The organism is Mycobacterium sp. NGS58 (assembly GCF_059812385.1).
In genome coordinates this window covers 57,112-97,679 of sequence record NZ_JCALCO010000025.1, presented here as the reverse complement: position 1 = coordinate 97,679, position 40,568 = coordinate 57,112, and the positions used below count along the sequence as shown (strand labels likewise).

General features: G+C 63.3%; 34 protein-coding genes, 1 tRNA gene, 3 rRNA genes and 2 pseudogenes (1 of these 40 running past the window's edge). 29 read left to right on the top strand and 11 right to left on the bottom strand.

From position 1 onward, the window contains the following. Window positions 1-46: 46 nt before the first annotated feature. From AC5Y4H_RS21405 to AC5Y4H_RS21395, 3 genes and pseudogenes are all read left to right on the top strand, one after another. Window positions 47-409, top strand: a complete 363-nt coding sequence (locus AC5Y4H_RS21405; protein ID WP_499984773.1) for a DUF6308 family protein — start codon at window positions 47-49, stop codon at window positions 407-409. Window positions 410-423: 14 nt separating this feature from the next. Then, window positions 424-3,555 (top strand): annotated as a pseudogene (locus AC5Y4H_RS21400) (DEAD/DEAH box helicase); the annotation flags it as partial. 95 nt (window positions 3,556-3,650) lie between these two features. Further along, window positions 3,651-3,839, top strand: coding sequence for a helicase associated domain-containing protein (locus AC5Y4H_RS21395; protein WP_499984770.1), 189 nt, complete (start codon window positions 3,651-3,653; stop codon window positions 3,837-3,839). Between the two features lie 252 nt (window positions 3,840-4,091). Here the strand turns inward: AC5Y4H_RS21395 and AC5Y4H_RS21390 are convergent, their stop codons facing one another. Together AC5Y4H_RS21390 and AC5Y4H_RS21385 are read right to left on the bottom strand one after the other, a co-directional pair. Then, window positions 4,092-4,691: a hypothetical protein gene (locus AC5Y4H_RS21390; RefSeq protein ID WP_499984764.1), complete on the bottom strand. Its 600-nt coding sequence runs from the start codon at window positions 4,689-4,691 to the stop codon at window positions 4,092-4,094. A gap of 179 nt (window positions 4,692-4,870) precedes the next feature. Further along, entirely contained in the window at window positions 4,871-5,719 is an 849-nt protein-coding gene (locus tag AC5Y4H_RS21385) for a hypothetical protein (RefSeq protein ID WP_499984762.1), read from the bottom strand. A gap of 126 nt (window positions 5,720-5,845) precedes the next feature. On the opposite strand from AC5Y4H_RS21385, the gene AC5Y4H_RS21380 reads away from it, so the two are divergent. After that, on the top strand, window positions 5,846-7,252 hold the full coding sequence (locus AC5Y4H_RS21380) for an ApeA N-terminal domain 1-containing protein (RefSeq protein ID WP_499984760.1): 1,407 nt from the start codon (window positions 5,846-5,848) through the stop codon (window positions 7,250-7,252). A 150-nt stretch (window positions 7,253-7,402) separates the two neighbouring features. Here AC5Y4H_RS21380 and AC5Y4H_RS21375 read toward each other — a convergent pair whose 3' ends face one another. From AC5Y4H_RS21375 to AC5Y4H_RS21350, 6 genes are all read right to left on the bottom strand, one after another. Next, window positions 7,403-7,705, bottom strand: a complete 303-nt coding sequence (locus AC5Y4H_RS21375) for a hypothetical protein (RefSeq protein ID WP_499984758.1) — start codon at window positions 7,703-7,705, stop codon at window positions 7,403-7,405. A 387-nt stretch (window positions 7,706-8,092) separates the two neighbouring features. Then, window positions 8,093-8,257, bottom strand: a complete 165-nt coding sequence (locus AC5Y4H_RS21370; RefSeq protein WP_499984753.1) for a hypothetical protein — start codon at window positions 8,255-8,257, stop codon at window positions 8,093-8,095. 406 nt (window positions 8,258-8,663) lie between these two features. Beyond that, window positions 8,664-9,176 (bottom strand): hypothetical protein, encoded by a 513-nt coding sequence (locus AC5Y4H_RS21365; RefSeq protein ID WP_499984749.1) that lies wholly within the window; start codon window positions 9,174-9,176, stop codon window positions 8,664-8,666. Between the two features lie 15 nt (window positions 9,177-9,191). Then, entirely contained in the window at window positions 9,192-9,431 is a 240-nt protein-coding gene (locus AC5Y4H_RS21360) for a hypothetical protein (RefSeq protein WP_499984747.1), read from the bottom strand. Next, entirely contained in the window at window positions 9,428-9,667 is a 240-nt protein-coding gene (locus AC5Y4H_RS21355) for a hypothetical protein (protein ID WP_499984744.1), read from the bottom strand. Before AC5Y4H_RS21355 ends, AC5Y4H_RS21360 begins: the two co-directional genes overlap by 4 nt. A 110-nt stretch (window positions 9,668-9,777) precedes the next feature. After that, window positions 9,778-9,850: transfer RNA gene (locus AC5Y4H_RS21350), tRNA-Arg, on the bottom strand. Window positions 9,851-9,977: 127 nt separating this feature from the next. Between AC5Y4H_RS21350 and argS the strand changes: the two genes are divergently transcribed. The 21 genes and pseudogenes from argS to AC5Y4H_RS21245 all read left to right on the top strand — a co-directional run bounded on the left by argS (window position 9,978) and on the right by AC5Y4H_RS21245 (window position 31,603). Next, window positions 9,978-11,630: an arginine--tRNA ligase gene (gene argS, locus AC5Y4H_RS21345; RefSeq protein ID WP_499984742.1), complete on the top strand. Its 1,653-nt coding sequence runs from the start codon at window positions 9,978-9,980 to the stop codon at window positions 11,628-11,630. Window positions 11,631-11,686: 56 nt separating this feature from the next. Continuing rightward, window positions 11,687-13,045, top strand: a complete 1,359-nt coding sequence (gene lysA / locus AC5Y4H_RS21340; RefSeq protein WP_499984768.1) for a diaminopimelate decarboxylase — start codon at window positions 11,687-11,689, stop codon at window positions 13,043-13,045. Between the two features lie 3 nt (window positions 13,046-13,048). Beyond that, entirely contained in the window at window positions 13,049-14,374 is a 1,326-nt protein-coding gene (locus AC5Y4H_RS21335) for a homoserine dehydrogenase (RefSeq protein WP_499984739.1), read from the top strand. Then, window positions 14,371-15,453 carry a threonine synthase gene (thrC, locus tag AC5Y4H_RS21330; protein ID WP_499984736.1) on the top strand — a complete coding sequence of 361 codons (1,083 nt, stop codon included), beginning with the start codon at window positions 14,371-14,373 and terminating at the stop codon, window positions 15,451-15,453. Before AC5Y4H_RS21335 ends, thrC begins: the two co-directional genes overlap by 4 nt. 31 nt (window positions 15,454-15,484) lie before the next feature. Next, window positions 15,485-16,429, top strand: a complete 945-nt coding sequence (gene thrB, locus AC5Y4H_RS21325) for a homoserine kinase (protein ID WP_499984734.1) — start codon at window positions 15,485-15,487, stop codon at window positions 16,427-16,429. A 267-nt stretch (window positions 16,430-16,696) separates the two neighbouring features. Then, window positions 16,697-18,550, top strand: a complete 1,854-nt coding sequence (gene rho, locus AC5Y4H_RS21320) for a transcription termination factor Rho (RefSeq protein ID WP_499984731.1) — start codon at window positions 16,697-16,699, stop codon at window positions 18,548-18,550. A 190-nt stretch (window positions 18,551-18,740) separates the two neighbouring features. Next, entirely contained in the window at window positions 18,741-18,971 is a 231-nt protein-coding gene (gene rpmE / locus AC5Y4H_RS21315) for a 50S ribosomal protein L31 (protein WP_066873624.1), read from the top strand. A 99-nt stretch (window positions 18,972-19,070) separates the two neighbouring features. Continuing rightward, the gene (gene prfA, locus AC5Y4H_RS21310) at window positions 19,071-20,144 is read left to right on the top strand and encodes a peptide chain release factor 1 (RefSeq protein WP_499984726.1); all 1,074 of its coding nucleotides are present in this window, start codon (window positions 19,071-19,073) and stop codon (window positions 20,142-20,144) included. Next, a complete protein-coding gene (gene prmC, locus AC5Y4H_RS21305; protein WP_499984723.1) occupies window positions 20,141-21,013 on the top strand; it encodes a peptide chain release factor N(5)-glutamine methyltransferase in 873 nt (290 codons plus the stop codon). The genes prfA and prmC overlap by 4 nt, the downstream gene beginning before the upstream one ends. After that, entirely contained in the window at window positions 21,013-21,672 is a 660-nt protein-coding gene (locus AC5Y4H_RS21300) for an L-threonylcarbamoyladenylate synthase (protein WP_499984721.1), read from the top strand. The genes prmC and AC5Y4H_RS21300 overlap by 1 nt, the downstream gene beginning before the upstream one ends. Before the next feature lie 28 nt (window positions 21,673-21,700). Beyond that, window positions 21,701-22,910: pseudogene (locus AC5Y4H_RS21295) on the top strand (glycosyltransferase family 4 protein); the annotation flags it as partial. 215 nt (window positions 22,911-23,125) lie between these two features. Next, window positions 23,126-23,617, top strand: coding sequence for an ATP synthase subunit I (locus AC5Y4H_RS21290; RefSeq protein WP_499984719.1), 492 nt, complete (start codon window positions 23,126-23,128; stop codon window positions 23,615-23,617). Then, on the top strand, window positions 23,614-24,372 hold the full coding sequence (gene atpB, locus AC5Y4H_RS21285) for a F0F1 ATP synthase subunit A (protein ID WP_499984717.1): 759 nt from the start codon (window positions 23,614-23,616) through the stop codon (window positions 24,370-24,372). Before AC5Y4H_RS21290 ends, atpB begins: the two co-directional genes overlap by 4 nt. A 96-nt stretch (window positions 24,373-24,468) precedes the next feature. Continuing rightward, the gene (locus AC5Y4H_RS21280; RefSeq protein ID WP_065052998.1) at window positions 24,469-24,714 is read left to right on the top strand and encodes a F0F1 ATP synthase subunit C; all 246 of its coding nucleotides are present in this window, start codon (window positions 24,469-24,471) and stop codon (window positions 24,712-24,714) included. A gap of 9 nt (window positions 24,715-24,723) precedes the next feature. Then, a complete protein-coding gene (locus AC5Y4H_RS21275; RefSeq protein ID WP_499984714.1) occupies window positions 24,724-25,257 on the top strand; it encodes a F0F1 ATP synthase subunit B in 534 nt (177 codons plus the stop codon). A 6-nt stretch (window positions 25,258-25,263) separates the two neighbouring features. Then, window positions 25,264-26,604, top strand: a complete 1,341-nt coding sequence (locus AC5Y4H_RS21270) for a F0F1 ATP synthase subunit B/delta (RefSeq protein ID WP_499984712.1) — start codon at window positions 25,264-25,266, stop codon at window positions 26,602-26,604. A 52-nt stretch (window positions 26,605-26,656) separates the two neighbouring features. Then, window positions 26,657-28,348, top strand: a complete 1,692-nt coding sequence (atpA, locus tag AC5Y4H_RS21265; protein ID WP_499984709.1) for a F0F1 ATP synthase subunit alpha — start codon at window positions 26,657-26,659, stop codon at window positions 28,346-28,348. Window positions 28,349-28,354: 6 nt separating this feature from the next. Then, window positions 28,355-29,263 carry a F0F1 ATP synthase subunit gamma gene (locus AC5Y4H_RS21260; RefSeq protein WP_499984707.1) on the top strand — a complete coding sequence of 303 codons (909 nt, stop codon included), beginning with the start codon at window positions 28,355-28,357 and terminating at the stop codon, window positions 29,261-29,263. Window positions 29,264-29,285: 22 nt separating this feature from the next. Continuing rightward, a complete protein-coding gene (atpD, locus tag AC5Y4H_RS21255; RefSeq protein WP_499984705.1) occupies window positions 29,286-30,752 on the top strand; it encodes a F0F1 ATP synthase subunit beta in 1,467 nt (488 codons plus the stop codon). Between the two features lie 35 nt (window positions 30,753-30,787). After that, a complete protein-coding gene (locus tag AC5Y4H_RS21250; RefSeq protein ID WP_499984703.1) occupies window positions 30,788-31,153 on the top strand; it encodes a F0F1 ATP synthase subunit epsilon in 366 nt (121 codons plus the stop codon). A gap of 6 nt (window positions 31,154-31,159) precedes the next feature. Next, a complete protein-coding gene (locus AC5Y4H_RS21245) occupies window positions 31,160-31,603 on the top strand; it encodes a DUF2550 domain-containing protein (protein WP_067127686.1) in 444 nt (147 codons plus the stop codon). A 33-nt stretch (window positions 31,604-31,636) separates the two neighbouring features. On the opposite strand, the gene AC5Y4H_RS21240 is transcribed toward AC5Y4H_RS21245, so the two are convergent. Continuing rightward, window positions 31,637-32,221, bottom strand: coding sequence for a cob(I)yrinic acid a,c-diamide adenosyltransferase (locus AC5Y4H_RS21240; protein WP_499984700.1), 585 nt, complete (start codon window positions 32,219-32,221; stop codon window positions 31,637-31,639). A 68-nt stretch (window positions 32,222-32,289) separates the two neighbouring features. Here AC5Y4H_RS21240 and murA point away from each other — a divergent pair, with 68 nt between their 5' ends. From murA to rrf, 4 genes are all read left to right on the top strand, one after another. Next, a complete protein-coding gene (gene murA, locus AC5Y4H_RS21235; protein WP_499984698.1) occupies window positions 32,290-33,543 on the top strand; it encodes a UDP-N-acetylglucosamine 1-carboxyvinyltransferase in 1,254 nt (417 codons plus the stop codon). A 361-nt stretch (window positions 33,544-33,904) separates the two neighbouring features. Continuing rightward, a 16S ribosomal RNA gene (locus AC5Y4H_RS21230) occupies window positions 33,905-35,435 on the top strand. A 283-nt stretch (window positions 35,436-35,718) separates the two neighbouring features. After that, window positions 35,719-38,828, top strand: a 23S ribosomal RNA gene (locus AC5Y4H_RS21225). Between the two features lie 88 nt (window positions 38,829-38,916). Continuing rightward, window positions 38,917-39,029, top strand: a 5S ribosomal RNA gene (gene rrf, locus AC5Y4H_RS21220). Together the 16S, 23S and 5S rRNA genes form the textbook arrangement of a ribosomal RNA operon. Window positions 39,030-39,088: 59 nt before the next feature. Here the strand turns inward: rrf and AC5Y4H_RS21215 are convergent. Together AC5Y4H_RS21215 and AC5Y4H_RS21210 are read right to left on the bottom strand one after the other, a co-directional pair. Then, the gene (locus AC5Y4H_RS21215) at window positions 39,089-39,592 is read right to left on the bottom strand and encodes a methylated-DNA--[protein]-cysteine S-methyltransferase (RefSeq protein ID WP_499984696.1); all 504 of its coding nucleotides are present in this window, start codon (window positions 39,590-39,592) and stop codon (window positions 39,089-39,091) included. Further along, on the bottom strand, window positions 39,589-40,568 hold the 3' portion of the coding sequence (locus AC5Y4H_RS21210; protein ID WP_499984693.1) for an AlkA N-terminal domain-containing protein. 508 nt of this gene lie beyond the right edge of the window; only the last 980 of its 1,488 coding nucleotides appear in the window; its start codon lies beyond the right edge, outside the window; it ends in the stop codon at window positions 39,589-39,591. Before AC5Y4H_RS21210 ends, AC5Y4H_RS21215 begins: the two co-directional genes overlap by 4 nt.

The window sequence follows — 40,568 nt, the reverse complement described above, 5'->3', positions numbered from 1 at the left end:
AAGAATCACACGACGACGTCGTACACCACGTCTCTGGACTTGACCCATCGTCGAGGCCGAACACGACATACTCACGTCCGGCTCCGCGCCCGGTCGGCTGTGGGAAGTTCTACGCTCCGGCAGAGACGGAGTGGGCAGAACGACAACGAGCAAGCTGATGGCCGCCAAGCGACCCCGGCTCATCCCCATCTGGGACAGCTTCGTCGAACAGGCGACAGGGCTAGACACCCGTGACTACTGGCGAAAGTTCCAGACCGTTCTCACGGCAGACGACAACCGCATATGGAAATGGCTAGCCGAATTGCGTTCTCATGTTGCACAGATTCCCACGGCCGTTTCCACGCTCCGCCTTCTCGACGTCGTCCTATGGATGTCCGTCGAGGGTAAAACGGCGCCAACTAGCGTCTAGAGGACCTGACTGTCATGGCGGCGCTTCGCGATCTCTTGGCCCGGTTGGACCCCGACCCGTATCGGCGGGGCAAGCAGTTCGAGCACATCTGCAAGTGGTTCTTGACTAATGACCCGGTGTACAGACATGAACTTCGCCGCGTCTGGCTGTGGGACGAGTGGCCCCCTGGCCCCGGCGGGCGATGGGGCAGTGACGCCGGGATTGATTTAGTCGCTGAGGACCGCAACGGACACTTATGGGCGATCCAGGCCAAGGCGTACGACCCCACCTATCGGGTCACCAAGCGCGATGTGAACAAATTCCTCGCCGAGTCGGGGCGCGAGGTTTTCACCTACCGCATGTTGATCGCCACGACCAACCTCATCGACCGGATCGGCGAGCGCACGATCCAAGATCAGGAGAAGCGGGTCACCTTCTTCCGGCTCAACGACCTGCAGGCCGCCGAGGTGGACTGGCCCTCGTCGCCCGCGGCACTGCGTCCAACTCGACCGCGTAAGCCGGCGCGCCCCCGTAAACACCAGCGGGAGGCGATCACAAAGGTGATCAAGGGATTCGAGTCCGAGGATCGCGGGCAACTCATAATGGCGTGTGGAACGGGAAAGACCCTGACAGCGCTGTTCATAAATGAGCAGTTGGAGGCGACCCGCACCCTCGTTCTGGTGCCGTCACTGTCCCTGCTCAAGCAGACACTGAATGTATGGCGAGCCAACAGCACCGCCGAGTTCGCGTCCCTGCCCGTTTGCTCCGATGACACGGTTGCCAACGCAGACGACGACGCGGCGCTGTTGCACACCAGCGACCTCGGGGTTCCCGTCACGACTGACCCGGAGGACATCGCCGCGTTTCTGAGGCAACAGTCCGGTCCCCGAGTTGTGTTCGCCACCTACCAGTCCTCGCCCCAGATCGCGAAGGCTTTCACGTTAGGTCGGGTGCCCGCCTTCGACCTAGTGGTCGCAGACGAGGCGCATCGGTGCGCGGGACCGGTTTCGTCGGACTTCGCCACGGTCCTCGATCCGGTGGAGATTAGGGCGAAGCGGCGGCTGTTCATGACGGCGACCCCGCGCTATTTCACCGGTCGTGTGCTGAAAGCCGCCGAGGAAGCGGACTTCGAGTACGCCTCTATGGCGGATGAAGCCAAGTTCGGCAGCGTGTTTCACCGACTTGGGTTCGGAGAAGCCATCAAGCGTGATCTCTTGACGGACTATCAGGTCGCCATCGTCGGTGTGGACGATGCAACGTATCTGGAGTGGGCGACGAAGGGGACGCTGGTCACCCGCGACGGTGTGGAGGTCACCGACGCTGCTTCTCTGGCGGGACAGATCGGGTTGGCGAAGGCGATGCGGAAGTACGACCTGCACCGTGTCATCTCGTTTCACTCCCGAGTAGCGCGGGCACGGGAGTTCGCTGCCTCGATGCCGAACGTTCTCGCATGGATGCCTAGCCGGCAGCGGCCGAAGGGAAAGCTATGGTCTCGCTTCGCATCCGGGGAGATGGCCGCCGGTGACCGCTATGTCCTCCTGCAGCAATTGGGACGGCTCGACGACGCCGATCGGGGCCTTTTGTCTAATGCCCGGTGTCTGGCGGAAGGTGTGGATGTGCCCACGCTCGACGGTGTGGGCTTTATCGACCCCCGCCGGTCAGAAGTAGACGTCGTTCAGGCCGTGGGTCGAGCCATCCGTAAGTCGGAGGACAAGAAAGTCGGCACCGTCGTGATCCCGGTGTTTATCGACAGCAGGGCCGACCCCGAAGTAGCTCTGGACTCGTCGGCGTTTAAGCCGGTGTGGGACGTGATCAAGGCCTTGCGTGCTCACGACACGGAACTTGGCGAGCAGCTTGACGAGTTGCGCCGCGAATTGGGTTGCAACGGCGGAAAGCCGAAGCTGCCCAGTAAGATTCACGTTGATGTGCCCGCCAGAGTAGGGGCGGACTTCGCCGACGCATTCGATGTGTGCCTAGTCAAGCAGACGACGACCCTATCGTGGGAGTTCTGGTTCGGTCTGCTGGAGCGATACCTCGCAGAGAACGGGACTGCTCAGGTCCATCGTGACCATCGAATTTATGGTTATCGACTCGGCGGCTGGTGCGTCAACCAGCGATCGCGACACCGACGCGGCGAGTTGACGCCCGATCAGATCGCTCGCCTAGACCTGTTGCCGGGATGGACGTGGGATCGCCACGACAGCCGGTGGGAGGCGGGATTTGAACATCTCGTGGAATACGCAAAAGCGAACGGGCACGCACTAATCACCGCTAAAGAGAAGTACAACGGATACCCGCTCGGAACGTGGGTGCATATCCAACGCAGAGATGGCCGCTCGGGCAAGCTGCCCGAGGATCGGCGGAGGCGGCTGGAGTCTGTCCCAGGATGGGTGTGGAGTCTGGAAGAGGACCGCTGGGGAAACGCATTTCAACGCCTTCAAGATTACGTTCACAGCCACGGCGACGCTCTGGTGAACCAGACTTATCAGACCGAAGACGGGTTCCGGCTAGGGGCATGGGTTAATTTTCAGCGCACCCGGTACAACCAGGGGAAGCTGGAGCAAGACCGCGTCGACAAGCTTGCCGGTCTACCAGGTTGGGTCTGGAAAGCGTCGGAGGCCAAGTGGGACCAAGGCTTTGAGTACTTGCGGGATTTCGCCGAGGCGCACGGCAATGTCAGGGTTCCGTTGGAATATGAGGTCAACGGATTCAGGCTAAGAGATTGGTATGCGAACAACCGCGCCAAGTTCGACAAGCTCAGCCGAGACCGCCAGCGCCGACTTAAGAGTCTGCCTGGCTGGGACGACTACTCGCACGACGTGAAGTGGGAGAATGCTTTCCAAAGATTGCTCGACTACGCAAAAGAGTTTGGAAACGCAAACGTGGAGCGGTCCTATGTGATCGACGGCTATCCGCTCGGCGCCTGGGCGATGACTCAGCGCGGCGAGTTTAAGAACGGCAAGCTTAGCCAGAGTCGAATAGATAGGCTAGAGGCCTTGCCTGGATGGGACTGGAATCGTCGAGAGAATAGATGGGAGCAAGGGTTTCAACATCTGGTGGCATATGTGGAACGGAATGGCGATGCACTGCCGCCCCAGGACTTCGTAGACGAGGATGGCTATCGGTTAGGGGCCTGGGTTCACATGCAACGCCATCTCAACCGGAAGGGCGAACTCAATCCCGAGAGATGGCAGCGTCTGAACAAGGTAAAAGGCTGGGACTGGGATAGCGCGGTGACAAATGGGACCAAAACTTTCAGCGTCTGGCGGCGTACCTCAAGGCCAACAACAATTCACTGCCGCCCAGCACCTACGTCGCGGACGATGGCTTCCGCCTTGGGGCGTGGGTCGCCCAGCAGCGATCCAATGGCAATAGGGGGACTCTAGCGGCAGACAGATGGAACCGACTCAACAAACTCCGAGGGTGGAATTGGAATCTGCGACGCAGTTAGCCATCCGCGAATAGGTATCAAGTCCGAATGTCGCGCCCCATCCGATACGGCCGCAGCGGCGGATGCTACTCGGCGGTGCCATCTGTCGAACTCCGCGCCAAGCTCGGTGTGGGTCATTCGCGCAGCAGCGGCGCGCGCCGACGGTAATCGTTTGCGAGCAAAGCACACGAAGCTGAAACGCGAAGCGAAATCAGCTAAGAACAATTAGGTTTCGCCGCGACGCCTGCAGCTCGCTCAACGCGTACTCACCAACTAGGCGGGCGGCGACGTGATCCGCCGGACTTTTCCATCGGTGTCGACGTGCCACCGTCGCCCCGATGAGTCCGTGTACTCCACCGAAGCGTAATCAGCGGGGATGTCGGGTTGGTCCTTCGGAAAGATGATCAGTAACTGGTCGGGCGCAATCGCGATGCCATCCAAGGTCGGCCTTATGCGTCGCGAGCCGCTGCCGTCCGGATCTGGAAACAACTCGATCTCTTCGAACTCTAAGTTGTCGATATCTTGGCCTCGCATAACGAATTTGGTTATGTCGATGTCAAAGATGCGGTCGGCCCGACGGTTTGTCACACTGACGGACGCGGCCGCGAACCGTGGCCCCATGATGTCTCGTTTTCCGAGTTTTTTGGTGCCCGCAACTTGGACGAGACCGGCTTGCCTGGCGAGATCTGCCTCGCGTTGCTGTTCGACGTGACGACGGTCAGTGACCGCGATCCACAAAGCCACTCCGGCGGCGATGAGACTGCCAAGGGCTCCGAGCCACTGGCCAAACCCCGTGTACCATTCCGCGGATTCGCCCCAATCATGGGCGATTTGGCTGCCGACAAGTAGCACGACCACCGAGGTAGCGGTCACTGCGACAGCCCAGAACCACACACCTCGGGAGCGCAACCAGGCTCGGAGCGGAACGCTCGGCAGGAAACGGGTCATGTGTATGGAACCTAGCGGTCCGCTCTCTGCAAACGTGGATCTCCGCGCCGATTCGCCGACGAACACACGTCCCCCCGCGTAATGGGACGTGTTGCTCGGCGGGCTCAGTCGAGGGAGGGCGGGTTGGCGATATAGGCGCTTATTTCAGGCTGCGCCACGAGTTTTTCGCATAGTCCAACCAGCTCCGACACGACGCCGTAGCAGTAACTAACTGCGTCAACGCCGCCGGAGCAGGTATCAAATGCTCTGCGGGTGTTCGCTTCTGGGTTTGAGGGTAGCCGGACATTCGCGCCCCATCTCCCATCAAACCGGTTCATCCAGACTGTCGTGGACGCCTCTTCCGTGAGCGGTACGTAGTGGAGCAGACAATCGCGGTAAGCAGTGACTTTCTCGCCGTGCTGAGTCCAGCTATTCCTGACTGCCGAGTCGAGTTCCCCGGGGAGAAGTTCGTTGAACTTCAAAGCAATCTTGATTCTTAGCCATTGGTCGGTGTTGCCCCGCCCGTAATGCTTCCAGAGGACTTTCGCGATCAGGTCGTAAAGGCGGCGTGCCGCGACTAGGAAGGCGTCCACCTCGAAGTAAATTCTTTGGTCAGAGCCGGTCCCCTCGACGGCGGTGTCCGGATAGGTTTTCTCGAAGAGACGAGCCATGTCGACGTATAAGTCGATACTTCGGTTCAAGTGGTAAAGCGCCGCAAGAAGACAGTTACGAACGTCGTACTCCTCATACATCGCTCGAGTCATATGAGCCACAGGCACCTGGAAAAGCAGCGCCGCGCGGTGGTTCAGCGATGAGCCGTCACGGTCAACGACGGCAAGCGTATAGCCGGAGTAGATCAAGTCAGGCTCTCGAGTCGCCAAACGCAGCAAACCCTGCGGTGGATCGTCGACAGCTTCGATCCCATGCTCATACACCTCGGTGATACCTGGGCTGCGTCCTGTCCGGATCGTCATACTGCCGGAGGTTACTAGCCGGAGGGTGTACCGCCCCGGGGACCGCTGAGATCGCCGCCCAGGAACCAGCACCGGCCCGCAATGTCGTTCAACAGCCAAGAGTCCACCACATGTGATGATCGGTCGATGAGCACTGCAGGCGCGGTAGGCGGCACCTTTTGGACGCCACAAAATCCGGACGTGCGTGCGCGCGGCGAGTTTATTGCGCAGGTTGGTCAGAAGGCGGAGGTGCGTGTGGGGGGTGGGCTTTCCGCCGGTGTCCCCACCACCGGCCCTCGGCCAGTACCTGCGCCCAGACCCGGCGACATGGCCGGCACCATGCAGGCGCACGCCTCGGGCGCGGTCGCGCGGTTTCGACCTATCACCATTCACGGTGAGCTTGACAACGGGGATCTTGTCACGTTGCTTGACGCCCCAAATCACGGCGGTGGGGGCCTGGCGTCGCACTATATCGCCCATGTCGCTGTCTTCGGCGCGCACGTATCCGTCGACCAGCTCTACAGCGTTGTTCGATTTCGTCTCGATCACCCATATTGGTTGGGGCGCCTGACCGAACACGAATCAAGTTTGGTCGTGGACGATCAGTCGACCCTCAGGGTCGAGATCTCCGAGGACGGCAACTGGTTGGTGTATGAGTCGGCGGAGCCAGCGACGTTGCGGCGGCTTGAGATTCGGGCGATCTCAGGTTGTCTGGCGCTAGCGCAGTTGGCTCTCTGTCCTGACCGGGATCTGGTCGTCCGCGAGACACAGGTGCGGGTCGACGCCGGCAGCCCCTGGCTGGCCGTGCACGGCCCGGCGTTCTGTAAGAGGGCGGATAACCCTCGTCTGGATACCCTGTTGGCGCGTGAAGAGCTCACCGTCGAGCGGTTCGCCAGGTGGATCGAGCTGAACGACCAGTTCGACGGCTTGGCGTGGGCGGTGGCAAGACGCATGGATGTTGCTGTTCAGGCACAGGTCCAGGTACTCACGTCACTGGTCGAGGGGTTTCATCGCAGACTGACTCCGGCGCGCGATCAGACGTGGTTCCCAGATGCGACCAAGGCCGCGCTGAAGCGTGTTCGCGAGGCCGCTGCCGAGGCCGCGGCTGAACAAGCCAGGCTGGAGGGGCTCGATCCAGATCGGATGCGCGACCGGGCACTAAACGCGCTTGGACATGTCGGTGATAAGAGCTTTCTCGAACGGGCCGAAGCTGTAGTGGCCGAAGCTTGCACCGCAGTCCCCGAGATCGCCGAATCGGTGTCGCGGTTACCGAACCGTATAACAGACCCACGACACTCTTTCGCTCATCAACTCCCACAGGACGAAGCCAAGGAACCGCTAGAAGACCGCGCTCGTCGCTGGATGGTGATTTCCCAAGTCACCCCATGGCTTCTGCGCGCGTTGCTGTTGCTCCGTGTAGGCGTCGACCCTCTCGTTCTTCGCGAAAAGTATCTAGAGAACGAACGTTTCGCGTTCTGCCGCGCGAACGTCGGTAAGCTAGCGAAGGAACTCGGCTGGGAGCTGCCGGCACCTAGCCGGGCGCCAGAAGGCTAGCGACCTATGCCTTCACCTTGCGTGCATCCGTTCGGTGGTTAGGCGCACACGCCGGATACCGGCGAGAGCTTCATCCGCGGGGTAGGGGGCCAGCCAGGACGGGGCGAAGTTCTCGCCGTCCTCGGGCGACCAGACAGCACGATTGGTCGCTCACCCAGTGACATAGGCGTTGCCGCCGCAGCCACCAGGCGGGGCGGGCGGCGGCTGCAGGCTGCCGTTGTCCACAACGCACTGCGGTCGCGTGCCACCCCCTTGGGTATTGGTGATTTGGTGCCGGTATGAGCCGTCGGGGTAGTGCGCGCCGTCCCAGTATCCGAAGCCGAATGCGCCGCCGTGGCCGCCGACGCAGTTGCCGTGTTGCGCGTCTGGATAGTGTGGGTCGGCCCATGGCGGCGGTGGGTCTGCGTACGCCGGCGCGGACCCTCCGCCGAACAGCGCGGCAACAGTGGCCACAGCGGCGATGCCAGCAGATGCGAGAAGCCGTCTCATCGGGATCCCTGTCGGATTGGTTCCGTCTTCGACCAGTGATCAGCCAGCCGAGGCCGCACCGGTGTAGGTAGGGACTTGATTGACCCGAGTTCATGCTGGCTAAACACGGCGCCGGCCATCAGGGCGCGGTACTCCGAGTCGGCTCGGGCCGCGAGCGCTTCGCGTCGACGACGTTCACCGATCGCTATATAAAAAGCCCCGCCGCAAGCGAGGCAGCCGATCAGCCAGGGGTGCGCGACGGTCACGAGGAGCACGAACACGGCCAGCGTGACCGCGGCGGCTGGGTGCCGGTCGTGCCAAGTGCCCCGATTAGGGCACCTGGACTTATAGCCGCATCGTCGACAGGCGTGCCTAGCCACGGTCGTACGCGTCGGCACGCTGTAGCAACTCGTCGAGCGTCGCGACGCCGATCTGCTCGCATAAAGGTCCATGGCCAAGGCGGTTGACCAGCTCGTCGGCGATCTCGCGAGCCGTGAAGTCGCTCATGGGTTGGCGTGGGTTAGTTGCTGTGGTCACTGTGCGGTTCTCCTCATTGATACTGTGCGGAGCCCCGACCTGCAGTGACGTTGTGGTGCATATGTGGTGCAAAACGTGTTTGGTTTGACCGTTGATGCACGTCAAACATGGTGTGCGATACTGGGATCGAACCAGTGGCATACGGCAACTTGCGCACGCGAACTCATCGCCGGACGACGCCACGAATTCCGAGAGTCTCGAGGTGTGTGTCTCCCGTTAGGGATTGCGAGGCAGCTGGCCCATCCGGGGTCTAGTTGATCGGCGCCTTCTGCTTCACGAACCAGCGGTCGACGAATCCTGCGCGAAGGTGCAATCGATCTCATCTGGCCGCGCTCGATCAGCAGCTGCACCAGTCGTCGCCGATTGCATGGCTGCTGGACGTCGTGGGACGGCCTTCGTGCTCGGCTTAGACGCTGAAAGCCGCCTGGTACGCCTGAGCTGCAGATGGTTTCAGCTTTCCGCTCACTCGCAGGAGCAGGTTTCCCTTTACCGTCTGGTACTCCGTGCCGAGGATCGGCGCCGATGACAGCATTGTCTTGATGTAGTCGGCGCGCTTCTGGGCAGCGGCTTCATCTGGCCACTGCTCGACGCCAGCCCCGCAGATGATGCCGGGCTTTGCGGTGTCGCACTCCTCAGTGCGTGAGTCAACCAGCACGGTTGCGGCAACGTAGCCGTTCACACGCCCGATCATGTTGTTCGAGTCGTTGTCCTCGGTGATCGCGATGAGGCTGGTGACCTCCGGGACCGCGGCCTTGATCTTCGCTGCGGCCTGCTGCGCTGACACTGGTGAGCGGGCCGCCGCTGCCGTCGTGGGTGGTTGAGCGGCGGGGCCAGCAGTACCAGCGTTGTGGCTTGAGGCGCAGGCGACCGCGGTTGCGGCGACGGGGGCCAAGAAAATCGGTTTGGGGGGGACGGTCATTGTGTCCTTCCTCTTTCAGTTGGCGGTCGCGCCGAGCGCCCGCATGCGACGCTCCACAAAAAACGAAGCGGTGAGTGCGTCGATCGCGCTTTGCGCGGTCGCAACCGCATACTCGTATAGCTGCGGATCACCAGTCGCCGCAGCCTTTTCGCCAACTTCATCACATCTGCATAGCAACGCTTCGAGCCGTTCAGCCTCCGCGCGGCTGAAGCCGCCACGGCGCATGTGATCCCTGACCGTGCCGAGCGCGCTCATCGCTCGATCTCCTGCGGTACCGCCCTCTGGTCGCAGACCAGTATGGAGGTGACCTGCTCGGCCCCCGCGATCGCGTTCTCAACCTGGCCGGCGCGGGTCGCGCGGGCGCCTGGGAGCGCCGTCTCCGCGGTCTGGGCGCCGAGCGCCACCTCTTGGAGGTCGTTGCTGCAGGATTGCAGCGCGTTCAGGGTGGCGGTGATGTTGGTGGTGTCGGCGGTGTCCATCGGGTCTCCCATCTTCTGTCGATGTTTGCTGGCACCGACGGCGGGAGCACCGGAGAGTCACGCTAGGGGCATGCATCTCAACAGCAGCCAGAAAAATCGCGTTTGAGCTGCGTATACTCTAGTGCCCCCGGCAGGATTCGAACCTGCGGCCTTCTGCTCCGGAGGCAGACGCTCTATCCCCTGAGCTACGGGGGCGCACCGACATACCTGTTGCGCCATGGGGCTTTCGAACAAGCACGGACAGACTAACGCATCGAAGTTCCCGCTCTACCACCGCAATGGATTCGAGGTGGGGGCGCCCCAGCCAATAGGATGAACGTTTGTGACCCCCGCTGACCTCGCTGAGCTGCTCAAAACCACCGCCGCCGCGGTGCTGGCCGAGCGCGGGCTGGATGCTGCCTCGCTTCCGCAGACGGTCACCGTGGAGCGTCCCCGCAATCCTGAGCACGGCGATTACGCCAGCAACGTGGCCCTGCAGCTGGGCAAAAAGGTCGGCGCCAACCCGCGCGAACTGGCCGGATGGCTCGCCGAGGCGCTGTCACGGGCCCACGGCATCGCGTCGGCGGAGGTCGCCGGACCCGGCTTCATCAACCTGCGCCTCGAGCCATCGGCGCAAGCCGTCGTCGTCACCAACGTCATCGACGCCGGCGATCGCTTCGGCCACTCCGACGCGCTGGCCGGCCGCCACATCAACTTGGAATTCGTGTCGGCGAACCCGACCGGGCCGATCCACATCGGCGGGACGCGGTGGGCCGCTGTCGGCGACGCGTTGGGGCGGCTGTTGTCCTCCCAGGGCGCCGAGGTGGTGCGCGAATACTATTTCAACGATCATGGTGCCCAGATCGACCGCTTCGCCAGCTCGCTGATCGCCGCGGCCAAGGGCGAGCCCATCCCGGACGACGGCTACGCCGGCGCCTACATCAACGACATCGCCGCCCAGATACTGCAGAAGGCGCCAGACGCGCTGAGTCTGCCCGACAGCGACATGCGCGAGACCTTCCGCGAAATCGGCGTCGATCTGATGTTCAGCCATATCAAAGAGTCGTTGCACCAGTTCGGCACGGACTTTGACATCTACACCCACGAAGACTCGATGCACGCCAGCGGTCGGGTCGAACAAGCCATCGCCAGGCTGCGAGAGACGGGCAACGTCTACGAGAAGGACGGCGCAACGTGGTTGCGCACCAGTGCGTTTGGCGACGACAAGGACCGCGTCGTCATCAAGAGCGACGGCAAGCCGGCCTATATCGCGGGTGACATCGCCTACTACCTGGACAAGCGGCAGCGCGGGTTCGACTTGGCCATCTACATGCTGGGCGCCGACCACCACGGATACATCGCCCGGCTCAAGGCCGTGGCGGCGGCCTTCGGCGACGACCCCGCCGCCGTCGAGGTGCTCATCGGGCAGATGGTCAACCTGGTCCGCGAGGGCCAGCCGGTCCGGATGAGCAAGCGGGCCGGAACGGTGATCACGCTCGACGACCTCGTGGAGGCGATCGGTGTCGATGCGGCGCGCTACAGCCTGATCCGTTCCTCGGTGGACACGCCCATCGACATCGACCTGGCGCTGTGGTCCTCGGCGTCGAATGAAAACCCGGTCTACTACGTGCAATACGCGCATGCCCGGCTCTCGGCGCTGGCCCGCAACGCCGCCGAACTCGGCCTCATCGCCGACACTGGGCACCTCGGCCTGCTCAGCCACGACAAGGAGGGGACGCTGCTGCGCACCATCGGTGAATTCCCTCGGGTGCTCGACACGGCGGCGACGCTGCGCGAGCCCCACCGGGTGTGCCGGTACTTGGAAGACCTCGCCGGCGACTACCACCGGTTCTACGACTCGTGCCGGGTCTTGCCGCAGGGCGACGAGCAACCGACTGATCTGCACACCGCGCGCCTGGCGCTGTGTCAGGCGACCCGCCAGGTGATCGCCAACGGGTTGGCGGTACTGGGCGTCACTGCTCCGGAGCGAATGTGAACGTTCACCCCGCCGGTCCTCGCCACGCCGAAGAGACCCGCCACGCCGAAAGCCCGCTGCGTCCGCAATCTCCCGAGGAGTTGCTGCTGCTGGCGCCGAACGTGTGGCCCCGCAACGTCGCTCGCGACGCTGTCGGAGTCGCCAGCATCGCAGGGGTGGCGGTGACCGACCTCGCCCAGGAGTACGGCACCCCGCTGTTCGTCGTCGACGAGGACGACTTCCGTTCCCGCTGTAGGGAAATCGCGTCGGCCTTTGGTGGCGGCAAAAACGTGCACTACGCGGCCAAGGCGTTCCTGTGCAGCGAAATAGCACGCTGGATCGACGAAGAAGGCCTGTCACTCGATGTGTGCACCGGCGGTGAACTGGCCGTCGCGCTGCACGCTGACTTCCCGCCGGAGCGAATCACCTTCCACGGCAACAACAAATCGGTTCCTGAGCTGACGGCGGCGGTCAAAGCCGGTGTAGGCCATGTCGTGTTGGACTCGATGGTTGAGATCGAGCGCCTCGATGCGATCGCCGGTGAGGCGGGCATCGTCCAGGATGTCTTCGTTCGCCTCACCGTCGGTGTCGAGGCGCACACCCACGAGTTCATCTCCACCGCGCACGAGGACCAGAAGTTCGGGTTGTCGTTGGCGAGCGGTGCGGCTTTGGACGCCGTCGGCAGGGTATTCGAAACGCAGCACCTACGGCTGGTGGGTCTGCACAGCCACATCGGTTCGCAGATTTTCGACGTCGCCGGCTTTGAACTCGCCGCGCGCCGGGTCATCGGTCTGCTGCATCAGGCCGTCGAGAAATTCGGTGTCGAGAAAGCCGCGCGGATCTCCACCGTGGATCTGGGTGGCGGACTGGGCATTTCCTATCTCGCCGCCGATGATCCGCCGCCGATGGGCGAGCTGGCCGCCAAGCTGAGCGAGATCGTGCGGAACGAGTCGGCGGCCGTCGGGCTGCCAACCCCCCGGCTGGTGGTGGAGCCCGGGCGCGCCATCGCCGGGCCGGGCACCATCACGCTCTACGAGGTGGGCACGGTCAAGGATGTCGACGTGAGCGCCACCGCGAACCGGCGCTACGTCAGCGTCGACGGCGGCATGAGCGACAACATCCGCACCGCGCTCTACGACGCGCAGTACGACGCCCGCCTGGTCTCACGGCTCAGCGATGCGCCGGCCGAGCTGGCCCGTATCGTCGGAAAGCATTGTGAGAGCGGCGATATCGTGGTGCGCGATACCTGGGTCCCCGGGGACCTGCGACCGGGCGACCTGATCGGGGTGGCCGCCACCGGTGCCTACTGTTATTCCCTGTCGAGTCGTTACAACATGATCTGCCGTCCCGCCGTCGTAGCGGTGCGTGACGGGCGGTCGCGTCTGGTCCTGCGTCGTGAGACGGTCGACGATCTATTGAGTCTGGAAGTGAGGTGAACTGTGCCCCGTGACGAAAAGCCGGTCGGTGTAGCGGTACTCGGGTTGGGCAACGTCGGCAGCGAAGTTGTCCGGATCATCGAGGACAGCGCTGACGACCTCGCCGCTCGTGTCGGCGCACCCGTGGTGTTGCGCGGCGTTGGAGTGCGCCGCGTCGCCGAGGGCCGCGGTGTCCCCGTCGAATTGCTCACCGACGACATCGAGGAACTCGCCGCGCGCGAGGACGTCGACATCGTCGTGGAGTTGATGGGGCCGGTGGAGCCCGCCCGCAAGGCCATCCTGTGTGCCCTCGAGCACGGTAAATCGGTCGTCACCGCGAACAAGGCGTTGTTGGCCACCTCGACCGGGGAGCTGTCGCAGGCGGCCGAAAGTGCACATGTCGACCTGTATTTCGAGGCTGCCGTCGCCGGTGCCATCCCCGTCATTCGTCCGCTGACGCAGTCGTTGGCGGGCGACACGGTGTTAAGGGTGGCCGGAATCGTCAACGGCACTACCAACTACATCTTGTCCGCGATGGACGAGACGGGCGCCGACTACGACACCGCGCTGGCCGAAGCCAGCGCGCTGGGTTACGCCGAGGCCGACCCCACCGCCGACGTCGAGGGATACGACGCGGCGGCCAAGGCCGCGATTCTGGCATCCATCGCCTTTCACACCCGGGTGACCGCCGACGACGTCTACCGCGAAGGCATCACCAAAGTCACCCCGGCCGACTTCGAGTCGGCCCAGGCCCTGGGCTGCACCATCAAGCTGCTGTCCATCTGCGAACGCCTCACGACCGACGATGGGCAAGAGCGAGTTTCGGCACGCGTCTATCCGGCGCTGGTGCCGTTGTCACACCCGCTGGCCACGGTGAACGGCGCGTTCAACGCGGTCGTGGTCGAGGCGAAGGCCTCCGGCCGGTTGATGTTCTACGGCCAGGGCGCGGGCGGCGCGCCGACCGCGTCCGCAGTGGCAGGTGACATGGTGATGGCAGCGCGCAACCGGGTGCTGGGCAGCCGCGGTCCGAGAGAATCCAGATACGCCCAACTTCCGGTGGCCCCAATGGGTTTCATCTCCACACGCTATTACGTCAGCATGAACGTCGCCGACAAGGCCGGCGTGCTGTCCTCGGTGGCGGCCGAGTTCGCCAAGCGCGAGGTGAGCATCGCCGAGGTCCGTCAGGAAGGCGTCGCGGACGAAGACGGACGGCGGGTGGGGGCCCGCATCGTCGTGGTCACTCACACCGCCACGGATGCCGCGCTGTCTGAAACCGTGGATGCGCTGGCCGATTTGGATGTCGTCCAGAGCGTGACCAGCGTGCTGCGATTGGAAGGGACCACCCTATGAGCGCCCCGCGCACCACCGTTCATCAGCCGTGGCCCGGTCTGATCGAGGCATACCGGGACCGGTTGCCGGTCGGTGACGACTGGACCCCGGTCACCCTGCTCGAGGGGGGTACACCGCTGATCGCGGCGGGCCGGCTCTCGGAAAAGACCGGTTGCACGGTGCATCTCAAGGTCGAGGGCCTCAATCCCACCGGCTCTTTCAAAGACCGCGGCATGACGATGGCGGTCACCGACGCGCTGGCCCGCGGGCAGCAGGCGGTGTTGTGCGCGTCGACCGGAAACACCTCGGCGTCGGCGGCGGCATATGCGGCACGGGCCGGCATCACCTGCGCTGTGCTGATACCGCAGGGCAAGATCGCGATGGGCAAGCTGGCGCAGGCCGTTATGCACGGCGCCAAGATCATTCAGATCGACGGCAACTTCGACGATTGCCTGGAGCTGGCCCGCAAGATGGCCGCCGACTTCCCGACGATCGCATTGGTCAACTCCGTCAACCCGGTGCGCATCGAGGGCCAGAAGACCGCGGCGTTCGAGATTGTCGACGCACTCGGCACCGCACCCGACGTGCACGCCCTGCCCGTCGGCAACGCGGGAAACATCACCGCTTACTGGAAGGGATACACCGAGTATCACCACGAGGGAATGATCGAGAAGTTGCCGCGCATGCTGGGCACCCAGGCGGCCGGCGCGGCCCCCCTGGTGCGTGGCGCCCCGGTCAAGAACCCGGAGACGATCGCCACCGCGATCCGCATCGGCGCGCCGGCATCGTGGACGGCGGCCGTTGACGCGCAGCAGCAATCGAATGGACGCTTCTTGGCCGCAACCGACGAAGAGATCCTGGCCGCCTATCACCTGGTGGCCGAGTCCGAGGGCGTCTTCGTCGAACCCGCCTCGGCGGCCAGCATCGCCGGTCTGCTCAAGGCCGTTGACGACGGTTGGGTGGCCCGTGGGTCGACAGTCGTGTGCACCGTGACCGGCAACGGCCTCAAGGATCCCGACACCGCGCTGCGGGATATGCCGACCGTGACCCCGCTGCCGGTGGATCCGGTCCTCGTGGTCGAAAAACTTGGGCTGGCCTAGTGGCAATTGCATTCGCGACGAAGGTCCGTTGATGACCCCGATGCTGCCGGTCGGCTTGGTGGCCAGCGCCGTGGTTTCGGCGTCCAGCGCCAACCTTGGCCCTGGCTTTGACACCCTCGGTCTGGCGTTGAGCCTTTACGACGAAATCATCGTCGAGATAACGGAATCCGGGCTGGTTGTGCTGGTCGAGGGTGAGGGTGCCGGCCAGCTGCCGGTGGGCCCCGAACACTTGGTCGTTCGTGCCCTGGACTGCGGCCTGCGGGCCATAGGGGTCCGTGCGCCGGGCCTGGTGGTGCGCTGCCGCAACGCCATCCCACACTCGCGCGGCCTCGGTTCCTCCGCGGCGGCGGTGGTCGGCGGGCTGGCGGCCGCAAACGGCCTTGTCGCACAGACGGATTGGACACCGCTCAGCAACACTCAACTGATCCAGCTGGCGTCGGAGTTCGAGGGTCATCCCGACAACGCGGCGGCCGCGGTGTTGGGCGGTGCGGTCGTCGCGTGGGCCGACCGCAGTGGAACCCACCCGCAGTATGCGGCGGTGCCGCTGCGGCTTCACCCCGATATCCACCTCTACTGCGCGATTCCGGAGGAACGCTCACTCACCGCGGACACCCGAGTGCTGCTGCGCGAGCAGATCAGCCACGAGGACGCACGATTCAACGTCAGCCGCGCCGCGTTGCTGGTGGTGGCACTCACCGAACGCCCGGACCTGCTCATGGCGGCCACCGAGGACGTGTTGCACCAGTCGGAGCGCGCACCGGCCATGCCGGCCTCAGCGGAATATTTGCGATTGTTGCGGCGTCATAACATTGCGACGACGCTCTCGGGGGCAGGGCCTTCGCTGATCGCGCTGACCACGGCGCCGGAGTTGCCCTCGGAAGTCATGGACTACGGGGCCACGATCGGATTTGCCATCAGCGAGATGACCGCTGGCGAACCAGCTCGCTGGAACCCGGGAGTCACCGTCGTCGGTTGATCGATGGCGTGGCCGGAGGGTTTGCTTGCTTCCGGCAGGGATGGGGGCTATCCTCGGAGCCGTCCAGCAATCGCAGCATCTGCATCTGCATCCATACTGCCTTGCCGCTAGGACACACCAATTCTTCTTGTGGACGAGGTTCGCCGTTTACTCCGCCGATCCAGGCGATCACCGTTGCAATGTCGATGATTGGGCGCACTCGGCAATTTGCCTGAATGCAACGAACCCCCCGTATGACCTGATCAGCGGGGGAAAGAAAGGAAATCCGTGACTGATACGGACCTGTTCACGGCTGGCGAAAACACTGACGCCAATCAACTATCGAATGCCGTGACCACAGACACTCCCGACGCGAAACCCAGCGTCTCGGGCGGTGCACTGTCCACGATGGTGCTACCCGAGCTGCGCGCGCTGGCCAATCAAGTTGGCGTCAAAGGGACGTCGGGTATGCGTAAGAACGAACTGATCGCGGCGATCAAGGAAGTCCGGGGCCAGGCCAACGGCGCTCCCGCCAATGGCACCAAGTCCGCTCAGGACAGCGGCAAGTCGGACAACCAGGACACCGGCAAGAACGACAACAACGCCGAAGCGCCGGCGACCGAGCGCGACCAGAACGGTGCCTCGACCGAGGCGCCCCGCCGCGAACGACGCGGCGCCTCCCGCGAAGCGGGATCCTCCGCCCGCGGCAACGACGAAGCCGACCGCGAAAGCTCAGGCGGCCGCGAGGGCGCGGCTACCGGCGAGGCCGAGCGCCGCGAGAAATCCAAGCAAGACAACCAGAATGACGACCGCGGCCAGGACGGCGGCGGCGACCAGGAGCAGAACTCCGGTGGACAGCAGGGCCGTGGCGGCTCGAACCAGCAGGACGACGACGGCGAGGGCCGTCAGGGCCGGCGGGGACGTCGCTTCCGTGACCGCCGCCGCCGGGGTGAGCGAACCGGTGAGGGTGGCGACACCGAGCTGCGCGAGGATGACGTCGTTCAACCGGTAGCCGGCATTCTTGACGTCCTCGACAATTACGCCTTCGTGCGCACCTCCGGCTACCTGGCCGGCCCGCACGACGTCTACGTGTCGATGAACATGGTGCGCAAGAACGGCCTGCGCCGTGGTGACGCCGTCACCGGCGCGGTCCGCGTGCCGAAGGACGGCGAACAGCCCAACCAGCGGCAGAAGTTCAACCCGTTGGTGCGACTGGACAGCGTCAACGGCGGCTCGGTCGAGGACGCCAAGAAGCGGCCCGATTTTTCCAAGCTGACGCCGTTGTACCCCAACCAGCGGCTTCGCCTGGAAACCACCAGCGACCGGCTGACCACCCGCGTCATCGACCTGATCATGCCGATCGGCAAGGGCCAGCGTGCGCTGATCGTGTCGCCGCCGAAGGCCGGTAAGACGACGATCTTGCAGGACATCGCCAACGCGATCACCAGGAACAACCCGGAATGCCACCTCATGGTCGTGCTCGTCGACGAGCGGCCCGAGGAGGTCACCGACATGACCCGTTCGGTCAAGGGTGAGGTCATCGCCTCGACCTTCGACCGGCCGCCGTCGGACCACACTTCGGTCGCCGAGCTGGCGATCGAGCGGGCCAAGCGGCTGGTTGAGCAGGGCAAGGACGTCGTCGTCCTGCTGGACTCGATCACCCGCCTCGGGCGCGCCTACAACAATGCGTCGCCGGCCTCGGGGCGCATCCTGTCCGGTGGTGTCGACTCCACCGCGCTGTACCCGCCCAAGCGGTTCCTGGGCGCCGCCCGCAACATCGAAGAAGGCGGGTCGCTGACCATCATCGCCACCGCGATGGTCGAGACGGGATCCACCGGTGACACGGTCATCTTCGAGGAGTTCAAGGGCACCGGTAACGCAGAGCTCAAGCTCGACCGGAAGATCTCTGAGCGGCGGGTCTTCCCGGCGGTCGACGTGAACCCGTCGGGTACCCGTAAGGACGAGTTGCTGCTGTCACCGGACGAGTTCGGCATCGTGCACAAGCTGCGCCGTGTGCTGTCCGGCCTGGACTCGCATCAGGCCATCGACCTGCTGATGTCGCAGCTGCGCAAGACGAAGAACAACTACGAGTTCCTGGTCCAGGTGTCCAAGACGACGCCGGGGGCGATGGACAACGACTAGCCCGCCGCGCAGACCCGAGACGGGATCGGGTCCGGGTGGGAATGAACGGGCGCAGCTCGCTGTTTGGGATGATGGCGGTTGACCTGGCATAATCGGGGCTCGACTATCCGGCAACCGTTGAGGTTCGGAGCTCACGCCCGACCGTCCGAGTTCGGACGGGGGCGGGCGACAAACGATCGAAGAGGACACCATGAAAGCTGACATTCACCCCGCCTACGCGGAGACCACGGTGCTCTGCGGGTGTGGCAACACCTTCCAGACGCGCAGCACCAAGGACGGCGGGCGCATCGTCGTCGAGGTGTGCTCGCAGTGCCACCCCTTCTACACCGGCAAGCAGAAGATCCTCGACAGCGGTGGCCGCGTGGCCCGCTTCGAGAAGCGGTACGGCAAGCGCAACGCCGGCGCTGCTGCCGACAAATAGTTCGGTAACCGACGCCCGAACTGTGCGCACCGTCGCACAGGCCGGGCGTCGGTTTGCGTTGCGGTGCATGACAGGCGAAGCGGGGCAGGAGGTGCGGCAGTGACCAAGCCGGTACAGACCATTGATGTGCTGCTGGCCGAGCATGCCGACCTCGAGCGCAGGCTGGCAGATCCGGAATTGCACAGCAATCCCGACGAGGCCCGCAAAGCCGGACGACGTTTCGCTCGGCTGGCCCCGATCGTGGGCACCTACCGCAAGCTGGTTGCCGCCCGCGACGACCTGGAAACGGCCCGCGAGTTGGCCGCCGACGACGCGTCCTTCGGCGCCGAGGTGACGGATCTGGAAACACAGGTGTCCGAGCTGGACACCCAACTCACCGACATGCTGGCGCCACGCGACCCGCATGACCCCGACGACATCGTGCTCGAAGTGAAATCCGGTGAAGGGGGAGAGGAATCGGCGCTGTTCGCCGCTGACCTGGCGCGGATGTACATTCGCTACGCCGAACGGCATGGCTGGACCGTCACCGTGCTCGACGAAACCACCTCGGACCTCGGCGGCTACAAGGACGCGACGCTGGCGATCGCCAGCAAGGGCGACACCGCCGACGGGGTCTGGTCACGGATGAAATTCGAGGGCGGGGTGCACCGGGTGCAGCGTGTCCCGGTGACGGAATCCCAAGGCCGCGTGCATACTTCGGCGGCCGGCGTGCTGGTGTACCCCGAACCCGAAGAAGTCGGTGAGGTGCAGATCGACGAGTCGGACCTGCGCATCGATGTCTATCGCTCGTCGGGGAAGGGTGGCCAGGGCGTCAACACCACCGACTCCGCGGTGCGCATCACCCACCTGCCCACCGGCATCGTCGTCACCTGCCAGAACGAACGGTCGCAGCTGCAGAACAAGGCCCGCGCGCTGCAGGTGCTGGCCGCCCGTCTGCAAGCCTTGGCCGAGGAGCAGGCGCTGGCGGATGCCTCGGCGGACCGGGCCAGCCAGATTCGCACCGTCGACCGCAGCGAACGCATCCGGACGTATAACTTCCCGGAAAACCGGATCGCGGACCATCGCATCAATTTCAAGTCGCACAACCTCGACCAGGTTCTCGACGGCGACCTCGACGCCTTGTTCGACGCCCTCGCCGCCGCCGACAAGCAGTCCCGGCTGCAACAGGCATGACCGCCCTGCGGCGCGCGATCGACGATGCTGCGGCCACCCTTGCCGAAGCGGGAATCGATTCTGCGCGTTGGGATGCCGAGCAGCTGGCCGCACACCTGGCGGGAACTGACCGCGGCCGCCTGAGCCTGCTCAAGTCCCCCGATGGCGACTTCCTGAAGCGCTACCGCGAGGTCGTGGCCGCGCGTTCGCAACGGGTGCCATTGCAACACCTTCTGGGGACCGCGGCATTCGGCCCCGTCACGCTGCACGTTGGTCCCGGGGTGTTCATACCCCGCCCCGAGACCGAGGTCCTGCTGGAATGGGCTACCTCGCAACAACTGGTGCCGCGGCCCGTCATCGCCGACTTGTGCACCGGTTCGGGCGCTTTGGCGGTGGCGCTGGCCCACCACCGGCCCGCGGCGCGCATCGTCGCCATCGATAACTCGGAAACCGCGCTGGAATACGCGCGCCGCAACGCGCAGGGCACGGCGATCGAGTTGCTGTGCACCGACGTCACGGAGCTGGCCTCCGACCCGGGACTGCTCGCCGACCTGGACGGTCGAGTCGACATGTTGGTGGCCAACCCGCCGTATGTTCCCGACGCGGCTGTGTTGGACCCCGAAGTCGCGCAACACGATCCGCACCAGGCTGTGTTCGGCGGTCCGGACGGATTGGCCGTGATCGCCCCCCTCGTCCATCTGGCCGGTCGCTGGCTGCGCCCGGGCGGACTGATCGGTATCGAGCATGATGACACCACCTCGGCGCAGACGGTGGAGCTGTTCGGTCGCACGGAATCCTTCGAAGACGTTCGGGCCCGGCGAGACCTGACCGGCCGGTCGCGATTCGTGACGGCCCGCAGGAGGGCGACAGCGGGGGAGACACGGCGCTAATGACTGACGTCTTCGACTGTGCGGATACCACCCAACGCTCGCTCGGAATAACCGCGGCGGCGGGAGCGCTCAAGGGCGGCCGCCTAGTCGTAATGCCGACCGACACCGTGTACGGCATCGCCGCCGATGCGTTCAACAGCGCCGCGGTCTCGGCGTTGCTCTCGGCAAAGGGACGGGGGCGCGACATGCCGGTGGGTGTGCTGGTCGGCTCCTGGCACACCATCGAGGGACTCGTCTACACCATGCCGGACGGTGCCCGCGACCTGATCCGCGCCTTCTGGCCGGGCGCGTTGAGCCTCGTGGTGAGTCAGGCGCCGTCATTGCAGTGGGACCTCGGCGATGCCCGCGGCACGGTGATGTTGCGAATGCCGCTGCACCCCGTTGCCATTGAACTGCTGCGCGAAGTAGGGCCGCTGGCCGTGTCGAGCGCCAACGTCTCCGGCAGTCCGGCCGCCGTGAATGCCCACGAGGCGCGCAGCCAGCTCGGCGACCTGGTGGACGTCTATCTGGACGCGGGTCCGTCCGATCAAGGGGCCGCCTCCACGATCGTCGACCTGACCGGGGCCACCCCGAGGATTCTGCGGCCGGGTCCGGTGAGCGCGGAACGGATCGCGGAAGTACTCGCCGTCGATCCGGAAAGCTTGACCGCCCCGGCCTGACTGGAGCGGCTGTCGAGGTGCCAGGTTTGTCCAGTACGGTCTCGGTGATGTCCAGCGACGTGACCAACCTTGCCGGTGGGTTGCTCGCGCTGGGGGACCGCGGCGCCGGCGTTCCGCTTCGTGAGCTGGCGCTGGTGGGGTTGACCGCAGCGATCATCACGTACTTCGCGACCGGACCGGTGCGGGTGCTGGCCACGCGGCTGGGCGCGGTCGCCTATCCGCGGGAGCGCGATGTCCACGTGACGCCGACCCCCCGGATGGGCGGGCTGGCGATGTTCCTGGGCGTCATCACGGCTGTCTTTCTGGCGTCCCAACTGCCCGCGCTCACCCGTGGGTTCGTCTACTCCGCCGGCATGCCCGCGGTATTGGTGGCCGGCGCGGTCATCATGGGCATCGGCCTGATCGACGACCGATGGGGTCTCGATGCGTTGACCAAGTTCGCCGGTCAGATCACCGCGGCCAGTGTGCTGGTCACCATGGGGGTGGCGTGGAGCGTTCTCTACATCCCCATCGGCGGGGTCGGCACCATCGTGCTCGACCAGGCCTCGTCGATCCTGCTGACCCTGGCGCTGACCGTCTCGGTCGTCAACGCGATGAACTTCGTCGACGGGCTCGACGGTCTGGCCGCCGGGCTGGGCCTGATCACGGCGCTGGCGATCTGCATGTTCTCCGTCGGCCTGCTGCGCGACCACGGCGGTGACGTGCTGTTCTATCCGCCCGCGGTGATTTCGGTGGTTCTCGCCGGCGCCTGCCTGGGTTTCCTCCCGCACAACTTCCATCGCGCCAAGATCTTCATGGGCGACTCCGGCTCCATGCTGATCGGTCTGATGCTGTCGGCCGCGTCGACGACGGCCGCCGGCCCGGTCTCACAGAACGCGTACGGTGCCCGCGATGTGTTCGTGCTGCTGTCCCCGTTCCTACTGGTGGCCGCGGTCATTTTCGTACCGATGCTCGATTTGCTGCTGGCGATCGTGCGCCGTACCCGCGCGGGCCGCAGCGCGTTCAGCCCCGACAAGATGCACCTGCATCACAGGTTGCTGCAGATCGGCCATTCGCACCGTCGGGTGGTGTTGCTGATCTATCTGTGGGTCGGGATCGTCGCGTTCGGGGCGGCGAGCACGATCTTTTTCCGCCCGCGAGATACCGCGGCGGTAATGCTGGGCGCCATCCTCGTGGCCGGCATCGCCACCGCGATACCGCTCCTGCGCCGCCGAGACGAGTACTACGACGAGGAGTAGTAGTGGGGTTCGTGATGTGGTACGGTGCTGGTAGAACCCCAAAAAGCCGCGCAGGCTACGGGTCCATCGGAGGCTGATCCGAGTGGGCTGGATGAAGACCGGCCCCGGGATATACCCCTTGGGTGATTCAACTGTGACGTGCGATACGCTCGGCGGACCACCGATCAGTCGGTCGGGGGGTTCCCGTGTTACCAACCTGGGATTGAGGTGCTGCAGTGACGACACCAGCGCAGGACGCGCCGTTGGTGTTTCCCTCTGTTGCTTTCCGTCCGATTCGGCTCTTCGCGATAAGCATTGCCATCACCGCGGTGGCGGTGCTCGCCGCCGGACTGTCGGATCACCTGATGGTCGGAGTCTTCTTCGGTGTCGGACTTCTCCTGGGTTTGCTCAATGCGGTGCTTGTGCGCCGCTCGGTTGAAGCGATCACCGCCAAAGATCACCCGCTGAAAAGGTCGATGGCGGTCAACTCGGCGTCACGGCTGGCCATCATTACCGTCGTCGGGCTGATCATCGCGTACGTATTCCGGCCCGCCGGCCTTGGCGTCGTGTTCGGATTGGCGCTGTTCCAGGTCCTATTGGTTTTCTCGACAGCCCTTCCGGTGTGGAAGAAGCTGCGCGCCGGCGACTGGGCGGAGCCTCCGGGCGGTGTCGAAGGCGGCGTGATCCCAGGATCGGACGGAACGGAAGGTAAGGAACAGCAACGATGACTGGGATGATGTTCCTCGCCGAGTCTGCAATCGAGGTTGGCGATCACACCCAAGCCAAGTGGCTCGGCATGACGGTCAACACCGACACGATCCTGTCGACCGCGATCGCCGCGGTGATCGTTCTCGGGCTGGCCTTCTTCCTGCGCGCGAAGATCACCTCCAAGGGCGTGCCCAGTGGCGTTCAGTTGTTCTGGGAGGCGATCACCGAACAGATGCGCGGACAGATCGAGAGCGCTATCGGCATGCGGATCGCCCCGTTCGTGCTGCCGTTGGCCGTCACAATCTTCGTGTTCATCCTGATCTCCAACTGGCTGTCGGTGCTGCCGCTGCAGTACAAAGACAAATCCGGACACGCGACCGAGCTGCTGAAGTCGGCGGCGGCGGACATCAATTACGTGCTGGCGCTGGCCCTCTTCGTCTTCGTCTGTTATCACGTGGCGGGCATCTGGCGCCGCGGCATCATCGGGCATCCGCTCGCCGTGGTCAAGGGGCATGTGGCGTTCCTGGCGCCAATCAACCTCGTTGAAGAGCTCGCGAAGCCGATCTCGCTGTCGCTCCGACTTTTCGGCAATATCTTCGCCGGCGGCATCCTGGTCGCGCTGATCGCGCTCTTTCCGCCCTACATCATGTGGGCACCCAACGCGATCTGGAAGGCCTTCGACCTGTTCGTCGGCGCGATCCAGGCGTTCATCTTCTCGATCCTGACCATCTTGTACTTCAGCCAATCCATGGAGATCGAGGATCACCATGACTGAGACCGCTATGAAGTGTCTTGTCCCACGCACCATTACAGAGGCCTGGTAGACCGCTACCGGATAGGCCCCCAAAAAAGGAGGAAAAGAATGGCAGGCATGGACCCCCAAATCGCTGCCGCCGCTCTCATCGGCGGAGGCCTGATCATGGGTGGCGGCGCGATCGGCGCCGGCATCGGTGACGGCATTGCCGGTAACGCGCTGGTTTCGGGCATCGCCCGGCAGCCCGAGGCGCAGGGCCGGCTGTTCACGCCGTTCTTCATCACGGTCGGTCTGGTCGAGGCGGCCTACTTCATCAACTTGGCGTTTATGGCGTTGTTCGTCTTCGCTACCCCGGTCAAGTAATTCGCCGCAATGCGTGACGCGAGTCTGAGCATTTTGGCATCCAGCCGGGTGGTGGCCGAGGGGGGCAGCAACTTCCTCGTTCCCAACGGCACCTTCTTCTTCGTGCTGGCCATCTTCCTGATCGTGCTGGCCGTCATCGGCACATTCGTTGTGCCCCCGGTGATGAGGGTGTTGCACGAGCGCGAGGCCATGGTCGCCAAGACGGCCGCCGACAACAAGAAGGCGGCCGAGCAATTCGAGGCGGCCAAGGCCGACTACGAAGAAGCCCTGAGCGAGGCACGGGTTCAGGCGTCGTCATTGCGCGACAATGCCCGCGCCGAAGGTCGTAAGGTGGTCGAAGACGCGCGCGCCCGGGCCGAACAACAGGTGATGTCGACGTTGCAAATGGCATCCGAGCAGTTGAAGCGGGAGAGGGACGCCGTGGAACTGGACCTGCGCGCCAATGTGGCGTCGATGTCGGCGACGTTGGCAAGTCGAATCCTCGGCATCGACGTCGCCCCCGCCGCCGCGACCACATCCGCAACCAAGACATCCGGACGGTAATTACGTATGTCGACTTTCATCGGCCAGTTGGTGGGCTTTGCCGCCATCGTGTTTCTGGTGGTGCGTTATGTCGTGCCGCCGGTGCGCCGGCTGATGGCCGCGCGGCAGGACGCCGTGCGCCAACAGCTGAAAGATGCTGCGACGGCGAGTGATCGACTGACGCAATCGACCGAGGCGCACAACAAGGCCGTGGAAGACGCGAAGACAGAGGGCGAGCAGATCGTCGAGGAGGCCCAGGCTGACGCCGGCCGCATCGTCGAGCAGTTGCGGGCCCAGGCGGATGTCGAGTCCGAACGCATCAACGTACAGGGCGGCCGCCAGGTCGAACTGTTACGCACCCAGCTGAGCCGACAGCTCCGCTTGGAACTCGGCCACGAAGCGGTGCGTCAGGCGGGCGAGCTGGTGCGCAACTACGTCGCCGACCCCGAACAGCAGTCGGCCACCGTCGACCGGTTCCTCGAGGAGCTCGAGGAGATGGCGCCCGCCTCGGCCGACGTCCAGTACCCGTTGATGACCAAGATGCGCTCGTCGAGTCGTGTCGCGCTGGGCAACCTGTCGGATCGGTTCAGCACCATCGCCAAAGACCTTGACAACAAGGGGCTTTCGGCTCTGTCCACTGAGCTGGTGGCGGTGGCACACATGCTGGACCGAGAGATCGTCGTCACGAGGTATCTGACCGTTCCGGCCGAGGACGGCACCCCTAGGGTCCGGTTGATGGAACGGCTGGTCTCCGGCAAGGTCGGCGACGCCACACTCGAGGTGTTGCGTTCGGCGGTCTCGGAGCGGTGGTCGATCAACTCCGACCTCATCGACGCCATCGAACACGTGTCTCGACAAGCGCTGCTCGAGGTCGCCGAACGTGAGGACAAAGTCGACGAGGTCGAAGAACAGCTGTTCCGGTTCTCCCGCGTCCTCGATGCGCAGCCGCGGCTCGCCATCCTGCTGGGCGACTACGCCGTTCCGGTGGACGGCCGAGTCGGTCTTTTGCGCAAGGTGCTCGACAGCGCAAGCGGCAGGGTCAACCCCATCGTGGTGGCGCTGCTTTCCCAGACGGTCGAACTGCTCCGAGGCCAGCCGGCCGAGGAAGCCGTTCAATTCCTGACGGAAGTCGCCGTGGCCCGGCGCGGCGAGATCGTCGCCCAGGTGAGTGCGGCGGCCGAACTCAGCGACGATCAGCGGTCTCGCCTCACCGACGTGCTCGGCCGCATCTATGGGCACTCCGTAGCGGTGCAGCTGCAGGTCGATGCCGAACTACTGGGCGGGCTGCTCATCTCCGTGGCCGACGAAGTGATTGACGGGACACTCGCTTCTCGCCTTACCGCCGCCCAGGCTCAACTGCCCGATTGACCATTCATCACAATCACACGCGAACCACGATCAAGTAGGAAGACGAAAAGCCATGGCCGAGTTGACAATCTCCGCTGATGACATCCAGAGCGCCATCGAGGAGTACGTAGGCTCTTTCACGTCCGACACCTCCCGGGAAGAGGTCGGTGCCGTCGTCGACGCGGGGGACGGCATCGCACACGTCGAAGGCCTGCCCTCGGTCATGACCCAGGAGTTGCTCGAGTTCCCCGGCGGCGTCCTCGGCGTGGCCCTCAACCTCGAGGAGCACAGCGTCGGCGCGGTGATCCTGGGTGACTTCGAGAAGATCGAAGAGGGTCAGCAAGTCAAGCGCACCGGCGAGGTCTTGTCTGTTCCCGTCGGCGACGCGTTCCTCGGGCGCGTCGTCAATCCGCTGGGCCAGCCGATCGACGGCCGCGGAGACATCGACACCGACATCCGCCGCGCGCTGGAGATCCAGGCGCCGTCGGTGGTCCAGCGGCAGAGCGTGAGCGAGCCGCTGCAGACCGGTATCAAGGCCATCGACGCGATGACCCCGATCGGTCGCGGCCAGCGGCAGCTGATCATCGGAGACCGCAAGACCGGCAAGACCGCCGTCTGCGTGGACACCATCCTCAACCAGCGCGAGAACTGGGAGAGCGGCGACGAACGCAAGCAGGTGCGCTGCGTGTACGTGGCAATCGGGCAGAAGGGCACCACGATCGCCTCGGTGCGGCGCGCCCTGGACGAGGGCGGTGCGATGGACTACACCACCATCGTGGCCGCGCCGGCTTCCGATTCCGCCGGCTTCAAATGGCTTGCACCGTACACGGGTTCGGCGATCGCCCAGCACTGGATGTACGAAGGCAAGCACGTGCTGATCGTCTTCGACGACCTGAGCAAGCAGGCCGAGGCGTACCGGGCGATCTCGTTGCTGCTGCGCCGGCCGCCGGGTCGCGAGGCCTACCCCGGCGACGTGTTCTACCTGCACTCCCGCCTGCTGGAGCGCTGCGCCAAGCTGTCGGACGATCTCGGAGGTGGCTCACTGACCGGGTTGCCGATCATCGAGACCAAGGCGAACGACATCTCCGCCTACATTCCCACCAACGTCATCTCCATCACCGACGGGCAGTGCTTCCTGGAGTCCGACCTGTTCAACCAGGGTGTGCGGCCGGCCATCAACGTCGGTGTGTCGGTGTCCCGTGTGGGTGGGGCGGCACAGATCAAGGCCATGAAGGAAGTCGCCGGATCGCTGCGACTGGACTTGTCGCAGTACCGCGAACTGGAATCGTTCGCCGCCTTCGCGTCGGACCTGGACGCGACCTCCAAGGCCCAGCTGGAACGCGGTGAACGGCTGGTCGAACTGCTGAAGCAGCCGCAGTACCAGCCCATGCCGGTCGAGGAGCAGGTGGTTTCGATCTTCCTGGGCACCGGCGGTCACCTGGACTCGGTGCCCGTCGAGGACGTCCGACGATTCGAGACCGAGCTGCTGGACCACATGCGGGCCTCGGAAGAGAAGTTCCTGAGCGGCGTCCGCGACAGCGGAAAACTCTCGGAGGAGGGTGAGAACCAGCTCACCGAGATCATCGAAAAGTTCAAGAAGGGCTTCGCGGCCACCGGCGGTGGATCGGTCGTGCCCGACGAGCACGTCGAGGCCCTGGACGAAGAGGATCTGGAAAAAGAGTCCGTTCAGGTCAAAAAGGACAAGCCGAAGGAGAAGAAGGAATCCAAGGATTCCAAGAAATCCTCCGGCAAGGACAAGAAGTAGCCATCGATGGCAGCAACACTTCGCGAATTGCGCGGCCGGATCCGTTCGGCGGGGTCGATCAAGAAGATCACCAAGGCCCAGGAGATGATCGCGACGTCGCGCATCGGCAAGGCGCAGGCCCGGTTGGAATCCGCCCGGCCCTACACGTTGCAGATCACGTCGATGCTCACCACGCTGTCCTCCGAAGCCGCATTGGACCATCCGTTGCTGGTCGAGCGAGAAGAGGCGAAGCGGGCCGGCGTCCTGGTGGTGTCCTCGGACCGTGGTTTGTGCGGCGCGTACAACTCGAGTATTTTTCGCCGCTCCGAGGAGCTGTTTTCCCTACTGAGGGAGGAAGGCAAGACACCGGTCGTCTACACGGTGGGTCGAAAGGCGCTGAATTACTTCAAGTTCCGTAATTGGGACATCACGGAATCGTGGACGGGTTTCTCTGAGCAACCCACATACGAGAACGCCACGGAGATCGCCTCGACGCTGGTCGAGACGTTCATGGCGGGTGCGGGTGACGACGAATCGGAGGACGGCCAGGGCGTCGACGAACTGCACATCGTCTACTCGGAGTTCAAGTCGATGATGTCGCAGGCCGCGGTCGCCCACCGCATCGCTCCGCTGGTCGTTGAATATGTTGAGGACACCGACGAGCTGCACACCTTGTACTCGTTCGAGCCGGACGCGACAACGCTTTTCGACGCGCTGCTGCCGCGGTATGTGACGACGCGGGTGTACACGGCGCTGCTCGAGTCGGCGGCGTCGGAGCTCGCGTCGCGGCAACGAGCGATGAAGTCGGCGACAGACAACGCCGACGACCTGATCAAGGAGCTCACGCTGATGGCGAACCGCGAGCGGCAGGCCCAGATCACCCAAGAGATCAGCGAAATCGTCGGTGGCGCAAACGCGCTCGCCGACGCCAAGTAGCGCAAAGGAAGCGGAAGAAATTATGGCTGCTACTACTCAAAGCACCGAAAAGACCGACAAGTCGCAAGACAGCGACACCAAAGGCCGCGTGGTGCGTATCGCCGGGCCCGTCGTCGATGTCGAATTCCCCCGTGGCTCGGTGCCGGACCTGTTCAACGCGCTGCGCGCCGAGGTCACCTACGAGGATCTGAAGAAGACCCTGACGCTCGAGGTCGCTCAGCACCTGGGCGACAATCTGGTGCGAGCTATCTCCCTGCAGCCCACGGACGGCCTTGTGCGCGGCGTCGAGGTCACCGACAGCGGTGACTCCATCTCGGTGCCGGTCGGCGAGGATGTCAAAGGCCACGTCTTCAACGCGCTGGGAGACTGCCTCGACAAGCCGGGCTATGGAGAAGACTTCGAGCACTGGTCGATTCACCGCAAGCCACCGGCGTTCGAAGAGCTCGAGCCCCGAACTGAGATGCTCGAAACCGGACTCAAAGTCGTCGACCTGCTCACCCCGTATGTGCGTGGTGGCAAGATCGCGCTGTTCGGCGGTGCCGGCGTCGGCAAGACGGTGCTGATCCAGGAGATGATCAACCGTATCGCCCGAAACTTCGGTGGTACTTCGGTTTTCGCCGGTGTGGGTGAGCGCACCCGTGAGGGCAACGACCTGTGGGTCGAGCTCAAGGAAGCCGACGTGCTCAAGGACACCGCGCTGGTGTTCGGTCAGATGGACGAGCCGCCCGGCACCCGTATGCGGGTGGCGTTGTCCGCGCTGACCATGGCCGAGTGGTTCCGCGACGAGGCGGGCCAGGACGTGCTGTTGTTCATCGACAACATCTTCCGATTCACCCAGGCCGGTTCGGAGGTGTCGACGCTGCTCGGCCGTATGCCGTCCGCGGTGGGTTACCAGCCGACGCTGGCCGACGAGATGGGCGAGCTGCAGGAGCGCATCACCTCGACGCGAGGCAAGTCGATCACGTCGATGCAGGCGGTCTACGTGCCCGCCGACGACTACACCGATCCCGCGCCGGCCACGACGTTCGCGCACCTGGACGCGACCACCGAGCTCTCCCGCAACGTCTTCTCCAAGGGCATCTTCCCCGCGGTGGACCCGCTGGCGTCGAGCTCGACCATCCTGGACCCGAGTGTCGTCGGTGACGAGCACTACCGGGTGGCGCAGGAAGTCATCCGAATCCTGCAGCGGTACAAGGACCTCCAAGACATCATCGCGATCCTCGGTATCGACGAGCTGTCGGAAGAGGACAAGCAGCTCGTGCAGCGCGCACGGCGCATCGAGCGGTTCCTCTCGCAGAACATGATGGCTGCCGAGCAGTTCACCGGTCAGCCCGGCTCGACGGTGCCGCTGAAGGAGACGATCGAGTCATTCGACCGGCTGACCAAGGGCGATTTCGACCACATCCCGGAGCAGGCGTTCTTCTTGATCGGTGGCCTCGACGACCTGGCCAAGAAAGCCGAAAGCTTTGGCGCCAAACTTGATTCCTGAGGCATGAGCGGCATGGCTCTGAAAGGCTCTGTGGCATGGCGGATTTGAACGTCGAGATAGTCGCCGTCGACCGAAAGATCTGGTCGGGTGAGGCAACGTTTCTGTTCACCCGCACCACCGTCGGTGAGATCGGCATCCTGCCGCGGCACATCCCGCTGGTAGCGCAGTTGGTCGAAGACGCAATGGTGCGCGTCGAAAGAGAGGGCGAAGACGATCTGCGGATCGCGGTGGATGGCGGATTCCTGTCTGTCACCGAGGAATCGGTGACGATCCTCGCCGAATCCGCCGAGTTCGAGTCGGAGATCGACGAAAGCGCCGCCAGAGAGGCTTCTGAATCTGACGACCCGCGTATCGCCGCCAAGGGGCGGGCGAGATTGCGTGCCGTCGGCGTGATCGACTAACCGCCGATGAGCGCGCCCATGGTCGGCATGGTCGTGCTCGTCGTCGTGCTGGCGAGCGCCGTCATCGCGCTGAGTTATCGGCTGTGGAAGCTGCGCCAGGGTGGCACGGCGGGGATCATGCGAGACATTCCCGCGGTCGGAGGCCACGGCTGGCGGCACGGCGTAATCCGTTATCGCGGGGGAGAAGCGGCGTTCTACCGGCTCTCCAGCCTGCGATTGTGGCCGGACCGCCGGCTGAGCCGGCGAGGCGTGGAGATCGTGTCCAGGCGGGCGCCGCGCGGCGACGAGTTCGACATCATGACCGACGAGATCGTCGTCATCGAGCTGCGCGACACCACCCAGGACCGCAGGTCCGGCTACGAGATCGCTTTGGACAAGGGCGCGTTGACCGCGTTCCTGTCCTGGCTGGAGTCGCGCCCTTCGCCGCGTTCCCGTCGGCGCAGCCTCTAGACCGCGTCAATCGTTGAGCGAACAGCCGCCGGGCTAACTCGTGGTGGCATTCTCGCCACCCGGTTTCCACAGCACGTCGCCGTCGGGGTTGGCGACGCGCGACAGGATGAAGAGCAGATCCGACAGGCGGTTCAGGTATTTCGCGGGCAGGACGTTGACCTGCCCGGGTGCGGCCTCGACGGCCGCCCACGCCGAGCGTTCGGCCCGACGGACCACGGTCCGGGCGACGTGCAGAAACGCCGACAACGGCGAACCACCCGGCAGCACAAACGAATTGAGCTTCGGTAACGACTCGTTATATGCGTCACACCATTTCTCGAGCCGATCGACGTAGGGCTGGGTGACGCGCAGCGGCGGATACTCGGGGTTCTCGACGACGGGAGTCGACAGATCCGCGCCGGCATCGAACAAATCGTTCTGGATCTGCCGCAACACGGAAGTGAGCTTCTCGTCCGGCTGACCGACGGCGACGGCTACGCCGATCGCCGAGTTCGCTTCGTCGCAATCGGCGTAGGCCACCAGCCGAGGATCGTTCTTGGAAACCCGCGAGAAGTCAGTCAATCCCGTCGTGCCGTCGTCGCCGGTTCGCGTGTAGATGCGAGTGAGGTGTACAGCCATGAGCAAACCGTACTCGGGTGTGGGTTGGCTGACTGACAAGCCGATACCGCTTCACTAGACTGACGCGGGTGGCTGAGCGATTCGTGGTGACCGGCGGCAACCGGTTGTCGGGCGAAGTCGCAGTCGGGGGCGCCAAAAACAGCGTCCTCAAGCTGATGGCCGCGACGCTGTTGGCCGAAGGCACCAGCACGATCACCAACTGCCCGGACATCCTGGATGTGCCGCTGATGGCGGAGGTGCTGCGCGGCCTGGGCGCGACCGTCGAATTGGACGGCGATGTCGCCCGGATCACCTCTCCGGACGAACCGAAATACGACGCGGACTTCGCCGCGGTCCGACAGTTCCGCGCCTCGGTGTGCGTGCTTGGACCGCTGGTCGGCCGGTGCAAACGCGCCCGCGTCGCGCTGCCGGGCGGCGACGCGATCGGCTCACGCCCGCTGGACATGCATCAGGCCGGTCTGCGCCAACTCGGTGCGCAATGCAACATCGAGCACGGATGCGTAGTGGCACAAGCCGATACGTTGCGCGGCGCGGAGATCCAGCTGGAGTTCCCCTCCGTGGGAGCCACCGAAAACATCCTGATGGCCGCGGTCGTGGCAGAGGGCGTCACAACCATCCACAATGCGGCGCGCGAGCCCGACGTCGTGGACCTGTGCACGATGTTGAACCAGATGGGCGCGCAGATCGAAGGCGCGGGTTCGCCGACGATGACCATCACCGGCGTTCCCAAGCTGCACCCGACCGAGCATCGCGTGATCGGGGATCGCATCGTCGCCGCCACCTGGGGGATCGCCGCCGCGATCACCCGCGGGGACATCACCGTGACGGGTATCGATCCTGCGCACCTGCAGGTGGTGCTGCACAAGCTGCACGACGCGGGCGCGACCGTCACCCAAACCGACGAGAGCTTCCGGGTGACGCAGTACGAGCGCCCGAAGGCCGTCAATGTGGCGACCCTGCCGTTTCCCGGCTTTCCTACCGACCTGCAGCCGATGGCGATCGCCTTGGCCTCGATCGCGGACGGCACGTCGATGATCACCGAGAACGTATTCGAGGCGCGCTTTCGATTCGTCGAAGAAATGATTCGCCTCGGCGCCGACGCGCGGACCGACGGGCATCACGCCGTCGTTCGGGGCTTACCGCAATTGTCGAGCGCACCGGTGTGGTGCTCGGACATTCGGGCGGGAGCCGGCCTGGTGTTGGCCGGGCTCGTCGCCGACGGAGACACCGAGGTCCACGACGTCTTCCATATCGATCGCGGCTACCCGCTGTTCGTGGAGAACCTGGCGATTTTGGGAGCGGAGATCGAGCGGGTACAGTAACCAAAGTCAGTGCCCCACAAGCGCGGTCACCAACGCGAAGGTGGACGAGATCGGGGCCTTGACTCCCTCGCTGGATTGGTACTAGCCTGGCACGGCTGCTCCCGAGACGGTCTCTAGAAGATCAAAACTGGGAGTTGACTAACCTGCCCGACCTGTATTAAGCTGGCAGGGTTGCCCCAAAACGGGCGAAACAAGTGTTGTTTGAGAACTCAATAGTGTGTTTGGTCTTTTTATTTGTTGTTGTTTTTTTGGCCATACCTAAACACTCCCCGTGTGTCGGTATGGCCGTATTTGATGCCAGTTTTTGGCGTCTTGTCAGGTATCTCTAATTTGAAATTCGCCTCGTTCTTCGAGGAGTTTTTGTTTGGAGAGTTTGATCCTGGCTCAGGACGAACGCTGGCGGCGTGCTTAACACATGCAAGTCGAACGGAAAGGCCTCTTCGGAGGTACTCGAGTGGCGAACGGGTGAGTAACACGTGGGCAATCTGCCCTGCACTTCGGGATAAGCCTGGGAAACTGGGTCTAATACCGGATAGGACCTTTAGACGCATGTCTTTTGGTGGAAAGCTTTTGCGGTGTGGGATGGGCCCGCGGCCTATCAGCTTGTTGGTGGGGTGATGGCCTACCAAGGCGACGACGGGTAGCCGGCCTGAGAGGGTGTCCGGCCACACTGGGACTGAGATACGGCCCAGACTCCTACGGGAGGCAGCAGTGGGGAATATTGCACAATGGGCGCAAGCCTGATGCAGCGACGCCGCGTGGGGGATGACGGCCTTCGGGTTGTAAACCTCTTTCACCATCGACGAAGGTCCGGGTTTTCTCGGATTGACGGTAGGTGGAGAAGAAGCACCGGCCAACTACGTGCCAGCAGCCGCGGTAATACGTAGGGTGCGAGCGTTGTCCGGAATTACTGGGCGTAAAGAGCTCGTAGGTGGTTTGTCGCGTTGTTCGTGAAATCTCACGGCTTAACTGTGAGCGTGCGGGCGATACGGGCAGACTAGAGTACTGCAGGGGAGACTGGAATTCCTGGTGTAGCGGTGGAATGCGCAGATATCAGGAGGAACACCGGTGGCGAAGGCGGGTCTCTGGGCAGTAACTGACGCTGAGGAGCGAAAGCGTGGGGAGCGAACAGGATTAGATACCCTGGTAGTCCACGCCGTAAACGGTGGGTACTAGGTGTGGGTTTCCTTCCTTGGGATCCGTGCCGTAGCTAACGCATTAAGTACCCCGCCTGGGGAGTACGGCCGCAAGGCTAAAACTCAAAGGAATTGACGGGGGCCCGCACAAGCGGCGGAGCATGTGGATTAATTCGATGCAACGCGAAGAACCTTACCTGGGTTTGACATGCACAGGACGCGTCTAGAGATAGGCGTTCCCTTGTGGCCTGTGTGCAGGTGGTGCATGGCTGTCGTCAGCTCGTGTCGTGAGATGTTGGGTTAAGTCCCGCAACGAGCGCAACCCTTGTCTCATGTTGCCAGCGGGTAATGCCGGGGACTCGTGAGAGACTGCCGGGGTCAACTCGGAGGAAGGTGGGGATGACGTCAAGTCATCATGCCCCTTATGTCCAGGGCTTCACACATGCTACAATGGCCGGTACAAAGGGCTGCGATGCCGTAAGGTTAAGCGAATCCTTTTAAAGCCGGTCTCAGTTCGGATTGGGGTCTGCAACTCGACCCCATGAAGTCGGAGTCGCTAGTAATCGCAGATCAGCAACGCTGCGGTGAATACGTTCCCGGGCCTTGTACACACCGCCCGTCACGTCATGAAAGTCGGTAACACCCGAAGCCAGTGGCCTAACCCTTGGGAGGGAGCTGTCGAAGGTGGGATCGGCGATTGGGACGAAGTCGTAACAAGGTAGCCGTACCGGAAGGTGCGGCTGGATCACCTCCTTTCTAAGGAGCACCACGAAAAGCACTCCAAATGGTGGAGTGCGAGCCGTGAGGGGTTCTCGTCTGTAGTGGACGGAAACCGGGTGCACAACAGCAAATGATTGCCAGACACACTATTGGGCCCTGAGACAACACTCGGTCGATCCGTGTGGAGTCCCTCCATCTTGGTGGTGGGGTGTGGTGTTTGAGTATTGGATAGTGGTTGCGAGCATCTAGATGAACGCGTAGTCCTTCGTGGCTGACGTGTCCATCGAAAATGTGTAATTTCTTTTTAACTCTTGTGTGTAAGTAAGTGTTTAAGGGCGCATGGTGGATGCCTTGGCATCGAGAGCCGATGAAGGACGTGGGAGGCTGCGATATGCCTCGGGGAGCTGTCAACCTAGCATTGATCCGAGGATTTCCGAATGGGGAAACCCAGCACGAGTGATGTCGTGTTACCCGTATCTGAATATATAGGGTGCGGGAGGTAACGCGGGGAAGTGAAACATCTCAGTACCCGTAGGAGAAGAAAACAATTGTGATTCCGTCAGTAGTGGCGAGCGAACGCGGAACAGGCTAAACCGCACGCATGTATAACCGGGTAGGGGTTGTGTGCGCGGTGTTGTGGGAGTGATATGTCTCAGCTCTACCTGGCTGAGGGGTAGTCAGAAAGTGTCGTGGTTAGCAGAAATGGCCTGGGATGGCCTGCCGCAGACGGTGAGAGCCCGGTACGCGAAAACCCGTCACCTACCTTGTATCAGTTCCCGAGTAGCAGCGGGCCCGTGGAATCTGCTGTGAATCTGCCGGGACCACCCGGTAAGCCTAAATACTTCTCGATGACCGATAGCGGATTAGTACCGTGAGGGAATGGTGAAAAGTACCCCGGGAGGGGAGTGAAATAGTACCTGAAACCGTGTGCCTACAATCCGTCAAAGCCTCCTCGTGGGGTGATGGCGTGCCTTTTGAAGAATGAGCCTGCGAGTCAGGGACACGTCGCGAGGTTAACCCGTGCGGGGTAGCCGCAGCGAAAGCGAGTCTGAATAGGGCGCATCCCCTTTGGGGTGTAGTGGCGTGTTCTGGACCCGAAGCGGAGTGATCTACCCATGGCCAGGGTGAAGCGCGGGTAAGACCGCGTGGAGGCCCGAACCCACTTAGGTTGAAGACTGAGGGGATGAGCTGTGGGTAGGGGTGAAAGGCCAATCAAACTCCGTGATAGCTGGTTCTCCCCGAAATGCATTTAGGTGCAGCGTTGCGTGGTTCACCACGGAGGTAGAGCTACTGGATGGCCGATGGGCCCTACTAGGTTACTGACGTCAGCCAAACTCCGAATGCCGTGGTGTAAAGCGTGGCAGTGAGACGGCGGGGGATAAGCTCCGTACGTCGAAAGGGAAACAGCCCAGATCGCCGGCTAAGGCCCCTAAGCGTGTGCTAAGTGGAAAAGGATGTGTAGTCGCAGAGACAACCAGGAGGTTGGCTTAGAAGCAGCCACCCTTGAAAGAGTGCGTAATAGCTCACTGGTCAAGTGATTATGCGCCGATAATGTAGCGGGGCTCAAGCACACCGCCGAAGCCGCGGCACATTCACGTCTACGTGGATGTGGGTAGGGGAGCGTCCCCCATTCAGCGAAGCCTCCGGGTAACCGGTGGTGGAGGGTGGGGGAGTGAGAATGCAGGCATGAGTAGCGATAAGGCAAGTGAGAACCTTGCCCGCCGTAAGACCAAGGGTTCCTGGGCCAGGCCAGTCCGCCCAGGGTGAGTCGGGACCTAAGGCGAGGCCGACAGGCGTAGTCGATGGACAACGGGTTGATATTCCCGTACCCGTGTATAGGCGTCCCTGATGAATCAGCGGTACTAACCACCCAAAACCGGATCGACCATTCCCCTTCGGGGGCATGGAGTTTCGGGGCTGCGTGGGACCTTCGCTGGTAGTAGTCAAGCGATGGGGTGACGCAGGAAGGTAGCCGTACCAGTCAGTGGTAATACTGGGGCAAGCCTGTAGGGAGAGCGATAGGCAAATCCGTCGCTCATTGATCCTGAGAGGTGATGCATAGCCGATTGAGGCGAATTCGGTGATCCTCTGCTGCCAAGAAAAGCCTCTAGCGAGCACATACACGGCCCGTACCCCAAACCAACACAGGTGGTCAGGTAGAGAATACCAAGGCGTACGAGATAACTATGGTTAAGGAACTCGGCAAAATGCCCCCGTAACTTCGGGAGAAGGGGGGCCGGAATACCGTGAACACCCTTGCGGTGGGAGCGGGATTCGGCCGCAGAAACCAGTGGGTAGCGACTGTTTACTAAAAACACAGGTCCGTGCGAAGTCGCAAGACGATGTATACGGACTGACGCCTGCCCGGTGCTGGAAGGTTAAGAGGACCCGTTAACCGTAAGGTGAAGCGGAGAATTTAAGCCCCAGTAAACGGCGGTGGTAACTATAACCATCCTAAGGTAGCGAAATTCCTTGTCGGGTAAGTTCCGACCTGCACGAATGGCGTAACGACTTCCCAACTGTCTCAACCATAGACTCGGCGAAATTGCACTACGAGTAAAGATGCTCGTTACGCGCGGCAGGACGAAAAGACCCCGGGACCTTCACTACAACTTGGTATTGGTGTTCGGTACGGTTTGTGTAGGATAGGTGGGAGACTGTGAAGTACAGACGCCAGTTTGTATGGAGTCGTTGTTGAAATACCACTCTGATCGTATTGGACACCTAACGTCGAACCCTTATCGGGTTCACGGACAGTGCCTGGCGGGTAGTTTAACTGGGGCGGTTGCCTCCTAAAATGTAACGGAGGCGCCCAAAGGTTCCCTCAACCTGGACGGCAATCAGGTGTTGAGTGTAAGTGCACAAGGGAGCTTGACTGCGAGACTTACAAGTCAAGCAGGGACGAAAGTCGGGACTAGTGATCCGGCACCTCTGAGTGGAAGGGGTGTCGCTCAACGGATAAAAGGTACCCCGGGGATAACAGGCTGATCTTCCCCAAGAGTCCATATCGACGGGATGGTTTGGCACCTCGATGTCGGCTCGTCGCATCCTGGGGCTGGAGCAGGTCCCAAGGGTTGGGCTGTTCGCCCATTAAAGCGGCACGCGAGCTGGGTTTAGAACGTCGTGAGACAGTTCGGTCTCTATCCGCCGCGCGCGTCAGAAACTTGAGGAAACCTGTCCCTAGTACGAGAGGACCGGGACGGACGAACCTCTGGTATACCAGTTGTCCCACCAGGGGCACGGCTGGATAGCCACGTTCGGACAGGATAACCGCTGAAAGCATCTAAGCGGGAAACCTTCTCCAAGATCAGGTTTCTCACCCTTTTAGAGGGATAAGGCCCCCCGCAGACTACGGGTTCGATAGGCCAGACCTGGAAGCCCAGTAATGGGTGCAGGGAACTGGCACTAACCGGCCGAAAACTTACCAACACACAATCGCAACCACGGTCCAGTTCAGCGGCAATTCGCCGCAGAACATTCGACGCCACACCCCCCACCAAACAAATTTAAATAGAGTTACGGCGGCCACAGCGACAGGGAAACGCCCGGTCCCATTCCGAACCCGGAAGCTAAGCCTGTCAGCGCCGATGATACTGCCCATACGGGTGGAAAAGTAGGACACCGCCGAACATACACAAAAACACCCCCGGCAACGGGGGTGTTTTTGCATTCGCACATTATGCGTGCCTTTAATCGAACAGCGTCAATTCCGGATGGACCGTCGCGTGGCTGCGCTCCATCTGGAGAAGAGTTCGCTTTCGGTCGAGTCCGCCTCCGTAGCCGGTAAGACTGCCATTGGCGCCGATGACCCGGTGGCACGGGACGACGATCGCGATCGGGTTGTGTGCGTTGGCCAAGCCCACCGCGCGAGCGGAACCGGTGGCCCCGATCTGGTCGGCGATCTGTCCATAGGATCGCGTCTCCCCGTACGGGATGGTCAGCAGCGCCTGCCATACCCTGCGCTGAAATTCGGAGCCGCGCAGGTCGAATTCGAAGTCGAAGTCGGTGCGCTCGCCGGCGAAATACGCGCCGAGTTGCTCGACGGCATCGCCGAACGCCCGCGGATTCGGTGACCAGTCGGTGCGACTCGGCTCGTACGTCTGGTCGACCATGCGCAGATTCGTGAGCACCGAGCCGCGACCGGCCAGGGTCAGCAGTCCGATCGGGCTGTCGATGGTGCGGTACTCGATCATGCGACCTCCTGTGGCGGCCATTGGTTTACCGGATGCTCGAGAGTGGTCCAAAGGTATTGGGTGGCATAGGAACGCCAGGGTCGCCAACGCGCGCTGCGCGCGACGAGCGAGCGTTCGTCGGAGGGCAGACCCAGCTGTTTGGCGGCCAGACGTAGGCCCAGATCACTGGCGGGGAACGCGTCGGGGTCACCGAGGCCGCGCATCGCGATCACTTCCGCCGTCCAAGGGCCGACCCCGGGCAAGGCGAGCAATTGCGTTCGGGCGCTTTCCCAGTCGCATCCGGCGCTCAACTCGACACTACCGGCGGCGAGGCCGGCGACCAGAGCGCTCAGTGTCCGTTGCCGGGCCTTGGGCACCGCCAGATGGATGGGATCGATGTCCGCCAGCTGCTCAACGGATGGGAAGGTGTGGGTCAAGGATCCCTCGGGATCGTTGATCGGCTGCCCGTAGGCGGCGACCAGGCGGCCCGCATGAGTGCTCGCCGCCTTGGTGGACACCTGCTGGCCCAGCACTGCGCGCACCGCCAGTTCGGCTTCGTCAATCGTGCGTGGGATCCGCTGCCCCGGCGCCTTGGCGACGACGGCGCAGAACTCCGGGTCGTCGCTCAGGGCTTCGTCCACCGCATCCGGGTCGGCATCGAGATCCAGCAGTCGCCTGCACCGCGCGATAGCCGTTGTCAGACCACGAAAGTCGTCGAGCATGAGCACGCACCGCACATGGTCGACGGCGGGGGTCAGGGTGACGATTGCGTTGCCGAACGGAAGCCGCAGACTGCGCCGGTAGGCGCCGTCGCGGACCTCCTCGCAACCGGGCACCGAGCTGGCCGCCAGATGGCCGAAGACACCGCCGTAGGCGAAGGGCGTGCGTACCGGGAGCCGAAGGCACACGGTGCCAGGGGAATTCGGGCTCGAGCCGGAGCGTGCCGTGGCGCGCTGGCGCAGCGCGCGCGGTGTGTTCTCGAAGACGGAGCGCACGG

Excerpts from the sequence above, each read along its gene's own strand:
- AC5Y4H_RS21385 (WP_499984762.1), bottom strand. The coding sequence starts at position 5,719 with ATGACGATCCGGACAGGACGCAGCCCAGGTATCACCGAGGTGTATGAG.
- AC5Y4H_RS21380 (WP_499984760.1), top strand. The coding sequence starts at position 5,846 with ATGAGCACTGCAGGCGCGGTAGGCGGCACCTTTTGGACGCCACAAAAT.
- AC5Y4H_RS21365 (WP_499984749.1), bottom strand. The coding sequence starts at position 9,176 with ATGACCGTCCCCCCCAAACCGATTTTCTTGGCCCCCGTCGCCGCAACC.
- AC5Y4H_RS21360 (WP_499984747.1), bottom strand. The coding sequence starts at position 9,431 with ATGAGCGCGCTCGGCACGGTCAGGGATCACATGCGCCGTGGCGGCTTC.
- AC5Y4H_RS21355 (WP_499984744.1), bottom strand. The coding sequence starts at position 9,667 with ATGGGAGACCCGATGGACACCGCCGACACCACCAACATCACCGCCACC.
- thrC (WP_499984736.1), top strand. The coding sequence starts at position 14,371 with ATGAGCGCCCCGCGCACCACCGTTCATCAGCCGTGGCCCGGTCTGATC.
- thrB (WP_499984734.1), top strand. The coding sequence starts at position 15,485 with ATGACCCCGATGCTGCCGGTCGGCTTGGTGGCCAGCGCCGTGGTTTCG.
- rpmE (WP_066873624.1), top strand. The coding sequence starts at position 18,741 with ATGAAAGCTGACATTCACCCCGCCTACGCGGAGACCACGGTGCTCTGC.
- prmC (WP_499984723.1), top strand. The coding sequence starts at position 20,141 with ATGACCGCCCTGCGGCGCGCGATCGACGATGCTGCGGCCACCCTTGCC.
- AC5Y4H_RS21300 (WP_499984721.1), top strand. The coding sequence starts at position 21,013 with ATGACTGACGTCTTCGACTGTGCGGATACCACCCAACGCTCGCTCGGA.
- atpB (WP_499984717.1), top strand. The coding sequence starts at position 23,614 with ATGACTGGGATGATGTTCCTCGCCGAGTCTGCAATCGAGGTTGGCGAT.
- AC5Y4H_RS21280 (WP_065052998.1), top strand. The coding sequence starts at position 24,469 with ATGGACCCCCAAATCGCTGCCGCCGCTCTCATCGGCGGAGGCCTGATC.
- AC5Y4H_RS21275 (WP_499984714.1), top strand. The coding sequence starts at position 24,724 with ATGCGTGACGCGAGTCTGAGCATTTTGGCATCCAGCCGGGTGGTGGCC.
- AC5Y4H_RS21270 (WP_499984712.1), top strand. The coding sequence starts at position 25,264 with ATGTCGACTTTCATCGGCCAGTTGGTGGGCTTTGCCGCCATCGTGTTT.
- atpA (WP_499984709.1), top strand. The coding sequence starts at position 26,657 with ATGGCCGAGTTGACAATCTCCGCTGATGACATCCAGAGCGCCATCGAG.
- AC5Y4H_RS21260 (WP_499984707.1), top strand. The coding sequence starts at position 28,355 with ATGGCAGCAACACTTCGCGAATTGCGCGGCCGGATCCGTTCGGCGGGG.
- atpD (WP_499984705.1), top strand. The coding sequence starts at position 29,286 with ATGGCTGCTACTACTCAAAGCACCGAAAAGACCGACAAGTCGCAAGAC.
- AC5Y4H_RS21250 (WP_499984703.1), top strand. The coding sequence starts at position 30,788 with ATGGCGGATTTGAACGTCGAGATAGTCGCCGTCGACCGAAAGATCTGG.
- AC5Y4H_RS21245 (WP_067127686.1), top strand. The coding sequence starts at position 31,160 with ATGAGCGCGCCCATGGTCGGCATGGTCGTGCTCGTCGTCGTGCTGGCG.
- AC5Y4H_RS21240 (WP_499984700.1), bottom strand. The coding sequence starts at position 32,221 with ATGGCTGTACACCTCACTCGCATCTACACGCGAACCGGCGACGACGGC.
- AC5Y4H_RS21215 (WP_499984696.1), bottom strand. The coding sequence starts at position 39,592 with ATGATCGAGTACCGCACCATCGACAGCCCGATCGGACTGCTGACCCTG.